The following is a 57,671-nucleotide window of genomic DNA, read 5'->3' as shown; positions in this document are numbered from 1 at the left end:
CATCTCCGGCTCGGCGTAGTACTCGCCGACTTCGAGATCGACGGGGCACCAGGCCGAGACGTAGACGATGCGGTCGATCAGGTCCGGCCGCGCGTTGGCCGCCGCGGTGGCCGTGATGCCGCCGCGGCTGTGGGAGACGAGGATCACCGGCCCGTTCTGCTTGGCCCGTTCGAGGATCCCGATCAGGTGCGCGGCATTGTCGGCGAGCGTGACGCCCTTGATCGAGCCGGGCGCCGTGGCGAGCCCTTCGAGATCCTGCGGTGCCTGATAGGCGCCCGTGTAGGTCGCCCCGAAACCATGGCCGGGCAGGTCGACGGCGACCGAACGGTGCCCGAGGAGGCCGAGTTCGGCCTGGAGGGGTGCGAAGGAGAAGGAGTTCGCGAAAGCTCCGTGAACCAGTACGAACGTCGGTTGCATCTGTGTACTCACTTTCTTCGCCCTACGGGGCCGGTGGCACGCGCCGTCGGCACCCGGCACCACGGGCCACCTCGCGGCCACGGAACGGATCGTCGGCTGCGCACTGTCCTCGCCGTATGGCGTCTTCGTGCGTGGTGGGCGCCACGCGGTCGAGAGCAGAGCGCCGAGGCGCAGTGCGGACGATTGTTCGGTGCCCGAGGGCGCACGCTACCTTGCGGAAGATCATCCGCACTACCCATATGGGCCCTTTCCTGTGCGCATGGCTCCACCCCGCAGGCCCTGACCGTGGTTCATCTCGGCGCCGCGGCGGTACGCATCGTCCCTGCCTCCCCATGCGCCACGCCGCATCACACGCACCTTCTTTCCTGCGAGGAAAGAAGGTGGTACTTTCCTCTCAAGAAAGTACCTCGACGGCTTGATGACTAGGGACGCTCATGACCTCCTTCGATGCCCAGACCGCGCTCGACGCCATACACCACCGCCAGGAACAGACCCGTGACGAGTACGTGCGCCAGGCCTCCTCCGGTGCGTACGGACTCATCGCGGCGCTGGGCGTGTTCGCCTCGTGTGCCTCCGTCGATCTGCCCAGGCCCTGGCACCTCGTCGCCATGCTGGTGGGGGACGGGCTGATCGTGGGCGCACTGCTGGTGCAGTACCGCCGGGCCCGGGTGCGCAGGAAGCAGACGCGCGCGGAGGTGCTGTTCACCGCGTGGCTGGCGGCAGTTGTGGTCGCGGTCCTCGTCGCGGCAGTGGTCGGCTTCCGCTTGGCCGGTCTGCCGAACCCCTCCATGGCCGCCGCGGCCGTCGCCGCCCTGGCGACACTGGTGGCCACGTATGCGAGCCGGCCGGTCCTCAAGAAGATCGCCAGGAGAGGAGACTGCGGCTGATGGACCCGGACTTCGATGAGTTTCTGCACGTTCCGGCCCGGCTCTCGATCGTCGCGCTGCTGGCGCCGGCCGATTGGGTGGAATTCGGCTTCGTACGGGACTCCGTGGGCACCAGCGACTCGGCCTTGTCCAAGCAGATCGCCGCGCTGGCGGACGCCGGCTATGCCGAGGTGCGCAAGACGCGGAACCACACGGGACGCCATACGCACCTCCGGCTCACCGCGCACGGGCGGCAGGCGTTCCGGCGGCACGCCGCGGCCCTGGAAAGGATCGTGGCGGCGGCGCGCGGGCCACAGGAGTGAGGAATACGGCGACGCGGCAGACGGTGACGCCGCGCCCGATCCGGCGGTACGGACCGGGCGCGGCACCGTCACCGGTCCCGGCCGGAAGCGACGCGTGAGGAGCCCCGGCGGGGCGCGCGCTCAGCCGGCGCCGCGGGACAGGGCGAAGCCCCGGTACCCGTCCCGGGCGGCGGCGTCGCACTCCGCCCGGTACCGGTCCGCACCGCCCGTGTAGGCCAGGAACACCCGCGGCTTGCCCGGCACGTTCGCCCCCGTGTACCAGGAGGCGACATCCGGATAGAGGGTCTGCGCGGCGAGGTCGGCGACATGAGCGCACCATTCCGCCTCGGCGCGCGGGGTGGCGTCGATCTCGGTGACGCCGTTCCGCCGCAGGTGGGCGATGCAGTCGGTGATCCACTCCACATGCTGTTCGATGGACACCACGGCATTGCTGAGCACCGACGGGCTGAGCGGCCCGATGACGGTGAAGAGGTTGGGGAAGCCGGCCGAGAGCAGGCCCAGGTGGTTCCGGGGGCCGGCCGCCCACTTCTCCCTGAGAGTGGTGCCGCCCTTGCCGACGATGTCCACGGCGACCTGGGATCCGGTCATGGCGTCGAAGCCGGTGGCGAAGACGATGACGTCGACGGGGTGCTCCCGGTCCGAGGTCCGGACGCCCCTCGGTGTGATCTCCACGATCGGGGTCTTCGTGAGGTCCACGACGCTCACATGCGGCTTGTTGTAGGTGGCGTAGTAACTGGTGTCCAGGCAGGGACGCTTGGTACCGAACGGGAACGTGCGCGGCGAGAGCGTCTCGGCCGTCTCCGGGTCGGTGACGATCGACCGGATCTTGGACCGGACGAACTCGGCGACGGTCTCGTTGGCGTCCCGGTCGACCAGGATGTCGGTGTATGTGCGCAGGAGGCCGCTGAGCAGGCCCGACTCCCAGCCCACCTCGTAGGCGGCCGTGCGCTCCGCCTCCTCCACCTCAAGGGCCGACCGGGTCGGCAGCTCGAAGACGGTGCCTCCCCGGGACTTCCGCTGGGCGGCGCGGAACTCCGGGTAGCGCGCCTTGAGTTCGGCGGTCTCCGCGGCGGTCAGCGGCCGGTTCAGGGCCGGCAGCGCATAGACCGGCGTGCGCTGGAAGACCGTGAGGCCGGCGGCCTGCTCGGCGAGGAGCGGGATGGCCTGGACGCCGGAGCATCCGGTGCCGATCACGGCGACCCGTCTGCCGGTGAGGTCGACGTCCTCGTGCGGCCAGTCAGCGGTGTGCAGGGCCCGGCCGGCGAAGGTGCCGGCCCCGGGTATGTCGGGTTTCTTGACGGCCGACATACACCCCGTGGCCAGCACGACGAACCGGGTGGTGACCGTCTCCCCGGTGTCGGTGGTGACCTGCCAGGTGTGACCGGCCTCGTCGTACACCGCGCGGGTCACCCGGGTCCGCAGGGTGATGTCCTTGTGCAGCTCGAAGCGGTCGGCGACGTGGTGGAGGTAGCGGAGGAGCTCCGGCTGGGTCGCGTACCGCTCGCTCCACTCCCACTCCTGGTCCAGTTCGGGCGAGAAGGAGAAGGAGTACGACGTGCTCTCGACGTCGCAGCGGGCACCGGGGTACCGATTGCGGTACCACGTACCGCCGATGTCGTCGCACGCTTCGAAGACGCGGGTGCGCAGGCCGAGTTCGCGCAGTCGGTACAGCTGGTAGAGGCCGGAGAAACCGGCCCCGACGACGACGGCGTCGAGCTGCGGGCCGACGGGGGCGGACGAAGAGGGGGGCCGGGGGGCCGTGTGCATGCCGTTCTCCTGACAGGTCTTCACGCCGGATGGGTACGTGTACGGGCGGACGCGCGCCGGTCCAGGTGACAGGCTCCTTCGCGCGCTTCCCGGGGCACGACATCCTGGTTCACGCCCTGGCCTCCCGGGAAGTCCCGGCAGTGTCCGTCCGGGGCGCCACCACCGCGCCGCACGACCGACGCAGGCGGGCCACCCCCTACGGAGACGTCGATATGCGCGCGGTGCGCGTCAGCCGAGCCGCCACAGCCAGCACCCGGGCGCGGCGCCCTCAGCCTCGTCCTCACCGGCGGCCGCGACGGCCAGGCCGTCGGGGCTGAACGCCACCCAGTGGACGTGGTTGTCGGACAGCTCGCGGGTGAGGCGGCCGGTGCCGACGTCCCAGAGCCGCACTCCGGTCACGCCGCCGGTCAACAGCCTCTCGCCGTCCCGGTCGAAGGCCAGCGTGTTCGTCCGCTCACCGAGGAAAGTGGCCCTGATCTCGCCGGTGCTCGCGTCCCAGAGCCGTACACCCGTCTTTCCCGCGGTGGCGAGGGAGTCTCCGGACGGGGCGAACGCCACCGAGTACGTGGGCTCTGCGAGGAGGCTGTGCAGCGCTCGGCGGTGGGCTGTGTCCCACAGCGTGCAGCCGTGCTGCTCCATACCGACACCGTCCGCATCCCTGTAGGGCTCACCACCTGCGACGGCGAGGCGCTTCCCGTCCGGGCTGAACGCCACCTCGTGCACGCTGCGCACCGGGCGGCTGGAGGGGTGCCCCTCCGGGATGAAGCGGGCGACGACCTTGCGGCCGGCGAGGTCGAAGAGCACAGGGCCGTCGGTGGCCGTACCGATGGCGAGGAGCGCACCATCGGGGCTGAAGGTGAAGCATGTGATGTCGGGGTCGGCCGCGAAATACGACAACTTCGTTCTGTCGTCGAGCCCGTACTTGTCCTGCACGGCGACGCCGGTGCGCACATCGCGCAGGACGAGGCGATCGGCCTCGTTCATGGCGAAGGACTTGCCGTCGGGGTGGACCACCGGATTGCCGGTGCCGGTGGTGTCCCCGTCGATCCCGGCCGTCTGGTCTCTGGACGCCATGTCCCAGAGCCGGACCGTGGCCGAGGTGGAATGGGTCGAGATGAGCGTCCCGCCGTCATGGCTGAACGCGATCCCGGTGGTCTGGTCCCCGGTCAGCCGGTCCGCCTCCGGCCAGAGGGCCCAGGCCGCCCCGCCCGCCGCTCCGGCGCCGATCAGTCCGAGCGCTCCGATGACGAACCCGCGCCGTGACAGGGCTCCGCGCCGGTTCCGCGCCGCCGGAACAGCCGGTTCCGCCGGCTCGGCGGGCTCCCGCCTCGTCCGGGCCGGCGGTTCCACCGACCGGGTCAGCCGTGCGGTCGCCTGCTGCGTCCGCCCCGGCGGCTCTTCCGGCCGGGCCGGCAGCGCGGTCTCCCGCAGCCGCAGGACGGCCTCGGTCGTGCTCTCCGTATCGCTCAGCGCGGAGAGGATCGCCGCCGGGCTGGGACGCTCCTCCGGCTCTTTGGCCAGACATGTCTCGATCAGCGTGCGCAGCGCGCCGGAGACGCCGTCGAGATCGGGCTGCTCGTGGCAGATGCGATGGGATATCGCCGGCAAAGTCGCGGCGGCGAACGGGCTGCGCCCGGTGGCGGCGAACGCGAGCACGCTCCCGAGTGAGAAGACGTCGGCGGCGGGACCGGCCGGCTGCGCACGCAACTGCTCGGGCGAGGTGTACGACGGCGTACCGAGCACCACTCCCGTGGAGGTCACCACGCTGCCGGCGTCGGAGAGCTGGGCGATCCCGAAATCGATGATCCGCGGCCCGTCCGCGGCCATGATCACGTTCCCGGGCTTCAGGTCCCGGTGGACCAGCTCACAGGCGTGGATCGCGCACAGCCCTTCGGCCAGCCCCGCCGCCAGCGCCAGTACCCCGCCCACCGGCAGGGGGCCGCCCTCGGTCACCACCGAGTGCAGTGACGGCCCGTCGATGAACGCGGTCACCAGCCACGGTGCGTCCACCTCGGTGTCCGCGTCCACGACCTGCGCGGTGTGGAAGCCGCCGACCCGTCCCGCCGCCTCGATCTCGCGCGCGAACCGAGCGCGATACGAGGGCGTCCGTGCGAGCTCCGCCCGGATGACCTTGACTGCGACGTTGCGGCCCCCGGGCGAGACGCCGAGGAAGACCACACCCATGCCGCCCGCGCCCAGACGGCCCCGAAGGCGGTAACTCCCGATCCGCTCCGGATCCTCAGCCCGCAACGGCGCCATCCCCTCCGGCAGTTCATGGGTCATTTTTCTGTTGCGGTCCTCTCGTGAGGTGGGATCGGGGCGACCCGGGACGGCAGGCCGTCGAGAGGGCCGATCTCGTGGTGGACACGGGCGGACGAGACCAGGTGACGAGCGCTGGACAGCCACCCGTCACCCACGTCAGCCACCTGAACTCCCCTTGTTCGAGGGCGAGTTCCGGCCGTGCCCGGAACCGCCACTCCAGACGGTACCGAGCGTGCGGGGCGGGTGTGGCGGGAACGAGGCCCGCGGCTATCCGCGAGCCGGCGAGGTCGACCGGGCGGCGGCCGCCGTCATGCGTCCTCCGTGTCCGCCGCGGCAGCGGAGCGGTAGCCGGCGGCTTGCAGGGTGAACATGTCCGCGTAGTCGCCGCCGAGTTCCATCAGCTGCCGGTGCGAGCCGACCTCGGTGATGCGGCCGCCGTCGAAGACATAGATCCGGTCGCACTCCACGACGCTCGCCAGGCGGTGCGAGATCAGCACGGTGATCCGGTCGGACCTGTTCTTGTGGCGTAACACCGCCTGGTAGACGGCGTGTTCGGCCTTCGGGTCCATGCTCGCGGTGGGCTCGTCGAGCAGCAGCACGGGAGCGTTCTTGTACAGCCCCCGCGCGACGGCGATCTTGGCCCACTGTCCGGCCGACAGTTCCTGGCCGCCCCGGAACCGTTTGGACAGCACCGCCTGCCAGGTTTCCGGCAGACCGGCGATCACCTGGTCCGCCCCGGAAGCCACCGCGGCATCCAGGGCCCGCTGCGGATCCGCCTCGGTGAGCGTGCCGCGCGAGAGGGTCAGATTCGCCAGTGCGCTGAACGGAAAGTGCACCGGATCCTGCAGCACGGTGGCGACGCGCGCCTGCAGCGACCCGGCGTCCATGCTCCGCACATCCACCCCGTCCCAGCACACCGCACCCTCGTCCGTCTCGTACAGGCCGGCGATCAGCCGGGAACAGGTGCTCTTGCCCGAGCCGTTGAGACCGACGAACGCCACGGTTTCCCCGGCGCGCAACGTCATCGAGACGCCCCGCAGTGCCGGTGTCTTCTTGCCGGGGTAGGTGAAGGTCACGTCCTTGAGCGTGATGGCGCTGACCGTCTGCGGGGCGGTGAGCTCGTGCCGGCGGGGCTGCAGCCCCCGGCAGCGTTCCTGGAACCTCAGGAGGTCATCGACCCACATGGCGTGCTCGTAGACCAGATGCGCCACGTCCACGAATCGCGTCAGCGCGGTCTGTCCGGTCTGGATGGCCAGGACCGCACCCGCGCCGGCGGCGAGCGGAAGCCAGCCGGCGATCAACATGGCGCCCAGCGCGAGATAGGTGATGCCGCTCCCGACGCCGCCCACAGCCCGGCCGGCCAGCGTCAGCACGGCGGAACTCACCCCGAGGTGGGTGTCCTCCTCGGCGATCCGGGTCGTCAGCTGGCGGTGCTCGTCAAGGATGGCGTTCTGGGCGGTGTGGGAGCGCAGTTCGGCCGCGGCGTCCCGCTCCAGCAGCAGCCAGGAGAAGACCCGTACCCGCCGCTGGAGGGCGTTCCACCGCTTGAAGCTGTGGAACCGGGCGCGTGCCGTCCACACCGCCGCCGCACCGACCGGCAGGACGGACAGCAGGAGCAGGGGGAGAAGGGCGGGGTGCAGCCCGGTGAGAACCCCGGCAGTGCCGATCAGCCCGAGCAGCGAGGAGGCCAGCGCGACGACCTGGCCGACGATCTGCCGGGCGTAGAACAGGCCGCGGTCGGAGGCGCGGTAGGCGTCGTCGTGCCAGTCGGCGTCATCGACGACCTCGAGCCGCACATGAGCGGTCAGCCGCAGGAAGTCGCACTCCAGCGCCGTGCGGATCTTCGGAGTGACCCTCGCCTGCGCGACGGCGACCCCGGCCTCGAGGAGCGCCCGGGCCGACAGGAACCCCACCACGAGCAGGATCTGCGGCACTGCGCCGCGGACCTTGTCCGGCGTCGGCCCGTGACCGAACAGCTCACGCAGTACGGCCACCGACGCCACCAGCCCGAATGCCGACATCGCCGCGGAGACCAACTGCAGCACCACGACCGCCAGCGTGGCCGTCCGGTCGGCCTGCCAGGCCAGCCGGCCGATCTGCCGCACGATGCGCGGCAGCCGCACCAGGACCTCGCGGACCGTCGACTTGGCCGCGGCACCGTCGTAGATCGACCAGTAGGCCTCTTTCAGCTCCTCGGTGATGTCACCGTCAGCCGCGCCGGTGGCCACGGCCGCCGGGGGGAGGCCCAGCGGTGCACGGCGGGGACCTGGCAGGCCCGCCCGCTCAGCCGGTGACGGGGATCCGTCGCCCTGCGCCGCGCTCATGCCCACCACCCCGTGTCCGTACGAGATGAGCGGTCGGCGCGGCGCGGCGAAGCGTCAATCACGTGCCCTGCGCGTTCCGCCGGCAGGAGCCCGGCCCGCCGCCGTTCGAACCGGCCGGGGCCATTCATGAGAGCGGAGAGAGGATTCACGAATTCTCCAGGAGAGCAGTCGTGGGTACAGGTGCTCTAAAGAACGGCCCCTTTCGCTCCCCGTAACGGGTGACCGGGGAGCAGATCGTGTGCGTATGTTCTATTGAGGGCCGGAAGTCGGGCGCAGCCACGGCGGCGTGCCTGGGCGGGCGCTCGAACGGTGTGCGTCACTCGTACGTGGGATTGCGTCGCCCTGATCCCGTAGGGGGTCGGGGTCGGGGACCGGGGCGCCCCTCAGTCGGTGAAGCGCACGGTGAAGCGCGCGACGCCCTTCACTGCTCTTCACCGCGGGCGCGGCTCGATTGTCAGACCCCTGTGGAACACTCGAAGTCACTGGTCGAACAAAGAGTCGATCGAGCGGCAGAAGCGGTTCAACAAGCAGTACACCAAGGGGGATTGACTTTCATGGGCGTGAGCATTGGGTTCATCGGCGCGACCACGGAGGAGCTGGACAGGGCGGCGAAGGAGCCGAGTTGGGCCCGCGAGCACCTCGACGCGCTGTACGACGGCGACAACTTCACGGCTCGTCCCCACGGCGGCCCCGACAAGGCGTGGGCCGGCCTCCAGTTCCTGCTCGACGAGGCGGACGTAGAGCTGGAGTTTCTGATGGACGGGTATCCGATCCTGGAGGAGGGCACCCTGTTCGGCTGGTCCGCGGAGCAGATAGAAAACGTGGCCCGGCAACTGCGGGCGACTCCGTGGGAGCGGTTGGCCGCCCACTACGACGCGGAGCGCATGACGAAGGAAGAGGTGTACCCCCGCACCTGGAGGTTCGACCCCGAGGGCGAGCTGGACTGGCTTGAGCACGCCTATGAGGGAATTGTCGATTTCTTCACCGAGGCGGCCGCGGGCGGATATGGGGCGTTTATGAGCTTCAGTTTCTAGGGGCTGAACCCCACCGGACAGGCCCAAGGAGCGTGCCCGCTCTTCGCTGCCCGCCCTCAGTCGTCCTTAGCCGCCCTCAGTCGTCGTCTTCAGCCGTTCTCCCGGCCGGGAAGTGGCGCCCCTTGGAGAAACGCTCGATAAGCGTCTGCGGCATCATCCTCTATGGTCGGCCCTTCCGGTCCGTACCGTGTGTCGCTCCGGTCGCGCTTCGGGCCGGAGATCCAGAAATCCTCATGCGTTTCGACGTCGTAGAAGTTCGCGTCGCACAAGCCGAGGCCGGTAGCACGCCGCAGGGTCCGCCCGTGGAAGTAGGCCGTTTTCCAGGTCTTGGAGAAATCCACCCACCCGATCCACGAAGGCCCGCGGTCGGTGCCGTAGCCCGTTTTGAGCTGCACGAACATGATTCTGCGAGGCATGGTCCCAGCTTGGCCGATCGTGCTGCTCCAGAAAACCGAGTTTCGGTCCGTCCTATCGCTTGGGGCATAGAGCGGTTGGAGAACCCGCCGATGCACCGCGCGCCGGGCGGTCAGCTGGTGTGTGCGGGGTGCGAGTCAGGGAGGGTGCCGGTCGGCCAGAGGGTGTCGGGGAAGGTGGCGACGTCGGAGTCGGTGTCGGGCATGAGGGTGGTGAGCATCTGCTGGGCGGTCTTCGCGTTGTCGAGGGCGCGGGGCAGCATGACGCTCTCGTAGGCGTCGAGGGCCTGGTCGATGGTGGGGTGGCCGATGACGGCTCGGGCGAGTTCGGCGCCGTCGAGCAGGGCCAGATTGGCGCCGACGCCGACGGGCGGCATCAGGTGGGCGGCGTCGCCGAGCAGGGTGATACCGGGGACGCGCTGCCAGGAGTGGGGAACGGGAAGGACGAACATGGGCCGGTTGAGGAAACCGCCCTCGTTGTCGCGCAGGATGTCCAGCAGGCTCTCGTGCCAGCCCTGGTACTGGGCGAGGAGGCGGGCGCGTACGGATGCGGTGTCGGCGAGGTCGAGGCCGGTGTGCCAGTCCTGGGGTCCGCGGAAGATGACGTAGCCGCGGACGTGTCCGTTGCTGTTGCGCTGCAGCACCAGGCTGCGACGGCCCGCCTTGGCCGACATGGTGCCGCGACCGACCAGGCGGGCGATGCCGGGGTGACGGTGGTCGACGTCGTCGAAGTGGACTTCCACCATCGTGACGCCGGCGTACGAGGGTTGGGCGTCGGAGAGCGCGGGGCGCACCCGGGACCAGGCGCCGTCGGCGCCGATGACCAGGTCGAAGTCGTCGAAGTCCGCGCCGGTGCGGTCGTGGTGGTGTAGACGTGCGGTGCCGTGGGGCAGCGGGGTGACGGCCGTTGCGGAGTGGCCCCAGCGGACCGTGCCGGGGGCCAGGGAGTCCAACAGGAGCGCGCGCAGCTGGCCGCGGTCGATCTCGGGCCTGCTCAGATCGTCCTCGCCGGCCTGGTCGTGGCGTATCAGGGTCGCGTGACGGTCGTACAGGCGCCACTCCTGGGCTTCGGGCCGGGACAGCGCGAGGAACCGCTCGAACAGTCCGGCGGCGCGCAGGGCGGCCTGGCCGCTGTCCTCGTGGATGTCGAGAGTGCCGCCCTGGGAGCGGGAGTTGGGGTCGTTCTCCCGCTCGAAGACCGTGACCGGCACGCCGTGCAGCTGCAGGACGCGCGCGCAGAGGAGGCCGCCGGGGCCGGCGCCGATGATCGCGATGCGAGGGGTGGGGGACATGAGGGTCACGCTCCGTTCTACGGATCGAGAGAGTCTCTGGTGTCTGGCGCTTGAAACTGTCTGGCGCTTGAAACGCGCTGATCCACAGAAGCACAGCAGCTGTAAAAGTACAACTGATTCGACTTTGCATCTGCTCGCCTTTGTGATCGAGTCCTCTCAAGTGGGGTAGGGTGAGTGCATGGCCGAGACGACGACGGGGCGCCGCGAGCGCAAGAAGGCCCAGACCAGGCAGGCTCTGGCGGATGCCGCGATGCGGCTGTTCACGGAGCGCGGCTTCGACAACGTCGGCGTCCGCGAGGTGGCGGAGGCGGCCGACGTCTCGCTGAGCACGCTCTTCAAGCACTTCCCCAGCAAGGAAGCCCTCGTCTTCGACCTGGACGCGGACGTCGAGAGCGCCCTGGTCACCGCCGTTCGCGACCGGGCCCCCGGTCAGCCCGTCCTGCACGCCCTGCGTGACCACATGGTGCGTACGCGTACCGCCGTGCGGACCGACGACCCCACGTTCGTCCTCGTCGAATCCACCCCCGCGCTGCGGGACTACGCCCGGCGGATGTGGTCGCGTCACGAGAAGGCACTGGCCGCCACCCTCGCCGATGCCACCGGCCTGCCCCCCGACGACCTCGCCATCACCGGCCTGGCACGCTTCGCCCTGGAGGCCCCCAGCCTCGCCCGCGCCAGCGACGACCCGGCCCGCGCCATGCGCGACCTGTTCGCCCTGCTGGAAGACGGCTGGGCCACCACGCCTCTGGCGCGCCGGGAGGACCGCACCGGTCAGGACGAGGACGGCTAACCAGTGCTCGACCGGAAACCAGCTGTCTTGAGAGGTCGCGGCGGGCCCAACCTCCGTGCTTGGCCGCGCCGGCTCAACCGCTAGGAGGCCAACTCAAGCGCAGCCGGATTTCCGGTGCCGCAGAGTCGGTCAGCCATGTGATCCGGCCGTCCTTGGCTGCGAGTCCCTCATGTGCGGTGTCGCTCCATTCCTCTTCGTCGAGCAGCGCCAGATAGTCCGTCCGGCTCCGTTCCCAACGCGCCCTGAGACCGGGCTCGCCGGATCCGACAGGTGTCTCCTTGATCAGGTACTGGGCGATCGTCGCCGCGGCGAAGTAGCGCTCGACGGTCGGCCCAACGTGGCCGAGCTGGCGGTTGTGAGCCTCCAGTACGACCACCGCGTGCGGGTACTGGCGGAGAGAAGTCCCCATGCCTTCGCAGCACGTCATCGCGTGCAGAAGCCGACTCGTGTGGTCGACGAATTCGGCGTCGTGCCCGAACTCCCCGGCAGCCTCGTGGAGTCTGGCCACCCTCGCGACCTGACCCGCGAAGTAGCCGTTGAGGAAGTCGCCATCGGCCGCTCTCCGCAACAGCCAGGGCCGGACGGCTGGATGACCGTCCACGAGTCGGCACAAGGCCTCCACCACGTAGACCCGACCCCAGCCCGTCACCCGCTCCGCCAACCAGATCAGCGCGTCTGCACCGCCGGGCAAGCGTTCAAGGGCCCGCGCTGCGAGCGGACCGAAGGTGCCGGAGAGCAGCCCGATGGTCTGGATCAGCGGGATGTCCTCCACGGTGCCGACGGCGGCGAGCAAGGCCAACCCGACCGTGACAGTGCTGGTATCGATCCCGTTCCGCACCAGCCAACGGCCGGCTTCCCCGGCGCGGACCTGCCCAGCCGTCCTTGCGGCGGCCGTGATGTGCTCGTTGGGGTGGATCGGTACGTAGACACCAGGGAAGCGGTCATTCAGCGCGCTCGGCACGGTACTCGGTGCGGCGAAGTGGTCGTCGAGAATCCGGGCGACGTCGACTCCCACGAGCTTCCGGTCTCGCGGAGCTCTCGGGCGCGGTTCGCGTTGGCGCCGTTCCTCGTCGGGATACGGCTCGCCGTCGCGCGGGAGGGGCGTATGCGGCGTCTGCTGATGCAGCCGGAGCGCATGGCGGAACAGCGTGGTCTGGGGTCCGGGCAGTCCAGTCCCGGATGTCTCGCTCACAGGCGGACGGAGGTCTCGATTCTCTTGATCACGACCTTGAGCCTGCCATCACGGCGCCCGCGGCGGCAAGCCGTTATCAGCGGTCAGCGGTCAGCGGTCAGCGGTCAGCGGTCAGCGGTCAGCAGCGTGGCAGGGTGGGGGTATGTGCGGCCGATATGTCTCCACCCGCCATCCGCAGGATCTTGTGGACCTGTTCGATGTCACGCGCTGGGATGCTGACCTGGCGTTGGATCCGAGCTGGAACGTGGCACCGACCGACGACGTGTGGTCGGTCCTGGAACGGATCGATCGCGATACCGGCGAGATCGCCCGGCAGTTGCGGCCGCTGCGCTGGGGGCTGGTGCCGTCGTGGGCGAAGAGCCTGAGCATCGGCGCGAAGATGATCAACGCCAGGGTGGAGACGGTCGCAGAGAAGCCGGCCTACCGGCGGGCGTTCGCCAAGCGCCGGTGCCTGCTGCCGGCGGACGGTTTCTACGAGTGGCAGGCCATCGCGGCGACCGAGCACGCCAAGGCCCGCAAGCAGCCGTACTTCATCAGCCCCGAGGACGGCCAGGTCATGGCGCTCGCCGGGCTGTACGAGTTCTGGCGCGACCCCGACGTCGCCGACGACGACGCCTCAGGGGCGTGGTGGACGACCTGCACGATCATCACCACCGAGGCCGCCGACGCCGCCGGACGCGTTCACCCCCGCATGCCCCTGGCCGTCGCCTCCGATGACTGGAGCACCTGGCTCGACCCCGCTCACCACGACGCCGAAGAACTGCGCGCCCTCCTGGCAGCCCCTGCGGCCGGCCGCCTCGACGCCCGCGCCGTGTCCACCGCGGTCAACAGCGTTCACAACAACGGACCTCACCTGCTGGACGAGATCACCGAGAACCCCACCGACGCCTGACGGGCGGCAGGCCGGTCAGGAGTCGGCGGGGAGCGCCACGCCAGGCGGCCTCACGGGCGGCGGGTGCCGGCGGAAGCCATGCCGAGCCAGGTGTGTGGGTTGCCCGCCCAGCACCAGCCGAGCTTGGGGGCCTTCTGGCTGATCCAGATCGCGGGGACCCGGCGGTCACCGCAGCGTGAGCCGCCGAGTGAGAAGCACTTGTTCTTGACCAGCACCTGCGGGGCGTGGGTGACCAGCGCGATGCCCTCCTCGATGGTGAGCAGGGTGCGTCCCCGATCGGCGATGACGGCCATCGCGTCGTTGGGCACCGCTCCGCAGAACTCCTCCCCGCGTTCGACGTCGAACAGCAGGTAGGCGTCCTGGCCGGGCAGTCCGGTCTCCTTGGTGGCGACGAACCGTTCCAGGGCACCGGGCTCGTAGGAGCGGTCGACGAACCCGGGCAGTCGGCCGCCGTGGAGGGTGGTCAGGGGCATGGTCTGCTCGATCGGGGCGAGGTTGCGGGTGACGACCAGCACGAACGGCACCCGGCCCGCGTCGGGGTCGTACGGCGCGTTCGCGTGGGCCACGGCTTCGGCGCGCAGCGGTGCCACCAGGTCGGCGAACTGCTCCGGGGCGAGGCCGGACAGCGCCGGGTATCCGAGCGAGGTGAGGGTGCGGACCTGCCGATCGAATTCGGTGCCTGCGTCGAAGGTGGTCTGGGGGGTCAAGCGCGATTCCTCTCGTGGGGTGCGGGGGGAGTGGCGAGCCAGCGGGCGACCCGGTCGAACAGCGCCCTGCCGTGGCCGGTCAGGTGGAAGGCGTGCGGCATGCCCTCGTGGACGTCCAGGCACACGCTCACCCCGGCGTCCCCCGCGGCGCGGGCGAACCGGCGGGCGTCGTCCAGCAGTACCTCGTCCGCGCCGACCGCGATCAGCAGCGGCGGCAGTCCGCGCGGATCCCCGTGCAGGGGCGACTGCGGCGCCTCGGCGGCGTCCGCGCCGGCGAGGTACTGGGCGCAAATGGACGCGAGGACGGTGCGGTTGAGTAGGTCCCTGCCGTCGTTGGCCGCCAGGGAGGCACCGGTGAGGGTGAGGTCCGTGACGGGTGAGACGGCGATCGCGGTACCGGGCGGGGGCCCGCCGGTCCGTTCGATCTCCAGCAGCGCGGACAGCACCAGCGTCGCGCCGGCGGACTCACCGAAGAACGCCACCTTCGCGGCGGGGATGCCCTGGTCCAGCACGCTCCGCCAGGCGGCCAGGACGTCGTCGAGCGCCGCCGGGTAGGGATGGGCGGGCGCCAGCCGGTAGTCCACCCGCAGCACGGGGCGCCCCGTAGCCCTCGAAAGCCGGTAGGCGACGGCCCGTTCCGCATCCGGCATGGTGTAGGCGAACCCGCCGCCGTGCACATAGATGACGGCGCCGTCCCCGGCTCCGGGTGCGCGCACCCAGTCGCCGGACACCTCCGCGTCCGCCGGCAGTGACGCGGGCGCCGTCGAGCCCAGGTCGTCGCGGACCGCCTGAGCCTGCTCGGGCGTCGCGGGCACCGTGGTGACGGTGACGTTCACCGGCAAACCTCCTCCGCAGACAGGTGAACCTTGGGCAGATGGCCCTCGGACCTGATCTTCGCCTCATGGCAATCTTTCATCGGTGGTAACTTTACGCACCCCTCAAAGGGGTGTCAACATAAAAATACGACCGGGGTAAGATTCGCCTCATGGATGCAGACACGGGAACGACCACCAGCCCGGACGTGCCGGCGCTGGGCCTCCGCGAGACCAAGAAGCGCGAGACGCGGCAGCTGATCTCCGATCAGGCGACCAGGCTCTTCATCGAGCAGGGCTTCGAGCGCACGACGATCGCCGAGATCGCCGACGCCGCCCGCGTCGCCAAGAAGACCGTGACCAACTACTTCCCGCGCAAGGAAGACCTGGCCTTCGACCACCAGGAAGAGTTCGTCGCCAGCCTGGCGGGCGCCCTCGCCACCCGCGAACCGGGCGAGAGCGCCTTCGGGGCGCTGCGCCGCGCCTTCCTGGCGGCCGTCGCCGCGCAGGACCCCGTCGCCGGCTTCGCCGGACCGGAGTTCACCCGCATGATCACCGAGAGCCCCACCCTCTCGGCCTGCCTGCGCGGCCTGCACGACCAGCGCGAGGAGGCGCTGGCCGCGGCCCTCGCCGAGGCGACCGGCGTACCGGGCGACGACATCACGCCCAGCACGGCCGCGGCCCTGCTGGGCGGCGTACACCGTGTCCTGTTCCGCCGCATCCAGGACCTGACGCTGGCGGGCCGCACCAACCCCGAGATCGCCGAGGTCCTCGTCAAGGAGGCCCCACGGGCGTTCGACCTGCTCGCCCCCGCCCTCGCGGACTACGCCCCGGCGGAGCCCGCAGAGGGACGGCCGGACGGCTCCTGACCGAACGGGCCGGACACGGCCGACCGCTTTCTCCCCTCCCCGGGGCGGAGAACGGAGCGCTTCCCCTACGGCCGTGTCCGGGCGCGCACGGCCCGCGCGGTCCAGGTGAGGGCCGGCGCCGGGCTCTCCGGGGCCGGCCAGCCGTTGATGACGGCGAGCAGCTCGAAGTACCGGTCTCTGCGAGGGTCGGTCATGCCTTCCAGACGGGCCAGCAGGCGGCGGCGGAGCTCGGTGTCGTCGGGGTGGCCGAGGATGTGCGCGTAGTGCGCGGTGAGCGCCGCGACGAGGGGATCGGCCTGGGGCGAGGCCGGATCGATGCCGGCTGCCAGCGCCGGCTGGACCTGGGCGCGGACGGCCTCGACGAGGTTGCGAGGCAGTCCCGTGCGGTCGTCCGGGGCCAGGTCGGTCGCCAGGTCCTTGGCCATCCCGTGCAGGGCGGAGCGGAAGTCCGGGTCCTGGAACAGTTCGGCCAGCTCCACCCACGCCGTGACCTGCTCCGCCTCGGGGTCGTCGGGCAGTTGGGGCGTCATCGAGCGGATGGCCGCCGTGAATGCGGGGTGGCCGTGCAGGCCGTCGAAGACGGTGCCGAGGAAGTCGTCGATCAGACGCTGCCGTTCGTCCTCGGAGAGCTTGGCCAGCTTGTGCATGAGGTCCAACTCCTCGGGGTCCAAGCCGCGCCGGGCCACCGCAGTCAGCACCGCGCGCCGTAGGCGCAGGGCGCGGATCTGTACGTCCAGGGCCTCGGCGTGTGCCGCGGCGACCTGGGGCAGCGAGTGCTCCCGGTCCACGACCTTTCTGATCGTGGGGAGGTCAAGGCCCAGGTCGCGCAGGGTGCGTACAAGGTCCAGGCGTGTGACGGCGGCGATGCCGTAGCGGCGGTGGCCGGCCGGGCTGCGCTCGGTCGGCGGCACGATCCCGGAGTCGGAGTAGAACCGAATGGCCTTGACCGTCAGACCGGTCCGCCGGGCCAGATCACCGATCGAGTAGAGCGTGCCGTCGTCGTTCATGCCCCTACCCTGAGGTCTCCCCTTAGGGGAGACGCAAGCAGGGGCGCCGAGCTCGTGTTTCACGATCTGGCACGGTCTGGCACGGACTGGCACGGTGTTGCGGATCTTGGGAATGGTCTGGCCCGGCCGCCGCCGCGACGCCGTCAGGCGAGGGAGATCCGTCCCCCCTTGACGTTCACCTTGGCGGGGGCCAACGGCCTGGTGGCGGGACCTTCCTTCACGCTGCCATCGGTGATGTCGAACTTGCTGCCGTGGCAGGGGCAGTTGATGGTGCCGCCGGAGATCTCGCCGACGACGCAGCCCGCGTGGGTGCAGACCGCGGAGAACGCCTTGATCTCGCCGTCCTGCGGCTGGGTGACGACGACCTTCTCGGCCTTGAAGATCTTGCCGCCGCCCTTGGGGATCTCCGAGGTCTCGCCGAGGGCGCTGCCTCCGCCGGCGGATCCCCCCTTGCCCTCGCCGCCACCGGAACCGCCGTCGCTCCCGGCCCCACCGGAGCCGCCCGGGTCCTGCGGGGCGGCGGTCCCCGCGCCCGACATGCCGCCGCAGGCCGCGAGCGCCGCCGTCAGTCCGGCGGCGCCGAGCCCCGCGACAACGGCCCGCCGGGCCGCCCCGCGCCCCGTCGGCGCCGGACCCGTGACCGGCGCCGCGCCTCCCTCCGTGACCGGTCCCGCTTCGGTCTCCGTCCGCTGCGCCGCTTCCTGTCCAGCCATGGTGTGCCTCCGGTTCCTGGTGGTGCCTTCGGTGCGCGATGTGCTCCATGGAGTTGCACAGGGTCCATACGCAGGGGCGGCCGGGAGCGTTCAACGGCGTACGCCGGGAGGGTCAGTTCCGTGGGCGCTCCCCGTCGTACGCGGACTCCTCGGTGCGTCCCCGCAAGGCGTCCAGCAGGAAGTCCCGCTGGAAGTGGAGCAGCTGCTCGTTGACCGTGTCGTCGGCCGGTGCGTGGGTGGCGCCGGGCAGCGGCAGCACGCTGTGCGGCTTGCCCGCCGCGAGCAGCTCCGCCGAGAAGCGCAGGGTGTGCGCGGCCGCCACGTTGTCGTCCGCGAGTCCGTGGACGAGCAGCAGCGGACGGCTCAGCAGATGGCCCTGTCCGGTCAGTGAGGAGCGTGCGTAGTTCTCCGGCTGCTCCTGTGGGTGGCCCAGGAACCGTTCCTTCCAGTGGGTGTCGTACAGCCGCTGATCGGTCGGCGGGGCGCCGGCGACCGCCGCATGGAAGACATCCGGGCGGTGCAATACCGCGGCCGCCGCCAGGAACCCGCCGAACGACCAGCCGCGGATCGCCACCCGCCCCAGGTCCAGGTCACCGAAGCGCGCCCCGGCCGCCTGAAGAGCGTCCACCTGGTCCTCCAGCGCCGGCGTGAGCTGGTCGCCGTGCACGGCCTTCTCCCAGGCCGGACCCCGTCCCGGCGTCCCGCGCCCGTCCACCACCAGCACCGCGAAACCCTGCTCGGCGAACCACTGCGACACACAGGTGAACCATCCACGGGCCCGCCCCACCAGCTGCATGGCGGGCCCGCCGTACGGGTCGAGCAGCACCGGCAGCCTGCCCGCGCCCTCCCGGTGCCACGACGGCAGGAACAGCGCGCCGCGCAACTGCCGTTCGCCGAGCGTGAGATGGATCGGCGACGGGGCGACCGCCGGCTCCTCGGCGAGCGAGGCGATGACCCCGTACGATGCGCCATCGCCCGCCCCTGCCCCTGCCCCAGACACCGACTCCGACTCCGCCTCCGGCTCCCGCGCCACGCTCACTTCGGTGCCGTGCGGTGTCACCCCCTCCAGGACGACCGTGCCGCCCCGCGCCACGCCCGAGTACCTGCCCGGCCCCCGGCTCAGCCGCCGGGTACCGAGGCCGGGACCGTACCGCCACACATGGGTCTCCAACGGGTCCTCGCTCGCGGTGAACAGCACCTGTTCGCCCTCCACCCCCAGGACGGCACGCAGCTGCAGCCCGTCCGGAGTCACCCGTCGGCCGCCGACCGTCAGATAGCGGGTGCCGCCGTCGTCCTCGGGCAGCACCAGCGCGCCGGAGGCGGTACGGGCAGGGGTGCCGGGCACCAGCTCCACCCATGCGGCATTGGTCCGCTCGTGCCGCACTTCGGTGGCCCCGGTCACCGGATCGACCGCGAGCGTACGCAGGGTGCGCTGATCGCGGCTCTGAACGGCCATGAACGGGCCCTGCGCGTCCCAGCCCGCGTCGACGAGGTACTCGTACGCCGTGCGGTCCCAGGTCACGTCCACCCGCCCGCCCTCCAGGGAGAGCAGCTGCACGGTGACGTCCGCATTGGGGGTGCCGGCCGAGGGATACGCAATCACCTGCGGCGGCTTCGACGGATCGGCGGGATCGCCGAGGTAGCGCCGAGCCACACGGCCGGTGTCGACCCTGGCCACCAGGAGGTGGCGGCTGTCCGGCGCCCACCAGTAGCCGCGCAGCCGGCTCATGGACTCGGCCGCCACATACTCGGCCAGCCCGTAGGAGATCTCCGGCCCCTCCGGCCGGGCCAGTTGTCGGTCGCCTCCGGACACGTCGGCGACGTGCAGGGAGCGGCGGCTCACATACGCGATGTGCCGGCCGTCGGGGGAGGGCCGGGGGTCGACCACCGGACCGGCCGTCGGCACCGTGAACGGCGCGCCGCCATCCGTACGTACTGCCCACAGCGCACCGGACAGCGCGAACGCCACGAGCCGGGCGGCGTCATCGGCCGCGTACGACACCACGCCCGTCGACCGCTCCCGGGCCCGCTCCCTGCGCAGACGTTCCTCTTCGGGCACCGCCGCGGCGGGAGCTCCTATCAGGAGCCGCGGGTCGGCCAACAGCCGTTCCGTGCCGTCCTCGTACTGCCACAGCCGGCCCACGGGATCGGTGCCGGAGCCCGTACGGACGAACAGGACGCGGCGGCCGTCGGGGGAGACCATGAAATGCCGGGGGACACCGAGGGAGAAGCGGCGAGTGCGGGCGAATTGCCGTGGAAATCCAGCGGAGTTCGGGGAACGCGTAGCGCTGGTGGGGTGCGCGGGGTGTTTCAAGGTGCTGTCCTCCAAGGGTGTGTGTGGTCCCGTTCTGGTACTGCGCTGTCATTCGTCGTTCGTCATTCGTCATTCGTCATTCGGCGTGCGCACACTGCGCCTTGCAGCCGCGCCAAAGTCATGACAGCCATCCGGATTCCCGTAAAGGGGCGTCCGGAAAGAGATGGCCGTAATGAGATGGCCGGAGAGAGGTGTCCGGAGAGAGGTGTCCGGAAGGGGAGGCTTCGTGCAGGGCCGTGTGCCGGTGCCGGTGCCGGTGCCGGTACCGGAACGGGGCGGAGAAGAGGCAACGGCCGGCGGAACTGTCATGGCCTGCGGGGAAGTTGACCGAAGTCATGGCGACCGTTGGTCACGCCGTTGCGTGCGGTGGATCGCTCCCGGGGATCGTCCAGACCGACGATCTCGGTACTTATATCACGCGGCCGGGCGTGCCTCGCGTCGTGCGGATCGCCCTGACCTGTCCACCGTGTTCAGTCACGAACCCTTGTGCTCGTTTCTGTTCTACAGAACACTCTCAATGCACAGAAACGCGCACCACCGAACATGTTCGAGCCCTGGGTGACGGTCAGTCGAGTCGAGGAGAGCAGACATGACGCAGTTCAGCCGACGCAGGTTTCTGAGCACGGCCATGGTGGGGGTCGCGTCCGCGGGCGTCGCCCTGGGCGGCGGCCGTACGACCCTCGCCCAGGCCGAGAGTCCGCGGGGGCTGACCATCCGCGGGAAGGAATTCCTGCTGGACGGCGAGCCGTTCCGGATCCTCTCGGGTGCCTTCCACTACTTCCGGACGCATCCCAAGGACTGGCGCGACCGGTTGCTGCGCATGCGGGCCATGGGCCTGAACACGGTGGAGACCTACGTCGCCTGGAACTTCCACCAACCGCATGAGGAGCCGGCCGACTTCACCGGGTGGCGCGATGTGGCCGCCTTCGTGCGGATCGCGGGCGAGGCCGGGCTGAAGGTGATCGTGAGACCGGGGCCGTACATCTGCGCGGAATGGGACTTCGGCGGCCTGCCGGCCTGGCTCCTCAAGGACAAGGACGCGCCGCTGCGCCGCTCCGACCCGGCCTACGAGCGGGCGGTCGACGCCTGGTTCGCCGAACTGCTGCCCCGGCTCGTCGATCTGCAGGCTACGCGCGGCGGGCCCATCATCGCCATGCAGGTCGAGAACGAGTACGGCAGCTACGGCGACGACCATGCGCACCTGGAACATCTGCGGGACACCATGCGGGCGCAGGGCGTGGACAGCCTGCTCTTCTGCTCCAACGGGCCCACTCAGGAAGCGCTCAGGGACGGCAGCCTTCCCGACCTCCTCTCCACCGTCAACTTCGCCGGGGACCCCACCGGACCCTTCGCCGAACTGCGTAAGTTCCAGCCGGACAAGCCCTTGTTCTGCACGGAGTTCTGGGACGGCTGGTTCGACCACTGGGGAGAGCACCACCACACCACCGACCCGGCGCGGACCGCCGCCGACGTGCGGAAGATCCTCGAAGCGGGAGCGTCGATCAACTTCTATATGGCGGTGGGCGGAACGAACTTCGGCTGGTCCGCGGGTGCCAACCTGAGCGGCAGCGGCGCCTATCAGCCCACCGTCACCAGCTACGACTACGACTCCCCGATCAGCGAATCCGGCGAACTCACCGAGAAGTTCCACAAGGTGCGTGACGTGCTGGCCAAGTACGCCCCACTGCCCAGCACGCCCCTGCCGGCCACACCGCGCCGGATGCCGGCCCAGAGCGTCGCCGTCCGCGGGTCGGTGCCGCTGATGGATGTGCTCGACGTACTGAGCACTCCCGTACGGCGTACCGTTCCCGTCCATATGGAGGCGCTGGGGCAGTCGTACGGGCTGATCCACTACCGCACCCGGGTGCGCGGGCCGCGGGGGACCAAGGGGCTGCGGGTCACGGGACTGGGCGACCGTGCGCTGGTGTTCGGCGACGGCGAGCGCATCGGCACCTTCGACCGCAACCAGCCGGGCCACACCGTCGACTTCACCGTGACCGGTGCGTCCGGCACCCTCGACCTCCTGGTCGATCCCACGGGGCGGGTCAACTTCGGGCAGGGGCTCAATGACCCCAAGGGAATCAGCGGGAAGGTCCTTCTCGACGATGAGGAGCTGAGGGGCTGGGAGATCCGCCGGCTGCCGCTCGACGATCTCTCGGCTCTGAAATTCGGCAGCGGAGGCGCGGCGACCGGCCCCGCGTTCCACCGGGCCCGGGTCCAGGTCGACACCCCCGCGGACGGTTTCCTCGCCTTTCCGGGCTGGGACAAGGGCATGGTCTGGCTCAACGGGTTCGCGCTCGGGCGGTACTGGTCGCTGGGCCCGCAGGTCACCCTGTACGCGCCGAGCCATCTGTGGCGGCGGGGGCGCAATGAGCTCGTCGTCCTGGAGATGGAGCGGACGGGGGACCGGATCGAGGTACGGTCCGAGCCCGACATCGGTTGAGTCCCGATATCGGTTGAGTCCCGACATCGGTTGAGTCCTGGCGTGGGCCAGGTCTTGGTTGCGCGCGGCCGGGCCGTACGGTCCGGCCGCATCGTCTTGTCACGGAGTGTGTCCGTCGCCGTATCTGTCCCGGGCGTGCGGTGCGGCCAGTTCCTCGCCGAAACCGTGTCGTGCGATCCGGGGCTCGCACCTGGCGCCCGCCCCGTCTCGCTGTGCGGTGGTCGGGCAGGGGTCGTTGACGGCACGTCAGATCTTCGGGCTCGGCTGACATCTGCTGGTGCGCCCGGCATATGCATGATCCTCGCGCACGCCGGTCGCAACGGCAATAGTTGCCGCGTATAAAAAGACGTCGTGCGGCTTCTGGGTGCCGTGAACGATGCAGTGTGCATCATTCACCGCTAAACAGACCAAGCGTCTGGTTTTTTCGTCCCGAGAATCATGGATTGGGTAGTTGGGGTGAGCGTGGTGCATATGTCCGTAACTGAGGTTATGGGGAGGGGGTTTGGGGGGTTTTCGTGGAGTGATGACCAAGAAGTGAGACGTTCCAGTTACGGCTGGATTCCGTTGAAAACCGCATGGTGGGTTTGTAATCTTGAGCGTACGGATGTGCGACAGGAGTTGAGATGGCTGTGGTCCGTCGATGCCGGATGGTCGAGGTGGCTCGTGGGGGGCCGGACGAGGCGGTGCACACGTGCGAAGCCTCGGTCTCCGTAGCCGCCGAAGCGTTGGCTCGCGTCGGATGCCGGCAGGCCCGCCGGGAGCGGCTGTTGCCGGGGCGGTCAGGGTGCCTGTGGTGATCCGTATCGCATGACGCCGTACCCCCGCCGGCAGGGGGCGAGATGCCGGAGAGGAACGCACCAGGGAAGATCCACGCGGCGCGGGCCATCGCCACAAGCGGTGCCTGTCCGTGTCCGAAGAAGTCGACTCCACCAGATACGGGGGAATCTGGCTATGACCGCTATGAACACTGAGCCGCTGCACGCCCGGGCCGCCACGGAAGTGAGCCTGCACTACCCAGGACCGGCTGAACATCCGGAACCTGCCGCGGTCACCATGGTGCCGATAGCGTTGCTGCTGCCTGCCGACTCCCCGCGGTTGTCGGGCGAGAGCATGGAACACACCCGCGCGCTCGCCGCGTCGGACAAGCACTTCCCGCCGATCGTGGTGCACCGTTCGACGATGCGGGTGATCGACGGGATGCACCGGCTGCGGGTGGCCGAGCTGCGCGGCCAGTCCGAGATCGAGGTCCGGTTCTTCGACGGGGCCGAGGACGACGCCTTCGTCCTGGCCGTGGAGTCGAACATCGGGCACGGGCTGCCGCTCACCCTGGCCGAACGCACGGCCGCGGCCGCCCGCATCATCGTCTCCCACGCCCAGTGGTCCGACCGCGCCATCGCCTCGGTCACGGGGCTGTCGGCCACGACCGTGGGAGCGCTGCGCCGCCGTGAGGGCGTGGGCGGTACGGCTGGGCCCGCCGCCCGCATCGGCCGGGACGGCAAGGTCCGACCGCTCAGCACGGAGGAGGGGCGCAGGATGGCGGGCCGGCTGATCGTTGCCTCCCCTGACGCGCCGCTGCGGGAGATCGCGGAGAAGGCCGGGATCTCGCCGGGGACCGTACGCGATGTGCGGGAGCGGCTGCTGCGGGGTGAGGACCCGGTGCCGGCTTCGCGCCGGACAGCGGCGAAGTGCCGGGCGCGGGCGCAGACTCATGCGCAGGTGCGGCCCGAGCAGTCGGTGGAGGGCCGGGCCGAGGGGCGCGGAGGTGGACGGATCATCGAGCGGGAGCGGCGCCGCAGGCCGGCCGAGGACTCCCCGACGGCGCCCGAGGACGGGTTAGGGCAGGAGGTGCCCCAGGCGGAACTGGATGCCCTCTTCAGAAACCTCTGCAAGGACCCCTCGATGCGGCACACCGAGATGGGGCGCCTGCTGCTGCGGATGCTGGAGATGCAGCTGGTCGGCGCGCAGCGGTGGGGGCGGATCGCGGAGGCGATCCCGGCGCACCGTGCGGACATGGTCCTGGCGGCGGCGACCGAATGCGCCAGGGCATGGGAGGAGTTCGCCACGCAGGTGGCGTTACGGCGGATTGCCTGAACGTGCGGCCGGCCGGGGCTCCGCCGCTCCATCGCCACTCCATGGCTGCTCCATCGCCCCCGAGTAGTCGGCAGTCCGCGTCGGCGTCGGTGTGCTGCGAAAAGAGCCGTCTCGCTCGTGCAAGAGAGCCGTCCCACTCGTGTGCGACGGGGGACACACACGGGTGGGACGGCGGTCTGTCCGGCCGGCCGGAGCCGGCCGGGAGGCGGGGCGTCAGCTCCGGTCGGCGGCGCGGCCGCGCCACAGCATGACGATCGCCGCCAGCCCGGCCACGCAGGGAACGAGGTTGGCGATGCCCAGCAGGGGAGACAGCGCCGCGTAGCCGGTGCTGTCCTTGACGAGGTAGTTGAATAACGCCAGGCTCAGCGCCAGGACGAAGACGATGCTGGCGACGGTGAACGTCGCCGCCTTCTGCTTCTTGGTCCTCCGCAGCACCCACAGCCATGTGACGGCGCCGATCACGCCATTGGCGACGAGATACATCAGCATCATCTGCTGGTAGTTGCTCACCTTGTCGGCATCGTATGTGGGATACGCCGTCTTGATGTAGTCCGTGTAACTGCTCGTGGCGAGTGCCACGAGGAGGGGGACGATGACGGTGGCGATCACGGAGAGCGCCAATCCGACGTACATGGTGACGACCGCCTGCCGCTGGGGGGACGACAGGGTGCGGTGTGCGGTGGCTGTGGCCACAACTCCTCCTTGGTAAATGCCCTTTCCGGCGCACTGACCACCCTTCCTTCTCCCGAAGGTGAAGGAATCCGGGAATACCCTGAGGCCTTCCCTGAATTACCGCGCCCGGTCCCTAGGGGGAACCCCAACTGCCCCCTGCCTCAAGGGCGTACGGGACACAGGAACGCCGCCCTCGTCGTTGACGAGGACGGCGTAAGTGGCCTGTTGCCCCAAGCCGGGGCGCGGCCGTCAATTGAGGCCGTTGAAGCCGCCGTCGACCGGGAAGACGCCGCCGGTGAGGTACGAGGCCCGGTCCGACAGCAGGAACGACACCAGGTCGGCCACCTCCTCGGGCTCGCCCAGGCGCCGCAACGCCGTCTGCCGTGCCGCCTGGTCCACGGCCTCCTCGCCCAGGTCCAGGACGAGATCGGTGGCGATGTAGCCGGGGGACACCACGTTGGCGCGGATGCCGTACCGGCCGACCTCCTGGGCCAGGGACTGGGTGAAGCCGATGATCCCGGCCTTGGAGGCGGCGTAGTTGGTCTGCCCGGCGTGGCCGATGAGTCCGGCGAGCGAGGAGAGCGTGACGATCGCGCCGTGCCCCCGCCGCGACATGTCCTCGATGACCGCGCGGCACACGTTGTAGACGCCGTCGAGGTTGACGCGCAGCACCGCGTGCCAGTCGTCGTCCTCCATCAGCGCCAGCGGGGTGTCCCGGAGGATGGCCGCGTTGGCGACCAGTGCGGTGATCGGGCCGAGGGCGTCCTCGGCGCCGGCGACCAGCGACTCCACCGCGCCGGGGTCGGAGACGTCCGCCCGCCGTACGTAGGCCTTGCGGCCCAGTTCGTTGATCTGCTTCTCCAGCTCCCGGGCGGCCGCGCCGTCGGAGGAGTAGCACAGGGCGACGTCGTAGCCGTCCTCGGCGAGGCGCAGGGCCGTGGCGCGGCCGATGCCTCGGGTGCCGCCGGTGATCAGGGCCACCGGGTGGGGCGTGTTGCTCATCGTTCTCGGTCCTCGATCCTGTGTGGGGCGTTGGGGTGGGCGCGGCCGGGCGCGGCTCACGGTCGTGAGGGCGTGCTCAGCCGAAGGATCCGGCCAGGCCGTCCGGTGCGTGCGCGGAACCGACGGTCTCCGCGACGGTGGCCAGGATGTGCTCGGCGGCGTCGTTGAGGAAGAAGTGGTCGCCGGGGTAGAGCCGCAGCCGTGACCCGGCGGTGCTGAGCCGCTGCCAGCCGTGCAGGTCCGCGGGCGGTACGACGGTGTCCGCGCGGCCCCCGAACACCGTGATCGGCACCTCCAGCGGGGCGCCGGGCCGGTGGTCGTACGACCCCAGGGCCGCGTAGTCGGCGCGCAGGGTCGGTACGGCGAGGGCCATCAGCTCCTGGTCGCTGAGGACCCACTGCGGGGTGCCGCCCAAGTCGACGAGCTCCTCGACCACTTCGGCGTCGCTGGCGCCGTGCAGGGAGCGGCGGCGCGGAGGCGAGCCGGGAGTGGCCGAGGCCGAGACGAACAGGTGCCGCGGCTGCGGGGCACCGCGCTCACGCAGCGCCCGGGTCAGCTCGTATGCGACGAGTCCGCCCATGCTGTGCCCGAAGAACGCGAACGGGCCCTTCAGGAGCGGCTCGATGCGGTCCGCCAGATCGCGGATGAGCGGGCCGAAGCTGTGGCAGGCCGCCTCCTCCAGGCGGATGCCGCGGCCGGGCAACTCCACGGCGCACACCTGCACCGCGGACGGGGCGAGGCCGGGCCACTGGTGGTAGGCAGAGGCGCTGCCGCCCGCGTACGGGAAGCAGAAGAGCCGGAACTCGGCGTAGGGGCTGGGTTGCTGGCTGATCAGCCAGGGACGGTCCACGGGGGACACGACGGGTCTCCTTCGGTCGTGCGGGTCGGCCGGTGCGGCCGCGTGCGGCCGGGCGCGCTCACACGGCGCGGCCGCACGCGACACAGCCCCGCGCCCGCTCGCGGGCGCGGGGCCGACCGCTCAGCTGTCGGGCGTCAGCTCGGTGGCCAGCAGCTCCTCGCGCAGCTGCGCCACGCTCCAGTCCGGGTGGGCCAGGACGAGGTCGATGGCGGCCGGCCACTGGCGCACCAGTACGCCCATCACCTCGGGCTGGACGTATTCCGGCTGGTACAGCCACATACCGCGCATCTGCCCCTCGTGCTCGCGCATCATCAGGTACAGGTCGAGGTTGTGCGGCCGCATGACGGTGATGAGCTCGGAGAGCACGCCGTCGTCGCCGATGCCGGTCTGTGCCGGGGCCACCTCCATGCCGTCCAGGTCGAGGGAGACGCCCGGCACGCCCAGGACGTTGAACAGGATGCGCAGCGGCAGCTGGTTGTCCCCGATCACGCCGTCCACGATCAGGGAGCGCAGCGGCACGTTCTGGTGCGCGTAGGCGTCCAGCTCCGCCTCGTAGACCCGGCCGACCAGCTCGCGGAAGGACGGGTTGTCCTTCATGCGGGAGCGGGCGGCGAGGATGGTGACGAACGGGCCGATCATCCGCTGTGTCTCGGGCCGCTCGCGGCCGGACAGTGGGTGGCTGAGGGCGATGTCGTCACTGCCGGAGTACGCCGACAGGAACAGCTGGTACGCCGCCATCAGCACCATGAACACCGTCACGCCCTCGCGCTGGGCGGTCTCCTTGAGGGCCCTGGTCGTGGCCTCGTCGACCACGAAACCCTCGGTGAACCCCTCGGGCGCGGGTGCCTTCTGGTGCTCCGGGGCGCGGAAGTCCAGCTTGCGCGGGGTGCCGGCCAGCTCACGGCGCCAGTAGTCGACGTGCTCGTCCAGCGTGCCGTCCGCCAGCAGGCCGTGCTCCCAGGCCGCGTAGTCCAGGTGCTGCACCTCCACCGGCGGCAGCGCGGGCCGCTCGCCGCGCACCCGCGCCCTGTAGAGCTGGTTCAGCTCGCCGATGAGGACCTGGTGGCCCCAGTGGTCGACGAGGATGTGGTGCAGGTCGAGGACCAGAACGTGCTCGTCGGTGTCCATCGCCACCAGCACGGCCCGTACGAGATCGCCGTCCTCGATGCGGAAGGACCGGTTGGTCTCGGCCTCCACCAGGTCCCGCAGCCTGTCCTTGCGGGCGGCGGCGTCCAGCCCGCTCAGGTCGACGTTCTCCACCGGCCAGGTCTCCAGCGGCTCGGCGAACTGGACGGAGGAGGAGCCGGTGTTCAGATAGCGGGTGCGCAGGATGTCGTGCCGCTGCAGCAGGTCGTCCAGGCAGGCGCGCAGCGCGGCCTCGTCCAGGCGGCCCTTGAGCGACCACGCCGACATCACGTTGTGGTGCGCGTTGTTGGGGCCGACCGGCTGGAGCAGGAACTCGAGCTGGCCGAAGGACAGCGGCGCGCCCTGGCCGTGGTCCGCCCGGGGAATGGGCGAGTGGAGGACGGCCTCGGTCGCGGTGGCGTAGCGCCTGCCGCCCCGGCCGTCCTCGGCGGCGTCGGTCACCGGCGCGGCGGCCGCGACCAGCTCCGCCAGCGGCACGTCCGGGTCGGCCGCGCAGGCGGTGATCGCCCTGAGCGCGGCGAACCAGGCCTCGGCCAGCTCGCGGACCGCGTCCTCCTCCAGCAGGGAGTCCGCCCAGGTCCAGTGCGCCACCAGCTCGGGCCCGTCGGGGCCGTCGTTGGTGACCGCGTTGACCTCCAGCGGGTACAGCAGCGGCAGGTCCGCGTCGCCGCCGCTGACGTCCACGGTGGACTCGGCCCGCGTCGGGGCCCACGGGGTGTGCTCCTCGGAGGTGGCGATCCGGCCCAGGTAGTTGAAGACGACCTGGGGGGAGGGCAGCGCGGCGAGCTCCGCGGCGGTCTGCTGGTTGAGGTAGCGCAACAGCCCGTAGCCCAGGCCGTGGCCGGGGACCGCGCGCAGCTGCGCGGTGATCCGGCCGACGGACGAGGCCAGTTCGGTGCCTGCCGCGGCCACCTGCTCCCACGGGAGCGCGCCCGTGTCCAGGCGGACGGGGTGGACGCTGGTGAACCAGCCCACGGTGCGCGACAGGTCCATGCCGTCGGCGAGGTCCTCGTGCCGTCCGTGGCTCTCGACGTCCACGACCACCGGGCCGTCCTGCCCGCCGCGGCGGCGCTGCCACTGGGTCAGCGCCAGTCCGAAGGCGGCCAGCAGCACGTCCTGGATGCGGGCGCGGAAGGCGGCCGGGACCTGCTCCAGCAGCGCCCTGGCGTCTTCGACCGGGAGGGTCAGGGCCAGCTTGCCGGCGCCGCCCACCACGTCCCGCGTGGCGTCCAGCTCCCCGGACACCAGCGGCGGGGCGTCCGCCAGTACGTCCTGCCAATACGGAAGTTCGGCGAGACGACGGTCCGCGGCGGCCTCGTCGGCCAGGAGGGAGGCCCAGCGGCGCAGCGAGGTGCCGACCGGGGTGAGCGCCACCGGCTGCCCGGCGGCGACCGCGTCCCAGGCGGCCGCGAGGTCCGGCAGCAGGACGCGCCAGGAGACGCCGTCGACGACGAGGTGGTGTATCAGGAGCAGCAGCCGGCTGCCGTGCCGCTCGCCGCCGTCGAACCACACGGCCCGCAGCATCGCGCCGTCGGCCGGGCACAGTCCGGCCTTCGCGGCGGCCGACTCCCGGGCCACCACTGCCCGTTCGTCCGCCTCGGACAGCTGGGAGACGTCCACCCGCCGCAGGCAGTCCGCGGCCGGTACGGCACCCGGCTCGCGGGCCTCCAGCGCCCAGCCGCCGTCCTCCCGGACGAGCAGGCGGGAGCGCAGCACGTCGTGGTGGTCGAGCACGGCCTGCAGGGTCGCGGTCAGCCGCTCCAGGTCGGCGCCGTCGGGCAGGCCGAGGACGGTGGCCATGTTGAACCCGTCGATGCGGTCACTCAGCAGACGCTGGCGCTCCACGACCGGGAGCGCGGCGATCTCGCCGGTGCCCACGTCCGCGACGGCCGGGGCGCCGGCGCCGTCCACCCGCCCCGCGACGGCGGCCAGTCCGGCGGCCGTCTGGTGCGCGAAGATGTCCCGCACGGTGATCACCAGCCCGGCGGCGCGGGCCTGGGCGACCAACTGGGTCGCCTGGATGCTGTCGCCGCCGCGGTCGAAGAAGCCGTCCTCCGCGCCCACTTCGGGGATGCCCAGCACGTTGGCGAACACCTCGCACAGGGTCCTCTCGACCGGAGTGCGCGGGGCGCGCGACGCGGGGGCCGCGGCGAAGTCCGGGGCGGGCAGGGCCCGCCGGTCCACCTTCTCGTTCGCGGTCAGCGGCAGCGCGTCCAGCACCATCACCGCCGCCGGGACCATGTACGCCGGCAGCCGCTCGGCGACGAACTCCTTGACGGTGAGCGGGTCCAGGGTGGTGCCCTCGGCCGGGACGGCATAGGCGACCAGGTCCTTGCCGCCGCGGCCTTCGTGGACGGTCACCACGACCTGTGCGACATCGGGGTGGGACCCCAACAGGCTCTCGATCTCGCCGAGTTCGATGCGGAAGCCGCGGATCTTGACCTGGTCGTCGGTGCGGCCCAGGTACTCCAGACGGCCGTCCGTGCGCCAGCGCACCAGGTCACCGGTGCGGTACATCCGCTCGGGCGGGTGCGCACCGTGCACAAACCGCTCCGCGGTCAGTTCGGGGCGCGCCAGGTAGCCGCGGGCCAGGCCGTCGCCGGCGATGTACAGCTCGCCGGGCACACCGACGGGGACGGGCCGCAGCGTGTCGTCCAGGACGTAGGCGCGGGTGTTGTCCATGGGGCGGCCCAGCGGCACGGCGCCGTCGGCCACCTCGTGGACGGGGTCGCACACGACGAACGTCGTGGTCTCGGTCGGGCCGTACACGTGGAAGATCCCGGTGTCGGGCCAGTTGGCCCGCGCCTGGGTGAAGGAGGCGGGGTTGGCGGCCTCGCCGCCGGTCCAGATCTCCTTCAGGCCGGACAGCGCTTTCGGGGCGCGCTCGACGAGCAGGTTGAACAGGGCGGTGGTGAAGAACGCCGAGGTGACCCGGCGCTCGGCGACCGTCTGCGCCAGCAGGTCCGGATCGAGGTGCCCGGCCGGCGCCACGACCACCTGGCCGCCGTTGAGCAGCGGCACCCACAGCTCGAAGGTGGAGGCGTCGAAAGCGGTGGGGGAGTGCATCAGGACACGGTCGTGGCTGCCGCCGCGCCAGCGGTGGTCGGCGGCCAGGCTGATCACGTTGCGCTGGGTGATCTGGACGCCCTTGGGCTTGCCGGTCGAGCCCGAGGTGTACATCACGTACGCGAGGTGATCGGCGTCGCCCGCCGCCCGCGTCACCGTGCCGTCCCCGTCACCGGCGGTGGACGCGGCGTCCACGGTGACCACCCGCACGCCGTCCGGTACGGGCGGCGCGTCCGCCGAGCCGTCCACCAGGAGGACCGATGCGCCGGTCTCCTCGATGATCAGGCTCTTGCGGGAGTCCGGGTAGCGGGGGTCCAGCGGTACGTACACACCGCCGGCCTTGACCACGGCCAGGATCGCCACGACGAGGTCGGCGGAGCGCTCCATCAGCAGGGCCACCGCGCCCTCGGCGCCCACGCCCAGGTCCAGCAGACGGCGGGCCAGCCGGCCGGCCGCCGCGTCCAGTTCGGCGTAGGTCAGCTCCCGTTCGCCGTCGGCCACGGCGCTCGCGTGCGGGGCGCGGGCCACCTGGGCCTCGAACAGCTCCGGCAGCGTGCCCCGGGGCACCTCGCGGGCGGTGTCGTTCCACTCGGTCAGGATCCGGTGGCGGTCGGCGGGGCTGAGCAGGTCGATGGCGCCGACCGGCTGGTCGGGGTCGGCGGTCACCGCCGTCAGGACGTGCCGCAGATGGCGCAGCAGGGTCTGGACGGTGTCCGCGTCGAAGAGGTCGGTGCGGTATTCGAGGTACCCGTCGATGCCGCCCAGGGCCTCGGCGCCGCCGGGGCCCGCACCGGGGGAGCGGCGCTCCTGGAGCAGCAGGGACAGGTCCATGCGTGCGGTGCCCGAGAAGGTCGGCACGACCTCGGCGTCCAGACCCGGCAGGCCCAGGTCGATGTCGGGGGTGTTCTGCCAGGCGACCATGACCTGGAACAGCGGGTGGTGCGCCATGGACCGGGTCGGCTGCAGGGCGTCGACCAGGAAGTCGAAGGGCACGTCCTGGTGCGCGTAGGCGTCCAGGCTGCGCTCGCGCACGCGCGAGAGCAGCTCGCGGAAGGTGGGACGGCCGGAGACGTCCACCCGCAGCACCAGGGAGTTGACGAACAGTCCGATCAGGTCCTCGGTGGCCTGGTCGGTGCGCCCGGCGATGGCCGCGCCGATCGGGATGTCCTCGCCCGCCCCCAGACGGTGGAACAGCGCCGCCAGCGCCGCCTGGACGACCATGAACATGCTGGTGCCACAGCCGCGCGCGAGCTGCGCGACGGCCTCGTGCAGCCCCGCGTCCCACTGGAAGGCGACGGTCTCGCCGTCATGGGCGGCCTCGGCCGGGTGCGGCCGGTCGGTGGGCAGCGCGATCCGCTCCGGCAGGCCGTCCAGGGCCTTTCGCCAGTAGTCGAGCTGGGCCGACAGCAGGCTTTCGGGGTCCTCTTCCGCGCCGAGCAGCCCGCGCTGCCACAGGGTGTAGTCGGCGTACTGGGCCGGCAGCGGCGTCCAGCCGGGGGCCTGGCCGGCGCAGCGGGCGCCGTAGGCGGTGGCCAGGTCGCGGACCAACGGGACCAGCGACCAGCCGTCGGTGGCGATGTGATGCACCGTCAGCGCCAGGACGTGCTCCCGCTCACCCAGCGCGAGCAGGCTTGCGTGCAGGGGAAGTTCGTCCGCCAGCTCGAAGGTGCGGCGGGCCGCCGAGGCCAGTTCCACCGCCAGTTCGTCCTCGCCCTCGACCGCCGTCACGGTCAGCTCCGGGCGGGCGTCCCCGGGCGCCAGGACGTGCTGGCGCGGCACGCCGCCGGACTCGGGGAAGACCGTGCGCAGCGGCTCGTGCCGGGCCACGAGGTCGGCCAGCGCGGCACGCAGCGCCCCGACGTCCAGCCGGCCGGTCAGGCGCAGCGCGATGGGGATGTTGTACGTGGCCGAGGGGCCCTCCATGCGGTGCAGGAACCACAGGCGGCGCTGCGCGAACGACAGCGGCAGCTCCTCGGGCCGCCGGAACGGTGCCAGCGCCGGGCGGGCGTCGCGCTGCTCCGACCGCAGATGCCGGGCCAGCCCCGCTACCGTCGGCGCCTCGAAGAGGGTACGGACCTGCAGTTCGGCGCCCAGCGCGGTACGCACCTGGGACAGCAGGCGGGTGGCGAGCAGGGAGTGCCCGCCCAGGTCGAAGAAGCTGTCCTCCACGCCGACGTCCGCGGTGACGCCCAGCACCTTGCGGTACAGCTCGCACAGCGTGGTCTCCACCGCGTCGCGCGGCGCGACATAGCGGGAGGCGATGCGGTGGCTGCCGTCCGGCGCCGGCAGCGCCTTGCGGTCCACCTTGGCGTTCGGGGTCAGCGGCATCGCGTCCAGGAAGACGTACACCGCGGGGGTCATGTACTCCGGCAGCCGCTCGCCGAGCGCGGCGCGCAGGCGGGCGGGATCCGGGCGTTCGGCGTCCTCGGCGGCCACGACGTACGCGACGAGCTGCTGGACGCCGGGGACGTCCTCGCGGACCAGCGCCACGGCCTCGCGCACCTCCTCCAGGCGCGCCAGCTCGGCCTCGATCTCGCCGAGCTCGATACGGAAGCCACGCAGCTTGACCTGGTGGTCCAGGCGGCCCAGGAACTCGATGCCGCCGTCGTGGCGGCGCCGCACCAGGTCGCCGGTGCGGTACAGGCGCTCGCCCGGGCCGGAGCCGAACGGGCTCGGCACGAACCGCTCCTTTGTCAGCTCCGGGCGGCCCAGGTAGCCGCGGGCCAGACCGTCGCCGCCGATGTACAGCTCGCCGGGCACGCCCAGCGGGACCAGCCGCCGCTCGTCGTCCAGCACGTGCAGCTCGGTGTTGGCGATCGGCTCGCCGATCGTCACCGGGCCCTCGCCGACCCGGGCCACCGCCGACCAGATGGTGGTCTCCGTGGGCCCGTACATGTTCCACAGCTCGGCGCCCTTGGGCTGCAGGCGCTGCGCCAGCTCGCCCGGCAGCGCCTCGCCGCCCGCCAGGATCCGCAGGTTCCGCTCGCCCTGCCAGCCCGCGTCCAGCAGCATCCGCCAGGTCGACGGTGTGGCCTGCATGACGGTGGCGCCGCAGGAGGCCAGCAGGTCGGCCAGCCGCCTGCCGTCGGACGCCACCTCGCGGCTCGCGAGGATGGTGCGGGCGCCGGTGACCAGCGGCAGCAGCACCTCCAGCATGGAGATGTCGAAGGAGAGCGTGGTGACGGCCAGCAGCGCGTCATCGGCCGAGAGGCCGGGCCGCTCGCCCATCGTCAGCAGGAAGTTGCCCAGCGCCCGGTGCGGGATCTGCACGCCCTTGGGGCGGCCCGTCGACCCCGAGGTGTAGATGACGTACGCCAGGTCCTCGGCGTCCACCGCCACGTCGGGGGCGTCGGTGGGCTCGGCGGCCAGCTCCTCGCGCAGCTCGTCCACGCACCACACCGCCACGCCGTCCGGCGCGGTGATCCCCTCGAACGCCCGCCGCTGGGTGAGCAGCACGGGCAGCCGGGAGTCCTGGAGCATGAACGCGATGCGGTCCGCGGGGAAGCCCGGGTCCAGCGGGACGTACGCGCCGCCGGCCTTGAGGACCGCCAGCAGCGCCACGACCATCTCGACGGAGCGCTCCATGCAGATGCCGACCAGGGTGTCTTGGCCCACGCCGTGGCGCACCAGCCGGCGGGCCAACTGATTGGCGCGCCGGTCCAGTTCGGCGTAGGTGATCGCCTCGTCACCGCAGCGCACCGCCTCCGCCTGCGGCGTGCGGGCCGCCTGGCGGGCGAACCGCTCGTGGGCGAGGACACAGCCGTCCCAGGCGCGGCGGGTGTCGTTCCACTCCTCGCGCTGGTGGCTCTCCTCGTCCGCGGCGAGCATCGGCACCTGGCCGATGGGCCGGTCCGGGTCGGCGAGCAGATTGCGGACCAGCAGCTTCAGGTGCTCCGCCATATGCGCGATCGTGGCCCGGTCGAACAGGTCACTGTTGTACTCGAACCAGCCGCTGAGGCCCTCCGGCCGGTCGAAGACCTGCAGTTCGAGGTCGAAGCGGGCGGTGGAGCTCTCCATGTCCATCGGCTCCAGGCGCAGGCCCGCCGCCTTGAAGTCCGGCATGGCGATGTTCTGGAAGACGAAGGAGACCTGGAAGACGGGGGTGCGCGAGAGGTCCCGCTGCGGGTGCAGCTCCTCCACCAGCCGCTCGAACGGCACCTGCTGGTGCGCGAAGCCGTCCAGGCACACCTTCCGCACCCGGCCCAGCAGTTCGCGGAACGAGGGCGCCCCGGACAGGTCCGTACGCAGCGCCAGCATGTTGACGAAGTAGCCGATGAGCCGCTCGACCTCTTTGCGGCCGCGGTTGGCGACCGGTACGCCGATGACGAGGTCCTCGTCGCGGCTGTAGCGGTGCAAGAGCACCTGGAAGGCGGCCAGCATCGTCATGAACGGGGTGACGCCCTCGCGCTGGCTCAGCGCCCGCACCCCGTCCATCACCTCGACGGGAAGCTTGAAGGGCAGCGAGGCGCCACGGGTGGACTGCATCGCCGGGCGTGGCCGGTCGCAGGGCAGCTCCAGGGCCGCCGGCGCGCCGGCCAGGGACCGCTTCCAGTACTCCAGGTCGGCGGTCAGCGCGCCGGAGTCCAGCCGCTCGCGCAGCCACGCCGCGTAGTCCGCGTACTGGATGGGCAGTTCGGGCAGCTCGGCCTCGGTGCCGGAGGCCCACGCCCCGTACAGCGACACCAGCTCGTCCAGGAACACCGACGTGGACCACAGGTCGCCGGCGATGTGGTGGATGCAGAACAGCAGGATGTGCTCGTCGGCGGAGAGCCGCAGGAACTTCATCCGCATCAGCGGGCCGGTGCGCAGGTCGAAGGGGCGGGCGAACTCCTCGCGGGCCAGCGCCTCGATGCCGGCCTCGCCCTCGGGGCCGCTCAGGTGCGCGCAGTCGACGACGGAGAACTCCGGCCGCAGATCCTTGGTGACGACCTGGACGGGCTCGCCGTCCAGCTCCCGGAAGACGGTGCGCAGCGCCTCGTGGCGGCGCGCGATCTCGTTGACGGCGCGATGCCACAGCGCGACGTCCAGCGGGCCGGTCACCCGGATCGCGCCGGGCACGTTGTACGCGGCGCTGCCCGGCGTCAGCCGGTCCAGGAACCACATGCGCTGCTGCTGGAACGACGCGGGGAAGGTGTTCTTGCGCTCTTGCTGCTGCTGCTTGCGGGCCCGCAGCCGCTCGGCCAGCAGCGCGCGCTTCTCGGCCGCGGTCAGTCCCGCCGGGTCAGTGGTGCTCATGCGTGTTGTGTCCTTCGTGTGGTGTGGCCTGTGCTTCGCTGGGGCGCTGCTTCGGCTGCGGGCCCCTCGGTGGCTTCTCGCGCTCACGGGACGCGGAGCCGCATGCCGATACGGCCCCGCGTCCCGCTCGGCGCTAGGACTCCTCGGCGAGCAGTTGCTGGAGTCGGGCCTCGATCTCCTCGTCCGAGAGGTTCGCCAGGTCCAGCTCCTCCAGGGAGTCGTCGACGTCCTCGGTCTCCTCGCGGCGGAGCGCCTGGATCACGTCGGCCTCGCCGCCCTGGCCCGCGCCGGCGGACAGCAGGGTGACGGTGTGGGCCACCGTGGGGTCGTTGAAGAAGTCCCGCAGGTCCAGCTCCACGCCGAACCGGCTGTGGACGCGGGTGCCGATCTGCACCGCGGCCAGCGAGTGCCCGCCGAGGGCGAAGAAGTCGTCGTTGACGCCGACCTCCTCGACGCCCAGGACCTCCCGCCATACCGCGGCGACCCCGAGCTCGGCCTCCGTGGCCGGCGCGACGTAGGGGGTGTCGAGGTCGGGGCGCGGGTGGGCGGCGGCCACCGGCGCCAGCTGCTCGACCTCCCGGGCCAGCAGCTCGGGCGTGATGGTCGCGGCCAGTTCGCGCAGTGCCCCGAAGTCCTTGGCGGACACCACGAGCTGGTGCGGCAGGACCGGCGCGGACAGTATGCGGGCGAACGCCTGCCGGCCCTCGCGCTCGCTCATGCCCTCGCTCAGCGTCCGCAGGACGCCGCCTTCCTCCTCGTCCGCGCCGCCCTGCTCGCCCGCGCTCTCCGCCTCGGCGACGACGTGCCGGATCTGCTCCAGCAGGGCGTCGACGTCGTTGATGCGCTTGATGGTGAAGTCGGTGATCTCGACGAGCAACAGGCCCTCGGGCGAGAGCAGTTCGATGTCGCAGGACATCGTCTCGCCCTCGCCGGAGTCCTTCATCTCCACCGCGCACAGCACCGTCGGTGTCAGCGGGTGGTGGACCTTCAGGGCGCGGTAGGTCAGCGGCAGGTAGTACAGGTGCTTGGCGTGGATGCGGAAGACACCGCCGGCCATGTCCAGCAGCGCCGGGTGGAGCGGGAACTCCTCGGTGTCGGCCCGGAACTCCTCGTCCAGCGCGAGGGTGGCCAGCATCCGGCGGCCGCCGGTGTGGACGGACTCCAGCAGCTGCCAGCGCGGGCCGAACCAGAACTCCAGCGGGCCCCTGCCCTTCTCGAAGGCGTCCACCCGCAGCCGCTTCTTGATCTCCTCGGCGCCGTCGAGGACCTCGGTGACCTCGCACCGCGCCAGCACCTCGTCCAGGTCGCGGACGGTGTCGGCGCCGCGCTCGGCGAACGTCGCGGTGCCCACGGCGTGGTCGCGCCAGGAAGCACCGCCCTCGGCGCGGCTGCGTACCGTGAACCGCAGCTGGTCGCCGTCCTCCTCCACCGTCAGGAACACGGTGCGCCGCTGCTCGTCCGGGACGATGACCGGCTGCATGAACAGCACGTCGTGCAACTGCACCGCGCGCCCGGCGGCCTGCTCGGCCAGCGCCGCGTGCACCAGGTCGAGATAGGCGGTGCCCGGCACCAGGCCGTGGCCCATCAGCCGGTGGTCGGAGACGACCCAGCTGTCCGCGGTGCTGAACGTCGCGCTGTAGGTGCGGGTGCCTGCGCCGGTCTCCAGCAGGCGCAGCAGCGGGTGGCCGGTCGGCTCCCCGGCGCCCTCGCCGCCGCCGATCTGCGCGACCAGGCCGTCGGCGGCCATGCCCACGCCGTTCCAGGTGCCCCAGTTGACGGCGGTCACCTGCGTGGCGCCGCGCCGGCTCTTCCACTCGGCGAAGGCGTCCAGGAAGGCGTTGGCCGCGGCGTAGTCGCTCTGGCCGGGCCCGCCCAGGACCGCGGTGACGGACGAGCACAGCAGGAAGAAGTCCAGCTCGTCGCCGCAGACCCGGTCCAGTACGAGGGTGCCGCGGGTCTTGGCCGCCAGCACCCCGTCCACGTCCTGGCGGGTCTTGCGGGCGATCATGCCGCTGGAGGGCAGCCCCGCCGCATGGATCACGCCGTGCAGGCCGCCGTGGTCCTTGCGCAGCCGTGCGACATGGGCCGCCATCTGCTCCGCGTCGGTCACATCGCCGGTCAGGACGGTGACCTGGGCGCCCAGGTCCTTCAGGGCGCGCAGGCGGTGGATACGGGCCGCGGTGGCGTCCTGCCCGCCGTCCCCGGCCAGGTGGGCGTCCCACTCCTGCTCGGCGGGGAACGGCGAGCGGCTCAGCAGCGCCAGGACGGGCGCCTGGACGCCGCCCGCGATGTCCTCGGCCAGCGCCAGCCCGACGCCGCCCAGGCCGCCGGTGATCAGGTAGACGCCGCCGTCGCGCAGCCGCGCGGGCGCGGCGCCGGTGTCCGGGCCGAGCGGGACGGCGTCGAAGCCGCGCGCCCACCAGTGCGCGCCGCGCAGCGCCAGGTCGCGGTCCGCGGTGGCGTGGGTGACGGCGGTGTGCACCGCGCGCACCGTCTGCTCCCGGGGAGCGGCGGGGTCGGCGCCGGTGATGTCCAGGGTGCGCACGGCGGTGTCCGACAGCTCCTGCGGGATGACGGTGGCCGCGCCGGTCAGTGTCGCGTTCTCCGGCCGCAGCCGCTCCTCGCCGGTCACCGACCGGACGCCTTCGCACAGCACGTCGATGCCGGCCGCCGCCGAGGGGCGTACGTCGTCCAGGGCCTGGGCCAGCGCGAGCAGGCTGTCGAAGCCGAGCCGCCGGGACTCGTCGAGACGGACCGAGTCCAGGGCTCCGTCCGGGGACGCGGACGGCTCACCGGCCAGGCTGAACAGATGCACGAAGCGCAGCGCCGAAGGGGCCCTGGAGTCAAGGGACTTGACCAGGTCGGCCAGGTGCTCGCGGTCGGCCGGGTCCAGTGCGTACGAGCCGTCGCCGCGCACCGTGAACGTCTCTGCGGCACCGACGCGGACCACCTCGCCGCCCCCGTCCTCCAGGCGCCGCGCCAGCGCGTCGCCCAGGCCGGGCCCGTCACCGAGGACGACCCACAGGGTGCCGTCCGCGGCGGCCGTGCCCGGTGCGCCCAGCGGGGGCAGCCGCTTCCAGCCGGGCGTGTAGAACCAGTCGTCGACCGGCGCCTGGGCCAGGGCGCGGGAGGCGGCGTCCGGGCGCGCGTCGGCGTCCGGCTCCACCCAGTACCGCTGCCGCTGGAAGGCGTACGCCGGCAGGTCCAGCACCCGGCGCCCGTCCTCGTCGTCGAGGACCGCGAAGTCCACCGGCACCCCCGCGCTCCACAGCGCGCCCAGGGACCGCAGCAGGTGGACACGGTCGTCCTGCCGGTCGTTGGGGTGCCGCAGGGAACCCACCGCGACCCGCTCCTGGCCCCAAGCGGTGTGCTGGCGGACGAAGTTGCCCAGCGTGTGCCCGGGGCCGACCTCCAGTGCCACCAGCGACGGGTCGGCGGCCAGCTCGGCCACCGAGTCGGCGAACCGCACCGGCTGCCGCAGGTGACGGCCCCAGTACTCGGGATCGGTGGCCTGCTCGTCGGTGATCCACGTGCCGGTCACGTTCGACAGGAAGGGGATCGAGGGGGCGCTCAGCGCGACCGTGCGCACCTCCTCGACCAGCGGGCCGACCGCGCCGTCCATGCTGGGGGAGTGGAAGGCGTGCGAGGTGTGCAGCCTGCGGCAGGACACACCTTCGTCCTTGAGCCGCCGCTCCAGGGCGTCGATGGCCTCGGACAGGCCCGAAACCACCGTCAGGGCCGAGGAGTTCACGGCCGCCAGCGTCACCTCGCCGCCCAGGTAGGCGGCGGCCTCGGACTCCGGCAGGAAGACCGTCAGCATCGACCCGCGCGGCATCTCCTGCACCAGGCGGCCGCGGGCCGCCACCAGGCGCACCGCGTCCTCCAGGGAGAACACCCCGGCCAGGCAGGCGGCGACGTACTCGCCGATGCTGTGCCCGGCCATCGCGCGCGGCCGCACGCCCCACGACAGCCACAGCTGCGCGAGCGCGTACTCGACCAGGAACAGCACCGGCTGGGTGATCCGCGTCTGCTCCAGCTTCGCCGCCGCGGCCTCGGCGGCCCCGGCCTCGTCGAGGTCCGCGAACAGCAGCGTGCGCAGGTCCTCGCCCAGGTGAGGGGTGAACAGCTCGGCGCAGTGGTCCAGTTCACGGGCGAACACCGGCTCGTGCGCGTACAGGTCCCGGGCCATGTTCACGTACTGGGCACCCTGGCCGGGGAAGAGGAACGCCACGTTCGCGCCGTTCTCGCGCGCCGCGACGGTGTCGGCGGCCCGCACGCCGCGCAGCGCCGCGACGGCCCCGGCGCGGTCGAGGGCGGCCACCGCCGTGCGGTGCCCGAAGGCGTGCCGGCGGTGGGCGAGGGTGTGGGAGACGTCGGCGAGCGAGACGTCCGGGTGCTGCTCCAGGTAGCCGGCCAGGCGCTCGGCGCCGTCGGCCACGGCCTGCCCGGTCTTCGCCGACAGCGGCAGCACCACCGGGCGGTCCGCGCCGTCGTGCGCGCCGCCGGAAGCCTTGCCGGGAGCCTCGTCGGGGGCTTCCTCAAGGACGACGTGCACATTGGTGCCGCCGATGCCGAACGAGCTGACCGCGGCCAGGCGCGGCTGCCCCTCCTGCCGCGGCCAGGGCCGCAGCTCGTCGTTGACGTAGAACGGGCTGGACTCCAGGCCCAGTTCGGGGTTGGGCGAGGCGAAGTGCAGGGTCGGCGGAATGGCCTGGTGCCGCAGCACGAGGACGGCCTTGATCAGGGAGGTGACGCCCGCCGCCGCGTCCAGGTGCCCGATGTTGCTCTTGACGGAACCGATGGCGCAGTAGCCGCTCGCGTCGGTCTGCTCGCGGTAGGCGCGGGTCAGCGCCGCGATCTCGATGGGGTCGCCCAGGCGGGTGCCGGTGCCGTGGGTCTCCACGTACCCGACGGTGGCCGGGTCCACGTCCGCGACCGCCAGTGCCTCGGTGATGACCTCGGCCTGGCCCTCCACACTGGGCGCGGTGTAACCGGCCTTCAGCGAGCCGTCGTTGTTGACGGCGGATCCGCGGATGACCGCGTCGATCCGGTCGCCGCCGGACCGGGCGTCCTCCAGGCGGCGCAGCACGACGAGGCCCGCGCCGTTGCCGGCCACCGTGCCGCCCGCCTCGGCGTCGAAGGGGCGGCAGTGCCCGTCCGGGGACAGGATGCCGCCGGTCTCGTAGGTGTGGCCGTTCTTCAGCGGCGAGCTGACGGCCACGCCGCCCGCGAGCGCGATGTCGCACTCGCCGTTGAGCAGGCTCTGCACGGCCAGGTGCACCGCCGTGAGCGACGTGGAGCACGCGGTCTGCACGGTGAGGGCCGGGCCCTTCAGGCCCAGCTTGTACGCCACCCGCGTGGACAGGAAGTCCTTGTCGCTGGCCAGCAGCGTCTGGTACATGCCCGCCGCGTCGAAGACCTTCTGATTGGCCATGACGTTGTGCAGCAGGTAGCTGTTGAGACCGGCACCGGCGAACACCCCGATCCGGCCGTCGAAGTCCTGCGGCACACAGCCCGCGTTCTCCAGCGCCTCCCACGCCAGCTCCAGGAACACCCGGTGCTGCGGGTCCATGATCTCCGCCTCGCGGGGGCTGTAGCCGAAGAACGACGCGTCGAAGCGGTCGGCGTCCTCCAGCTCGCCCTTGGCCTTGACGAAGGACTCCTGGCGCAGCGTCTCCTCGCTCACCCCCGACGCGCGCAGCTCGTCGTCGGAGAAGAAGCCGATGCCCTCACGCCCCTGCGTGAGGTTCTCCCAGAACGCGTCCACATCGGGCGCTCCGGGGAAACGCCCCGCCATGCCGACGATCGCCACGCGGTCGAGGTCTTCACGTATCTCGGACATCCGGATCACCTATCGCTGCTGTTGGAACGGGCTCGGCGGTCAGCCGCTTGCTGCCTGCGGGCGCGGGAGCGGCGCCGGTTCTCGGCGCGGTCCCGGGCACCGCTCGGGGTGGCCCCGGACGAGCCCTCGGGCCGGGTGAGGAACGCGGCCAGTGACGCCACCGTGGGGTGCTGGAACAGCTCGACCATCGACACCTGGTGTTCGGTCTCTCGGGTGAGCTGGGTACGCAGTTCGGCCATCAGCAGCGAGTGGCCGCCGAGGTCGAAGAAGTTGTCGTGCAGGCCGACCCGGTCCACGCCCAGGAGCTTGCGCCAGAGCGCGGCGAGCGTGGTCTGCAGGCCCTCGCCCGGCGCCACGTACCGCGTCGCCAGCTGCGGCCTGATGCTGGCGGGCTCGGGCAGGGCCTTGCGGTCGACCTTGCCGCTCGGGGAGAGCGGAAGGCTGTCGAGCACTTCGAAGGCGGCCGGGACCATGTAGTCGGGCAGCCGCTCTTTGAGGTGGCCGATCAGCTCCCCGCTCCCGGGTGCGCCCTCGCCGCGCGGCGTCACATACGCCACCAGCCGGACATCGCCCGCCTGCAGCTCGCGGGCCACCACCACCGCCTCGCGCACCAGCGCGTGGTCGGTCAGCGCGGCCTCGATCTCGCCCAGTTCGATACGGAACCCGCGCAGCTTGACCTGGTGGTCCAGCCGGCCCAGGAACTCGATGGCGCCGTCGTGCCGCACGCGCGCCAGGTCCCCGGTCCGGTACAGGCGCTCGCCCGGCGTCTCACCGGCGAAGGGGTTGTCGATGAACCGCTCGGCCGTCAGCTCGGGCCGGCCGAGGTAGCCGCGCGCCAAGTTGCGCCCGCCGATGTGCAGTTCGCCCGCGACGCCGGTCGGAACGGGCCGCAGATGGCGGTCCAGTACGTACAGCTGGGTGTTGGCGATGGGCGAGCCGATCGGTACCGGGCGCAGATCGCCGTCGGCCCGGCAGGCCCAGGACGTGACGTCGATGGCGGCCTCCGTCGGGCCGTACAGGTTGTGCAGCTCGGCGCCCGACCGGGCAAGGAAGCGGTCCTGCAGATCGCGGGGCAGCGCCTCGCCGCTGCAGATCACCCGGCGCAGGCTCACGCACTCCTCGACCCGCTCCTGGAGGAAGACCTGGAGCATGGACGGCACGAAGTGCACCGTGGTGATGTGCTCCTCGCGGATCGCCCGGGCGAGGTAGCCGCCGTCCTTGTGGCCCTCGGGCCGGGCGACGACCAGCGTCGCGCCCGCCATCAGCGGCCAGAAGAACTCCCACACCGACACGTCGAACGAGAACGGCGTCTTCTGCAGCACCCGGTCGCTCGCGTCCAGGCGGTAGGCGTCCTGCATCCACAGCAGCCGGTTGCGGATCGCGGCGTGCACGTTCATCACGCCCTTGGGCAGGCCCGTCGAACCGGAGGTGTAGATGACGTACGCCAGGTCCTCGCCGTCCACCGGCACATCCGGATCGTGGTCCGGCTCGGCGGCCAGCTCGTCCGCCAGCTCCTCCAGGCACAGCACCTCGGCCGTCGCGGCGGGCGGCAGGGTCTCCAGGACGCGGCGCTGGGTGAGCAGCACCGGCACCCGGGAGTCGCCGATCATGTGCTCCAGCCGGGAAGCCGGATACGTGGGGTCCAGCGGAACGTACGCGCCGCCCGCCTTGACCACCGCCAGCAGGGCCACCACCAGCTCCAGCGAGCGCTCCATGCTGACGCCCACCAGGACGTCGCGGCCCACACCCAGCCGGATCAGGCGGTGCGCGAGCTGGTTGGCGCGCCGGTTCAGCTCCGCGTAGCTCAGGCTGGTGCCCTCGAAGCGCAGCGCCTCGGCGTCGGGGTGCTCGCGGGCACGGGCCTCGAAGCACTGGTGGATCAGGCCGTCTTCCTCGGGCCAGGCGCGAGCGGTGTCGTTGGCACCGACCAGGACGCGGTGCCGCTCGGCGGCGTCGAGCAGCTCCAGTTCGTCCACGGCCCGCCGCGGGTCGGCCACCGCCTCCTCGATCAGGTGCCTGAAGTGCCCGGCCAGGCGCGCGACGGTGGCCTCCTCGAACAGGTCACGGTCGTACTCGAACCAGCCGCTGAGCGCACCGTCGTCGTCGAACGCCTGCAGTTCCAGGTCGAACCGGGCGCCCTCGCTCCTGACGAGCAGCCGGCGCAGCTCGGCGCCGCCCATGGCCAGCGTGGGCACCGGCTCCCGGCCGTAGGAGAAGCTGACCTGGCACACCGGGGGGCGGCTCAGGTCACGGGTCGTCTTCAGATCCGTCACCAGCAGCTCGAACGGCACCTCCTGGTGCTCGTACGCACCCAGGCACGCGTCCCGCACCTGCTCCAGCACCTGGACGAAGCCGGCCTCGCCGTCCAGCCGGGTGCGCAGGGGCAGGGTGTTGACGAAGTAGCCGATCAGCGACTCGATCTCGGCGCGGCCGCGGACGGCCGTCGGCACCGCCACCACCACGTCGTCCTGGTTGCTGTAGCGGTGCAGCAGCACCGTGAAGGCCGCGAGCAGCGCCATGTACGGGGTCGCGCCGTGCCGTCCTGCCAGTGCGCCCAGCTCGTCCATCAGCTCCTTGGGGAGGCGGACGGGCAGCGTCGCGCCGTTGAAGCCCTGGACGGCCGGGCGGGGCTTGTCGGTCGGCAGCTCCAGCGCCGCCGGAGCTCCCGCCAGGTGCTCGCGCCAGTACGCCAGGTCGCCCTCCCAGCGGCCCTTGGCGAGCTGATGTTGCTGCCAGGTGGCGAAGTCGCCGTACTGGACGGGCAGTTCGGGCAGCGGCGAGGGCAGGCCGGACAGCTTAGCCTCGTACAGCGCGGACAGCTCGGTCAGCAGGATGCCCACCGACCAGCGGTCCGAGATGAGGTGGTGCAGCGCCATCACCAGGACGTACTCGTCGTCGCCGGTGCGCAGCAGCGACATCCGCAGCAGCGGGCCCGCCTGGAGGTCGAACGGCTCGCCCAGCGCCTCGGCGGCGATCCGCGACTCCAACTCCTCCTCGGTCAGCCCCAGTTGGCGCAGGTCGGTCTCGGGCGGCGCGACGGACAGGTGGTCGCTGACGACCTGGGTGGGCTTGCCGTCGCGCAGCTGGAAGGTGGTGCGCAGCGCCTCGTGCCGCCGCACGATCTCGTCCAGGGCGGCGGACAGCACCTTCGTGTCCAGCGGGCCCCGGATGCGGACTGCGCTGGGCACGACGTAGGCGGGGTTGTCGGGCCGCAGCTGCTCCAGGAACCACATGCCCTGCTGGAGCACCGCGATGGGGAACGTGCTCTCGGCCTGCCCGCTCTCCGCCAGCATCTTCTCCAGCAGCGCGCGCTTGTGCGGGGAGAGCGCGGCCAGCCGCTCGTCCAGGTCAGTCATCGCTCCCCTCCGATCCCGCCGGGGTGCCCACCGGCTCCTCGGGCAGCTCCTCCAGCTTCGCCAGCAGCTCGGCCGTCAGGTCCTGGGAGCGAGCGGCCCGCCGGATGGGCTGGTCCTCGTCGGCCGCGCCGCCGCCGGCCCGGCCGTCGGCCCCGGTCAGCTGGCCGGTGATCTGCTCGGACAGCGTGCGGACGGTCGCGCCGCGCAGGAAGCTCGCGATGGCGATCGAGACGCCCAGCCGGCCCTGGATCGCGTTGCGCAGCTCCACGGCCATCAAGGAGTCCAGGCCGAGCGAGGACAGCGGCTCGTCCATGCCCACCGTGGACGTGGACTTCGAGCCGAGCGCCGCCTGCACGCTCTGCACCAGCTGCGTCATCAGCGCCTCGGGGCGCTCGGCGGCCGGCAGCCGCAGCAGCTCCTCGGCGGTGGGCAGCTTGCCGGCGAGCGAGCGGCCCCCGGAGGCGCCGGAGCGGGTCCGGGACGAGGCGCGCGGCGCGGCGGCCCGGCCTGCCGCCGACCGGCCCGCACCCGAACGGCCCGGTGCCGTACGGCGGTTGCCAGCCCGGCCCGAGGACTCCCCGGAGGGGGCCGGAGCCCGCCGCGCCGCGGCCGGCGCGCCCGCCTGGCGGCCCCAGTCGAAGGGGCCCTCGGCCGCACCGCTCGGCTCGTGCCACACCCGCGTCGCATCGAACGGGTAGTGCGGCAGCTCCACCCTGGAACGCGGGTAGTCGCGGTCGAAGCCGTGCCAGTCGAGGGCCGCGCCGCGTACGTACAGCTCGCTGACGCTGCCGAGGATCACCTCCCAGTCGTCCAGCTTCGGCCGCAGGCTCGGCAGCATCAGCACCTCGTCGTCGCCCGCCAGGATCTCTCCGGTCAGCCCCAGCAGGATCGGGGCCGGGCCCACCTCCAGGAAGGTGCGGTAGCCCATCTCGTGCAGGGTGCGGACGCTGTCGGCGAACAGCACCGGCTGACGGGCGTGCTGCAGCCAGTACTCCACGTCCGGCGCCTTGTCCCACGGCCACAGCCGGCCGGTCAGGTTGGCGACCAGCGGAATCCGCGGCGGGGCGAACTCGACCTTCTCCAGCGCCCGGCGCAGCGGCTCCAGGACCGGCTCGACCAGCGGCGAGTGCGAGGACGTGGAGATCCGCAGCTGCTTGGCGTCCACGCCGCGCGCCGTGAAGGTCTCGCAGACCGCCGCCACGATCTCCCGCTCGCCCGAAATCGCGGTGTTCGCGGGCCCGTTGACGGCCGCGACGGAGATCTGCGACTCCTCGTAAGCGGACAGCACCTCGGCGACGTCGGACGCCGGGGCGAACACCGCGGCCATCGAACCGCTCTCGGCGAGCTGCTGCAGCAGCCGCCCGCGCTCGGCGGCCAGCCGCAGGCCGTCCTCCAGCGGCATCGCGCCCGCGAAGCAGGCCGCGGCGTACTCGCCGAGGCTGTGGCCGACCACCGCGGCCGGCTCCACGCCCCAGGAGCGCCACAGCTCGGCCAGCGCGTACTCCACGGCGAACAGCGCGGGCTGCGCGTACTCCATGTCGTTGATCAGCGCGATGGCCGCCGGGTCCTCGGGGTCCTCGGGGTACAGCGCGGTCAGCAGCGGGGTGTCCAGCACCGGGCGCAGGATCTCGTCGCAGCGCTCCAGGGTCCTGCGGAACGCCGGCTGGGTACGGAACAGCTCGCGGGCCATGCCCACCCGCTGCGGACCCTGCCCGGTGAACAGGAAGACCACATCGCTCGCGCCGGTGGCGTTGGCCTCACCCAGCAGCAGCCCCTCGGTCTCGTCGCCGCGCACGAAGTCGCCCAGCAGACCGGCGAGTTCACCCGAGGACGAGCCCACGGCCGCCAGCCGGTGCGCGAAGTGGGCGCGCCCGGTGTTCCCCGCGAAGCACACATCGGCGAACTCCGACTCCTCGGCGGAGGCCAGCCGGTCCTGGTAGCGGCGCGCCAGCTTGAGCAGCGACTTCTCGCTCTTGGCGGACAGCGTCAGCACCGAGCGCGGGCGGTTGTCCGCACCCGAGGGCGCGACGCGGTCCGGGGCCTGCTCGACGATCACATGCGCGTTGGTGCCGCTGAACCCGAAGCTGCTCACGGCCGCCAGTCGGCGGCCCTCCTGCTGCGGCCACTCGGTCAGCCGGGTCGGCACGGTGAACGTGGTGCCGTCCAGGGTGATGTGCGGATTGAGCGTGTCGAAGTGCAGATTCGCCGGGACCGCGCCGCGATCCACGCACAGCGCGGCCTTGATCAGACCGGCCACGCCCGACGCCGCCTCCAGGTGCCCGATGTTCGTCTTGGCCGCGCCCAGATAGACCGGCGCGCCCTCCTCGTGGCCGTAGACCTCCGCCAGCGCCTCCACCTCGATGGGGTCGCCGAGCTTGGTGCCGGTGCCGTGCGTCTCCACGTAGCCGACCTGGTGCGGGTCGACACCGGCGGCCGCGACGGCCCGCTCCAGCACCGCGCGCTGCGCCGCGCCGTTGGGCGCGGTCAGGCCCGAGCTGCGCCCGTCCTGGTTGATGGCCGAGCCGCGCAGCACCGCCAGGACGCGGTCCTGGTCGCGCAGCGCGTCCGACAGCCGCTTGAGGACGACGATGCCGCAGCCCTCGCTGCGCACGAACCCGTCCGCCGACGCGTCGAACGCCTTGCAGCGCCCGTCCACGGACAGCATGTCGGGGAACTGCGAGAAGGAGATGGCCAGCTGGGGCGAGAGCACGGCGTTGACGCCGCCGCCCAGCGCCAGATCGCACTCGCCCAGCCGCAGGCTCTGGCACGCCTGGTGGACGGCCACCAGCGACGAGGAGCAGGCGGTGTCCACCGCCACGCTCGGGCCGCGCAGATCCAGCAGGTAGGACACCCGGCCGGTGGCGATGGAGTGCGCGGTACCGGTGCTGGCGTGCGCGGCGATGTCGACGGGGTGCTGGAAGATCTCGCTCGCGTAGTCGTTGGACGCCAGGCCCAGGAACACGCCGGTCTGGCTGCCCGCGAGCGAGGTCGGCGGCACGCCCGCGTGCTCCAGCGCCTGCCAGGCCACTTCGAGGATCAGCCGCTGCTGCGGGTCCATGGAGACCGCCTCGCGGCGCGAGATGCCGAAGAAGTCGTGGTCGAAGCGGTCGATGTGGTCGACGAAGCCGCCCCACCGGGTGTTGATCTTCCCGGGGCTGCGCAGCTCCTCGGTGTAGAACTCCGCCAGGTCCCAGCGGTCCGCGGGGACTTCGGTGATGGCGTCGGTGCCGCTGGTCAGCAGCTCCCAGTACGAGTCGGGGTCGGTGACCCCGCCGGGGAACCGGCAGCCCACCCCCACGATGGCGATCGGCTCGGTCCTGGCGCGCTCGTAGTCGTCGATCCGGCGCTGCAGCCGCTCCATCGTCAGGTAGGCGCGCTTCATCGCCGTCGCCGACGTCTGCTTGTCTTCCCGCGTGGTCATCCTTGGCGTCCTTCGTCGAGCTGCTCTGTCTTGGCAAGCAGGAGTGCTTCGATCTCGCTGTCGGACAGCTCGTCGAGCTCCGGTTCCTCGTCGTCCCGGTCCGCGACGAGGGGCTGGGTGGGGGGTGCGGGGCGCCGCGCCCCGGGTGCCGGGCCGGTGCCGGGCCCGTCTGCGGGCGGGCTCGCGGGCCCGGCCTCCAGGGCGATGTCCATCCGCTCGGCGAGGAACGGCACCAGCGCGTCGAGGGTGGGGTAGCGCCAGCCGACCGTGGCCGGGAGCTTGATGCCCATCGAGGCCTCCATACGGCTACGGAGTTCGAGCGTCCGCATCGAGTCGAAGCCCATGCTCGCCAGCGGTGCCGCCGGATCCAGGGCACCGGCGTCGGCGCGCAGCACGCGGGCCGCCAGCTCCCGGCAGTGGCGCACCAGCGCGTTACGGCGCCGGCGGCCGGGTTCGAGGGCCAGCAGCTCACCGCGGATCGCTTCGCCGCCGTCACCCTCGGCCCCCACCGCGCCCGGCGCCGCGGCACCGATCGCGGCCACGGCGGCCGGGTCCGGCTCCAGCACGCGGACCGCCGCCGACGGGGCGCCCAGCAGGCGTCCCAGCGAGGCCAGGGCGCCCGCGTCGACGCTCAGCGCCGGCAGGCCGCGCCAACGGCGGTGCAGCGCCAGGGAGTCCAGCAGCGCCCCGGCCCCGATGCCGTCCGCGCGCCCGGCGTCCTCCTGCCCGCCGTCCTCGCCGTGCCCGCCGTCCACGCCCTGCCCGGCGGCGTCGCCCGCCGAGACGAGGACGAAGAGGTCCAACTCCCGCTCCAGGGTGGCGCGGTGCAGGTTCCAGGCGCCCGCCGCCCGCCCGCCGTCCGCGTACACGACGCCCGCCAGCGGCGGCATCGACTCCCCGATACGGGCCACGGCCGCGGCCACCGCGTCGTACCCGGACGGGTCCGCCGCCAGCAGCTCCGCCTCGACGTGCCGCGACCGCAGCTCCGCCAGCGCCTCGGCCGCCTCGCCGGAGCCCCACTCGCCGCCCAGCAGCGCCAGATGGCGCGCACCGGCCTCGGCCAGCTGACGGGCGGCCGCCAGATGTGCCCCGTCCGCCGCGCCCGCCACGAGGTACGTCGCCCCGGAGCGGACCGGTCCCGGTCCCGAGGGCACCGCCACCGCCTCGTCCCCGCGCGGGGTGAGCACGAGCTTGCCGGTGTGCTGTGCCTGCGCCATCCGCGCGAACGCGGCCGGGGCCTCGGCGTACGGGAACGACTTCACCGGCAGGGCCTCGAACTGCCCGCTCTTGAAGCCGCCCGCCACCTCCTCGAACAGCTCCGCGACGATCCGCGGCCGCTCCCAGAGCGTCTTCTCCAGGTCCACGGCGAACAGCGACCGGTTGTCCTTGAAGAAGCCCAGGCCGATGGGGTTGTCGTCGTAGATGTCGCGTTTGCCGATCTCCACGAACCGGCCGCCCGGCGCGAGCAGCCCCAGGCTGCGCACCAGCGCCTCGCCGGTCACCGAGTTGAGCACCACATCGACGCCGTAGCCGCCGGTGAGCTCCCCGATCCGGTCGGCGAAGGCGAGCGAGCGGGAGTCCATCACATGGTCCGCCGGCAGGCCCAGTTCGCGCAGCAGCCGCCGCTTGTCCTCGGTGCCGGCCGTCGCGAAGACCTCCGCGCCGCACCGCCGCGCCACCATCAGCGCCGCCAGCCCCACCCCGCCGGTCGCGGAGTGGATCAGCACCTTCTCGCCCCGCCGCAGCCGGGCCAGGTACTCCAGGCCGTAGACGGCGGTGAGGAAGGCGACGGGGGTGGCCGCGGCCTGCTCGTCGGTCAGCGCCTCGGGCCGGGGGGCGACCAGGTGGGCCTCGGTGGTGGCGTACGCGGCGAGCCCGGAGGTCACCACCGCCATCACCGGATCGCCCACGCGGTGCCCCTCGACGCCCTCGCCGACCGCGCTGATCCGCCCCGCGCACTCGATGCCCAGCGGCACGGTGCCGCTCGCGCCGGGGTAGGCGTCCATCGCCTTCAGGACGTCGCTGAAGTTCAGCGCGGCCGCGCCGACCTCGATCTCGACCTGACCGGGGCCCGGCGGGGTACGCCGCCACAGCGTCGGCTCCAGGCTGGTCAGGATGCCGGGCCGGGCCGCCAGGACCCGCAGGTTCTCGTCCTTTGCGGCGTCGAACGGACGCCGGTGCCAGGCAGGGCCGGTCCCCTGCGACGTGCCGTGCGCGACGAGCGCGGGCACCTGGCGGGACGTGCCGCGCAGCGCGAGCCGCTCCGGGCCGCCCGTGCGCAGCAGCTCGTCCAGCAGCCGCGCGGCCTCGCCGTCGGCGGGCGCGGGGTCCAGGTCGATCAGCGCGGGGCGCGCGGCACCGGGCCGGGCCGCCCGCTGCCCGGCGAGGCCCCACAGGGGCGCCTGGGCGAGGGCATTGGGGGAGTCCCCGCTGGTCACGGGCTGGGCGCCGCGGGTCAGCAGCGTCAGCCGGGGCGCGCCGCCCAGGTCCCGCTGTGCCAGCTCCTGGACGAGATGGCGGGCCGAGACACGGCCCGCCTCGCGGGAGTGCCACGCCGGGGGCTGACCGGTGCCGTCCGCGGCGCCGTCGTCGGGCGCGGGGGAGTCCAGGCTCCAGGCGTGCACGACCCCGGCGCAGGGCCCGGGCCGGTCGGCGCGCAGCGCGTCGAGGAGGGCGGTCAGGTCGGCCTGCCGCAGCGGGTCGATCTCGTAGCGGGAGTCGGACAGCCGCTGGAACCCCCGGCCCGCCGTGACCGTGACGCTGCTGCCGGAGCGGTGGGCGATCTGCTCGGCCAGCTCCTCGGCCAGGCCGGTGCGGTCGGCGAACAGCAGCCACCACCCGGCGTCCGCCGCCGCGCGCGGGGCGCCGCCGTCGGGCGCCTCGCGCCAGGTCACCTCGTGGAGGGCCCTGGTCCCTTCGGTCTCCTCGACGGCAGGCGAAGGGGCAGCGTCGGCGGCGGGCTCCGGCGCGGCCTCGGCGGGCGCGGCCAGGGCGGGCACCGCCCCCGTCGCCGCCCCCGCACGGGCCGCGGACCCGGGCGCATAGCGCTGCCGCTGCCACGGATAGGACGGCAGGTCGAGAACAGCGCGCGGGAGTTCACCGAACCCGGCGCCGGGCTCGGCGTCACCGTCCCGCTCGCGCAGCGCGACCGCGTCCGCGGCCCTGCCCTCGGCCAGGGCCGCCAGCGCCGTCAGCGCCGACTCCCGGTCGGCGGCGGTGACGGCGGCGAGCCACTTGTGCCGGGCGCGCCCGGTGGTGACCGTGTACGCGAACGCCGGGTAGTCGGCGTCGGACAGCCCGGCGAGCCGTCCGCGCAGCCGACCGGCCAGCTCCCGCACCGCCTCGGGCGACTTGGCCGACAGCTCGAAGCCCGCCACCGGCGCGGCCCCGCCGTCCGCCGCCGGCGCGCCCTCCTCGGCCGGGCCGAGGAGCAGATGGGCGTTGGTGCCGCCCATGCTGAACGCGCTGACCGCCACATGACGGCCACCCGTCCCCTGCGGCCACGGCGTCAGCTCGGTGGGCAGGGTGACGCCCGTACCGTCGAGGTCGATGAGCGGGTTGAGGGTGGAGAAGTGCGCCAGCGGCGGCACCGCGCGGTGCCGCAGGCAGGCGAGCGCCTTGAGCAGGGCGGCGATTCCGGCGGCCGACTCGGTGTGTCCCAGGTTCGCCTTGACGGAGCCGACCGGCAGCCGGGCGCCGCCGTTCTTGCGGCCGAGCACGGAGACAATGGCCTCCATCTCGATGGTGTCGCCCAGCGACGTCCCGGTGCCGTGCGCCTCCACCAGACCGATGTCGGCCGGGGTGAGGCCCGCGTCCGACAGGGCCGACTCCATGAGGCCGATCAGCGAGAGCACGTTGGGAGCGGTGAACCCGGTGGACCGGCCGTACTGGTTGACCGCCGAGCCCTTGAGCACGCCCAGCACGCGGTCCCCGTCGCGCTGGGCGTCCGCCAGCCGCTTGAGGACGATGACGCCGCAGCCCTCGCCGCGCGGGAAGCCGTTGGCGCGGGCGTCGAACGACTTGCACTTGGCGTCCGGGGCCAGCGACCCCAACGCGTCCAGCTGCTTGGTCATATGGGGCGACAGCGCCAGGTTCACGCCGCCCGCCAGCGCCACATCGCACTCCTTGCGGCTGAGCGCCTGCCGGGCGAGGTGGACCGAGACCAGCGAGGAGGAGCAGGCGGTGTCCACCGCGATCGCGGGCCCGCCCAGCCCCAGCTCGTAGGCGAGCCGCCCGGCCGCGAAGTAGTGCCCGTTGCCCGTCGTCCAGTGGCGGTCGGGGTCGCCGTCCAGCCAGTGCCACCAGTCGTGGTTCATGATGCCGACGAACAGGCCGGTGCGGGCGCCGTCGAGGCGGTCGGCGGGCAGCGCCGCGTTCTCCAGCGCCTCCCAGGCGACCTCCAGCAGCAGCCGGTGCTGCGGGTCCAGGGCGCTGGCCTCCGCCTCTCCCATGCCGAAGAACGAGGCGTCGAAGTCCAGGACCTCGTCGAGGAACCCACCGCGGTGCGGCAGCCGGTCCCACTCCTCGGCGAACGGCCCCTTGCGCTCCTGGGGCAGCGGCCGCACCAGATCGCGGCCCTCGGACAGCGCCTGCCAGTAGGAGTCGAGGTCGTCGATGCCGCCGGGGAACCGCAGACCGGTGCCGACGATGGCGAGCGGCTGGCTGCCGCCGGCCTCGTCCAGCTGGGCCCGCAGCTTCTTGACCGTGTCCAGCGCCCTGCTCAGCGGGGTCGGGGCGGCCGTGGTGTCGTGCTTGGCTTCCATGTCTCACTCAGTCCTTGTCGTCCGCGGCGGCCAGGGGGGCGGACAGCTGCTCCGCCAGGACGCCGGAGAGCGCGCGCGTACTGCCGTAGGTCCACAGCAGCGTGGGCGAGAGCTTCAGGCCGAAGGCCGCCTCCAGCCGGTTGCGCAGCTCCAGGCTCATCAGCGAGTCCAGGCCCAGCGCCTTGAACGGCGCGTCCCGGTCGATCGCCTTCGTCTCCAGGCGCAGCACCCGGCCCGCCAGCTCCCGCACCTTGGCCTCCAGCAGTTCGGGGCGCCGCTCGGGCGGGGCCTGGCGCAGCTCGGTGAGGAACGCCTGGCCCGCGCCGCCCGAGCCCGGCCCGTCCTGGGAGGCCTGGCGCAGTCCGCTCCAGCTCGCCAGGGCGGCGGTGTCCGGGTACGCCTCGAACCACCGGCGCAGGTGGAGCGGGACATACGAGACGACCTGCTCCTCGTCGCGCAGGAAGCGCTCCAGCGCCGGCCACGCCTCCTCGGTCGTGAAGCCGCCCATACCGCGCTCCTCCAGGCGCGCGCCGCGGTTGGCGTCCTGCGCGGCCAGGCCCACGTCCGTGAACGGGCCCCACTGCACGCTCAGCGCGGGCAGCCCGCGCCGGCGGCGGGAGACGGCGAGCGCGTCCAGGAAGGCGTTGCCGGCCGCGTACGCCGCCTGGCCCGCGTTGCCCATCAGGGCCGCGGCCGAGGAGAACAGCACGAAGAAGTCCAGCGGGTCGCCGGCGGTGACCGCGTCCAGGTTGCGGGCGCCCTCCGCCTTCGGTGCCAGGACCCGCCGCAGCTGTCCCGGCTCCAGCTTCTGGATGGTGGCGTCGTCCAGCAGACCGGCCGCATGCACCACACCGCGCAGCGGCGGCAGTTGGGCCCGCACCCGCTTGAGGGCCTCCTCGTCGGCGGCATCGGCCTGGAAGGTGTCCACCCGTACGCCCAGCGCCCGCAGCTCCTCGATGCGCGCGGCCGCTTCCGGTCCGGGGGCGGAGCGGCCGACCAGGGCCAGCGCGCCGGCGCCCCGCTCGGCCAGGAACCGCGCCAGGGACAGGCCGAGCGCGCCCAGACCACCGGTGATCAGATAGGTGCCGTCGCCGCGGAACCGGCCGCCCGGCAGCGGCTCCGGGGCCACCGCGGTGACGGTCTCCGGCGCACACAGCACGGCCGTACCGATGTGCCCGCCGCGCGAGCGCTCCTCCAGCGCCCGGGGAACGTCGGCGAACGGGTACGCCGTCACCGGCGGCGGGGTGAGCGTGCCGTCCGCCACCAGGTCCCACACCGCGGTCAGCAGCCGCGCGAACCGCTCGGGCCTGCGGGCGATCAAGCCGGCGAGGTCGACGGAGACGAAGCTGACGCCCGCACGGAAGGAGGCGAGGCCGATCGAGCGGCCCTGGTGCCCGCCCTTCGCGCCCACGTCGAGGAAGTGCCCGTCGTCCGCGAGGACGTCCAGACCGCGCTCCAGGCCCGCTCCGGAAAGGGAGTTGAGAACGGCGTCCACACCGCGCCCGCCGGTGGCCTCGCGCACGCCGTCGGCCCAGGACAGGCCGCGGGAGTCGAAGACATGCCGGACGCCGAGCCGCGCGAGGTGCTCGCGCTGCTCCTCGGTGGGCGCCGTCGCGATGGCCTCCGCGCCCAGGACGCGCGCCACCTGCACGGCGGCGAGCCCCAGCCCGCCGGCCGCGTCGTGGATCAGGACGGTGTCGCCCGCGCCGAGCCCGGCCAGCTCGCTCAGCGCGTACCAGGCCGTCGTCAGCGCCGAGGGCAGCGCGGCGACGCCGTCCTCGTCCAGCTGCTCGGGGAGCGGGCGGGCGTGGTCGGCACGCAGCGTCAGATGCGAGGCGAGCGCCCCGGGCGCGCAGGCCACGACGCGGTCGCCCGCGGCGAAGCCGGTCACCTCCGCGCCGACCCGGGTGACCACGCCGGTGGCGTCCAGGCCGTACCCCTCGGCCGTGCCGGGCACGTCGGCGCCGCCCAGCGCGGCGGCGGTCACGGCGATCTCGATCTCGCCGCGGCCGGGCGCGCGTCGATCCAGCGGACGGAAGTGCGACGGCCCGCCGTCTCCCGGGCGCCGCGAGGTCAGCCGGAACGGCTGCGGCGGCGTGTGCCAGCGGGTCTCCTGCGGCGGGGCGCCGGCGGGGCCGCGCTCCAGCCGTCCCACGAAGCGGCCGGTGCCGCGCAGCGCGACCTGGTCCTCGCCGTCGTCGGCGGCCAGTTCGGCCGCGCACTCGGCCGCCCACTCGGCCCGGCCCGCGCCGAGGTCGAGGAGCAGCGGCCGCAGCTCGGCGTGTTCGCGGCGCAGCACCCGGCCGAAGCCCCAGTACAGTGCGCCGCCCGCGTCCGGCTCGTCGGCCGCGGTGGCGGCCTGCGCTCCGGTGGTCACGACGGCCACGCGCGGCGGCGCGGGCAGCGCGAGGCAGGCGCGGACGAGGGCGGTGAGCGCGAGCAGGCCCTCGCGCTGGGCCTCGAACCCGTCCTCGGCGCGCGGCGCGAGGAACGCCACACCGGTCACCTCGCCCGAGTCCCGCAGCCGCTGGGCCCAGACCGCCTCCTCGGCGGCGTCCTGCCCGCCGGCCAGCGCGAGGCCGGCCTTGGCGCCCAGCGCACCCAGGGCGTCGGCGAGGGCCGCAGCGCCGTCGGCGCCGCCACTGCCCGCACACACCGCCCACGTTCCGGACGCGGCGTCCACGGCCCCACGCGGCGCCTCGGTGAACACCAGGCGGTGCACCCGGTCCCCGTCGGCGCTTCCCTGCCCGGAGGCGACGGCCAGCGGCGTGAGCCGCAGCCCCTCCATCACCAGCAGCGGGCGGCGGTCGGCGTCGTAGAAGAAGACGTCGAACAGCAGGGGCTCGCGGCGCACCGCGTACGACCACAGGGCCACGACGGGCTCGGCGAGATCCCGCAGGAGGTGGACGCGGCGCACGGTGGTCGGCACCACGGCCTGGTCCTCGTCGGCCAGCGGCAGGGACACCTGCATCGCGCCGTCCCACAGCGCCGGGTGCAGATCGCGGGCCCGCGCACCGGCCAGGCACTGCTCGCTCAGCCGCACCTCGGCCAGCGCCTCGCCCTCGCCCTGGTGCAGGCCGCGCACGCCCTGGAACGCCGGACCGTAGTTCAGGCCCTTGGCGGAGCAGGACGCGTAGAAGTCCCCGGCCGCCACCGGCGTCGCGGACAGCAGGCGTTCGGGGAACGCCGGCACGGCCACCTCGGGCGCCGGACCGGACGGCAGGGCGCGGGCGACGGCGTGCTCGGTCCAGGACGTGGCGCCCTGCGGCAGGGAGGAGAGGGCGAAGCCGCTCCCGGCGTCGTCGTCGCGCCACTGGACGCTGAGCCGCGCCGCGTCCTCACCGAGCGTCAGATCGCTGCGGAAGACGATGTCTTCGAGGACGGCGGGGACCGACCCGGTGCGGGCCAGCGCGGTCCGCACCGCCAGCGCCATCATCCCGGCGCCGGGCAGCACCAAGGCGTCGTGCACCTGGTGGTCGCGCAGCCACGGCTGGTCCTCCAGCGCCACCTCCAGCGTGCCCGTCCATGTGCCCGGCGCGGACACGGACGGCGTCAGGGCGACGTCCAGGCCACTGCGCTCGGTGTCGCGGCGGCGGCCCGGCTGGATCCAGTACGGCGAGCGCTGCCAGGGGTAGCCCGGCGCCGGGGCCCACGCCCTGCGCGGCAGGCCGCCGAACGGCGCCAGGCCCTCGGTGTAGGCACGGGCGAACGCCTCGGTGAGGAACTCGGGCGACCCCTGGCCGCGCCGCAGGGTGGACAGCACCCGTGGCGGCTCGTCGCG

General features: G+C 72.4%; 29 protein-coding genes (2 of these 29 cut by a window edge). 8 read left to right on the top strand and 21 right to left on the bottom strand.

Annotation, left to right across the window (positions count from 1 at the left end; translation table 11 throughout):
• Nucleotides 1-417 carry the beginning of an alpha/beta fold hydrolase gene (locus ACWD6P_RS08000; protein WP_451443216.1) on the bottom strand. The gene continues 450 nt to the left of window position 1, outside the view, so the window shows 417 of its 867 coding nt (coding positions 1-417); the start codon lies at nt 415-417; the stop codon falls past the left edge of the window.
• A gap of 434 nt (nt 418-851) precedes the next feature.
• Between ACWD6P_RS08000 and ACWD6P_RS07995 the strand changes: the two genes are divergently transcribed.
• Nucleotides 852-1,304 (top strand): hypothetical protein, encoded by a 453-nt coding sequence (locus ACWD6P_RS07995; RefSeq protein ID WP_451443179.1) that lies wholly within the window; start codon nt 852-854, stop codon nt 1,302-1,304.
• Nucleotides 1,304-1,606, top strand: coding sequence for a transcriptional regulator (locus tag ACWD6P_RS07990; RefSeq protein ID WP_451443178.1), 303 nt, complete (start codon nt 1,304-1,306; stop codon nt 1,604-1,606). The genes ACWD6P_RS07995 and ACWD6P_RS07990 overlap by 1 nt, the downstream gene beginning before the upstream one ends.
• A gap of 120 nt (nt 1,607-1,726) precedes the next feature.
• Here ACWD6P_RS07990 and ACWD6P_RS07985 read toward each other — a convergent pair whose 3' ends face one another.
• The 3 genes from ACWD6P_RS07985 to ACWD6P_RS07975 form a co-directional block, all read right to left on the bottom strand.
• Nucleotides 1,727-3,373 carry a flavin-containing monooxygenase gene (locus ACWD6P_RS07985; protein ID WP_451443177.1) on the bottom strand — a complete coding sequence of 549 codons (1,647 nt, stop codon included), beginning with the start codon at nt 3,371-3,373 and terminating at the stop codon, nt 1,727-1,729.
• 228 nt (nt 3,374-3,601) lie between these two features.
• Complete coding sequence (locus tag ACWD6P_RS07980) at nt 3,602-5,656, bottom strand: WD40 repeat domain-containing serine/threonine protein kinase (protein ID WP_451443176.1); 2,055 nt, start codon at nt 5,654-5,656, stop codon at nt 3,602-3,604.
• A 287-nt stretch (nt 5,657-5,943) separates the two neighbouring features.
• Nucleotides 5,944-7,959: an ABC transporter ATP-binding protein gene (locus tag ACWD6P_RS07975; RefSeq protein WP_451443175.1), complete on the bottom strand. Its 2,016-nt coding sequence runs from the start codon at nt 7,957-7,959 to the stop codon at nt 5,944-5,946.
• Nucleotides 7,960-8,513: 554 nt separating this feature from the next.
• Here ACWD6P_RS07975 and ACWD6P_RS07970 point away from each other — a divergent pair.
• Nucleotides 8,514-8,993 (top strand): DUF1877 family protein, encoded by a 480-nt coding sequence (locus ACWD6P_RS07970; RefSeq protein WP_451443174.1) that lies wholly within the window; start codon nt 8,514-8,516, stop codon nt 8,991-8,993.
• An 89-nt stretch (nt 8,994-9,082) separates the two neighbouring features.
• Here ACWD6P_RS07970 and ACWD6P_RS07965 read toward each other — a convergent pair whose 3' ends face one another.
• Both ACWD6P_RS07965 and ACWD6P_RS07960 read right to left on the bottom strand, forming a co-directional pair.
• On the bottom strand, nt 9,083-9,394 hold the full coding sequence (locus ACWD6P_RS07965) for a hypothetical protein (RefSeq protein WP_451443173.1): 312 nt from the start codon (nt 9,392-9,394) through the stop codon (nt 9,083-9,085).
• Nucleotides 9,395-9,519: 125 nt separating this feature from the next.
• On the bottom strand, nt 9,520-10,698 hold the full coding sequence (locus ACWD6P_RS07960) for an FAD-dependent oxidoreductase (protein ID WP_451443172.1): 1,179 nt from the start codon (nt 10,696-10,698) through the stop codon (nt 9,520-9,522).
• Between the two features lie 178 nt (nt 10,699-10,876).
• Here ACWD6P_RS07960 and ACWD6P_RS07955 point away from each other — a divergent pair, with 178 nt between their 5' ends.
• The gene (locus ACWD6P_RS07955) at nt 10,877-11,488 is read left to right on the top strand and encodes a TetR/AcrR family transcriptional regulator (protein ID WP_451443171.1); all 612 of its coding nucleotides are present in this window, start codon (nt 10,877-10,879) and stop codon (nt 11,486-11,488) included.
• Between the two features lie 73 nt (nt 11,489-11,561).
• Here the strand turns inward: ACWD6P_RS07955 and ACWD6P_RS07950 are convergent, their stop codons facing one another.
• Nucleotides 11,562-12,680 (bottom strand): hypothetical protein, encoded by a 1,119-nt coding sequence (locus tag ACWD6P_RS07950; RefSeq protein ID WP_451443170.1) that lies wholly within the window; start codon nt 12,678-12,680, stop codon nt 11,562-11,564.
• Nucleotides 12,681-12,822: 142 nt separating this feature from the next.
• Here ACWD6P_RS07950 and ACWD6P_RS07945 point away from each other — a divergent pair, with 142 nt between their 5' ends.
• Nucleotides 12,823-13,572: an SOS response-associated peptidase gene (locus tag ACWD6P_RS07945; RefSeq protein ID WP_451443169.1), complete on the top strand. Its 750-nt coding sequence runs from the start codon at nt 12,823-12,825 to the stop codon at nt 13,570-13,572.
• A gap of 50 nt (nt 13,573-13,622) precedes the next feature.
• Here ACWD6P_RS07945 and ACWD6P_RS07940 read toward each other — a convergent pair whose 3' ends face one another.
• Complete coding sequence (locus ACWD6P_RS07940; protein ID WP_451443168.1) at nt 13,623-14,279, bottom strand: DUF5701 family protein; 657 nt, start codon at nt 14,277-14,279, stop codon at nt 13,623-13,625.
• Complete coding sequence (locus tag ACWD6P_RS07935; RefSeq protein WP_451443167.1) at nt 14,276-15,115, bottom strand: alpha/beta hydrolase; 840 nt, start codon at nt 15,113-15,115, stop codon at nt 14,276-14,278. The genes ACWD6P_RS07940 and ACWD6P_RS07935 overlap by 4 nt, the downstream gene beginning before the upstream one ends.
• 149 nt (nt 15,116-15,264) lie before the next feature.
• Between ACWD6P_RS07935 and ACWD6P_RS07930 the strand changes: the two genes are divergently transcribed.
• Entirely contained in the window at nt 15,265-15,960 is a 696-nt protein-coding gene (locus ACWD6P_RS07930; RefSeq protein ID WP_451443166.1) for a TetR/AcrR family transcriptional regulator, read from the top strand.
• 65 nt (nt 15,961-16,025) lie between these two features.
• Here the strand turns inward: ACWD6P_RS07930 and ACWD6P_RS07925 are convergent, their stop codons facing one another.
• From ACWD6P_RS07925 to ACWD6P_RS07915, 3 genes are all read right to left on the bottom strand, one after another.
• Nucleotides 16,026-16,967 (bottom strand): MerR family transcriptional regulator, encoded by a 942-nt coding sequence (locus tag ACWD6P_RS07925; RefSeq protein WP_451443165.1) that lies wholly within the window; start codon nt 16,965-16,967, stop codon nt 16,026-16,028.
• 143 nt (nt 16,968-17,110) lie between these two features.
• The gene (locus tag ACWD6P_RS07920) at nt 17,111-17,680 is read right to left on the bottom strand and encodes a Rieske (2Fe-2S) protein (RefSeq protein WP_451443164.1); all 570 of its coding nucleotides are present in this window, start codon (nt 17,678-17,680) and stop codon (nt 17,111-17,113) included.
• Between the two features lie 112 nt (nt 17,681-17,792).
• The gene (locus ACWD6P_RS07915) at nt 17,793-19,883 is read right to left on the bottom strand and encodes a prolyl oligopeptidase family serine peptidase (protein ID WP_451443163.1); all 2,091 of its coding nucleotides are present in this window, start codon (nt 19,881-19,883) and stop codon (nt 17,793-17,795) included.
• Nucleotides 19,884-20,583: 700 nt separating this feature from the next.
• Here ACWD6P_RS07915 and ACWD6P_RS07910 point away from each other — a divergent pair.
• The gene (locus tag ACWD6P_RS07910) at nt 20,584-22,437 is read left to right on the top strand and encodes a glycoside hydrolase family 35 protein (RefSeq protein ID WP_451443162.1); all 1,854 of its coding nucleotides are present in this window, start codon (nt 20,584-20,586) and stop codon (nt 22,435-22,437) included.
• Between the two features lie 960 nt (nt 22,438-23,397).
• Nucleotides 23,398-24,528: a ParB/RepB/Spo0J family partition protein gene (locus ACWD6P_RS07905; RefSeq protein WP_451443161.1), complete on the top strand. Its 1,131-nt coding sequence runs from the start codon at nt 23,398-23,400 to the stop codon at nt 24,526-24,528.
• 213 nt (nt 24,529-24,741) lie between these two features.
• On the opposite strand, the gene ACWD6P_RS07900 is transcribed toward ACWD6P_RS07905, so the two are convergent.
• The 9 genes from ACWD6P_RS07900 to ACWD6P_RS07860 form a co-directional block, all read right to left on the bottom strand.
• Nucleotides 24,742-25,221 (bottom strand): hypothetical protein, encoded by a 480-nt coding sequence (locus tag ACWD6P_RS07900; protein ID WP_451443160.1) that lies wholly within the window; start codon nt 25,219-25,221, stop codon nt 24,742-24,744.
• 228 nt (nt 25,222-25,449) lie between these two features.
• Nucleotides 25,450-26,202 (bottom strand): 3-oxoacyl-ACP reductase FabG, encoded by a 753-nt coding sequence (fabG, locus tag ACWD6P_RS07895; protein ID WP_451443159.1) that lies wholly within the window; start codon nt 26,200-26,202, stop codon nt 25,450-25,452.
• A 76-nt stretch (nt 26,203-26,278) separates the two neighbouring features.
• On the bottom strand, nt 26,279-27,061 hold the full coding sequence (locus tag ACWD6P_RS07890; RefSeq protein WP_451443158.1) for a thioesterase II family protein: 783 nt from the start codon (nt 27,059-27,061) through the stop codon (nt 26,279-26,281).
• Nucleotides 27,062-27,181: 120 nt separating this feature from the next.
• Nucleotides 27,182-36,508, bottom strand: a complete 9,327-nt coding sequence (locus ACWD6P_RS07885; RefSeq protein WP_451443157.1) for an amino acid adenylation domain-containing protein — start codon at nt 36,506-36,508, stop codon at nt 27,182-27,184.
• A 133-nt stretch (nt 36,509-36,641) separates the two neighbouring features.
• Nucleotides 36,642-42,350 (bottom strand): SDR family NAD(P)-dependent oxidoreductase, encoded by a 5,709-nt coding sequence (locus tag ACWD6P_RS07880; protein ID WP_451443156.1) that lies wholly within the window; start codon nt 42,348-42,350, stop codon nt 36,642-36,644.
• Nucleotides 42,351-42,355: 5 nt separating this feature from the next.
• On the bottom strand, nt 42,356-45,706 hold the full coding sequence (locus ACWD6P_RS07875; RefSeq protein WP_451443155.1) for an amino acid adenylation domain-containing protein: 3,351 nt from the start codon (nt 45,704-45,706) through the stop codon (nt 42,356-42,358).
• Nucleotides 45,699-49,127, bottom strand: coding sequence for a type I polyketide synthase (locus ACWD6P_RS07870; RefSeq protein WP_451443154.1), 3,429 nt, complete (start codon nt 49,125-49,127; stop codon nt 45,699-45,701). The genes ACWD6P_RS07875 and ACWD6P_RS07870 overlap by 8 nt, the downstream gene beginning before the upstream one ends.
• On the bottom strand, nt 49,124-53,890 hold the full coding sequence (locus tag ACWD6P_RS07865; RefSeq protein WP_451443153.1) for a beta-ketoacyl synthase N-terminal-like domain-containing protein: 4,767 nt from the start codon (nt 53,888-53,890) through the stop codon (nt 49,124-49,126). The genes ACWD6P_RS07870 and ACWD6P_RS07865 overlap by 4 nt, the downstream gene beginning before the upstream one ends.
• Nucleotides 53,891-53,897: 7 nt before the next feature.
• Nucleotides 53,898-57,671, bottom strand: partial view of an SDR family NAD(P)-dependent oxidoreductase gene (locus tag ACWD6P_RS07860; RefSeq protein WP_451443152.1) — the 3' portion only. The gene runs 2,481 nt beyond the window's last position; only the last 3,774 of its 6,255 coding nucleotides appear in the window; its start codon lies off the right edge, out of view — the gene reads right to left on this strand; the stop codon is at nt 53,898-53,900.

The organism is Streptomyces sp. NPDC002446, assembly GCF_053595675.1.
This window is presented reverse-complemented; position numbering and strand designations above follow the sequence as displayed.

Bases quoted from the DNA above. Each gene is read 5' to 3' on its own strand.
- ACWD6P_RS07995 (WP_451443179.1), top strand. From the start codon at position 852: ATGACCTCCTTCGATGCCCAGACCGCGCTCGACGCCATACACCACCGC.
- ACWD6P_RS07990 (WP_451443178.1), top strand. From the start codon at position 1,304: ATGGACCCGGACTTCGATGAGTTTCTGCACGTTCCGGCCCGGCTCTCG.
- ACWD6P_RS07985 (WP_451443177.1), bottom strand. From the start codon at position 3,373: ATGCACACGGCCCCCCGGCCCCCCTCTTCGTCCGCCCCCGTCGGCCCG.
- ACWD6P_RS07980 (WP_451443176.1), bottom strand. From the start codon at position 5,656: ATGACCCATGAACTGCCGGAGGGGATGGCGCCGTTGCGGGCTGAGGAT.
- ACWD6P_RS07975 (WP_451443175.1), bottom strand. From the start codon at position 7,959: ATGAGCGCGGCGCAGGGCGACGGATCCCCGTCACCGGCTGAGCGGGCG.
- ACWD6P_RS07970 (WP_451443174.1), top strand. From the start codon at position 8,514: ATGGGCGTGAGCATTGGGTTCATCGGCGCGACCACGGAGGAGCTGGAC.
- ACWD6P_RS07965 (WP_451443173.1), bottom strand. From the start codon at position 9,394: ATGTTCGTGCAGCTCAAAACGGGCTACGGCACCGACCGCGGGCCTTCG.
- ACWD6P_RS07960 (WP_451443172.1), bottom strand. From the start codon at position 10,698: ATGTCCCCCACCCCTCGCATCGCGATCATCGGCGCCGGCCCCGGCGGC.
- ACWD6P_RS07955 (WP_451443171.1), top strand. From the start codon at position 10,877: ATGGCCGAGACGACGACGGGGCGCCGCGAGCGCAAGAAGGCCCAGACC.
- ACWD6P_RS07945 (WP_451443169.1), top strand. From the start codon at position 12,823: ATGTGCGGCCGATATGTCTCCACCCGCCATCCGCAGGATCTTGTGGAC.
- ACWD6P_RS07930 (WP_451443166.1), top strand. From the start codon at position 15,265: ATGGATGCAGACACGGGAACGACCACCAGCCCGGACGTGCCGGCGCTG.
- ACWD6P_RS07925 (WP_451443165.1), bottom strand. From the start codon at position 16,967: ATGAACGACGACGGCACGCTCTACTCGATCGGTGATCTGGCCCGGCGG.
- ACWD6P_RS07920 (WP_451443164.1), bottom strand. From the start codon at position 17,680: ATGGCTGGACAGGAAGCGGCGCAGCGGACGGAGACCGAAGCGGGACCG.
- ACWD6P_RS07915 (WP_451443163.1), bottom strand. From the start codon at position 19,883: ATGGTCTCCCCCGACGGCCGCCGCGTCCTGTTCGTCCGTACGGGCTCC.
- ACWD6P_RS07910 (WP_451443162.1), top strand. From the start codon at position 20,584: ATGACGCAGTTCAGCCGACGCAGGTTTCTGAGCACGGCCATGGTGGGG.
- ACWD6P_RS07905 (WP_451443161.1), top strand. From the start codon at position 23,398: ATGAACACTGAGCCGCTGCACGCCCGGGCCGCCACGGAAGTGAGCCTG.
- fabG (WP_451443159.1), bottom strand. From the start codon at position 26,202: ATGAGCAACACGCCCCACCCGGTGGCCCTGATCACCGGCGGCACCCGA.
- ACWD6P_RS07885 (WP_451443157.1), bottom strand. From the start codon at position 36,508: ATGAGCACCACTGACCCGGCGGGACTGACCGCGGCCGAGAAGCGCGCG.
- ACWD6P_RS07880 (WP_451443156.1), bottom strand. From the start codon at position 42,350: ATGTCCGAGATACGTGAAGACCTCGACCGCGTGGCGATCGTCGGCATG.
- ACWD6P_RS07875 (WP_451443155.1), bottom strand. From the start codon at position 45,706: ATGACTGACCTGGACGAGCGGCTGGCCGCGCTCTCCCCGCACAAGCGC.
- ACWD6P_RS07870 (WP_451443154.1), bottom strand. From the start codon at position 49,127: ATGACCACGCGGGAAGACAAGCAGACGTCGGCGACGGCGATGAAGCGC.
- ACWD6P_RS07865 (WP_451443153.1), bottom strand. From the start codon at position 53,890: ATGGAAGCCAAGCACGACACCACGGCCGCCCCGACCCCGCTGAGCAGG.